The organism is Pseudomonas sp. GW821-FHT03E01 (assembly GCF_059420765.1).
The window spans coordinates 230,687-288,357 of record NZ_JBWKUI010000005.1; the positions used below are offsets into that span (position 1 = coordinate 230,687).

48 protein-coding genes, 1 other RNA gene and 1 pseudogene (2 of these 50 running past the window's edge) are annotated in these 57,671 nt (G+C 59.9%); 25 read left to right on the forward strand and 25 right to left on the reverse strand.

Annotated features, from left to right (window positions below; all coding sequences use genetic code 11):
* From AC07VO_RS10650 to AC07VO_RS10680, 7 genes are all read right to left on the reverse strand, one after another.
* Window positions 1-120 carry the 5' portion of a hypothetical protein gene (locus AC07VO_RS10650; protein WP_007933173.1) on the reverse strand. Its footprint begins 114 nt before the window's first position, so the window shows 120 of its 234 coding nt (coding positions 1-120); its start codon is at window positions 118-120; its stop codon lies beyond the left edge, outside the window.
* 141 nt (window positions 121-261) lie between these two features.
* Window positions 262-786 (reverse strand): DUF6586 family protein, encoded by a 525-nt coding sequence (locus AC07VO_RS10655; protein ID WP_064619098.1) that lies wholly within the window; start codon window positions 784-786, stop codon window positions 262-264.
* A 142-nt stretch (window positions 787-928) separates the two neighbouring features.
* A complete protein-coding gene (topA, locus tag AC07VO_RS10660) occupies window positions 929-3,556 on the reverse strand; it encodes a type I DNA topoisomerase (RefSeq protein WP_086945119.1) in 2,628 nt (875 codons plus the stop codon).
* 114 nt (window positions 3,557-3,670) lie between these two features.
* Complete coding sequence (locus tag AC07VO_RS10665) at window positions 3,671-3,907, reverse strand: DUF1653 domain-containing protein (protein WP_007933188.1); 237 nt, start codon at window positions 3,905-3,907, stop codon at window positions 3,671-3,673.
* A gap of 98 nt (window positions 3,908-4,005) precedes the next feature.
* Entirely contained in the window at window positions 4,006-5,181 is a 1,176-nt protein-coding gene (gene fadA / locus AC07VO_RS10670; protein ID WP_007933190.1) for an acetyl-CoA C-acyltransferase FadA, read from the reverse strand.
* A gap of 30 nt (window positions 5,182-5,211) precedes the next feature.
* On the reverse strand, window positions 5,212-7,359 hold the full coding sequence (gene fadB, locus AC07VO_RS10675; protein WP_018925315.1) for a fatty acid oxidation complex subunit alpha FadB: 2,148 nt from the start codon (window positions 7,357-7,359) through the stop codon (window positions 5,212-5,214).
* 513 nt (window positions 7,360-7,872) lie between these two features.
* On the reverse strand, window positions 7,873-8,310 hold the full coding sequence (locus tag AC07VO_RS10680) for a hypothetical protein (RefSeq protein WP_007933194.1): 438 nt from the start codon (window positions 8,308-8,310) through the stop codon (window positions 7,873-7,875).
* 104 nt (window positions 8,311-8,414) lie between these two features.
* On the opposite strand from AC07VO_RS10680, the gene AC07VO_RS10685 reads away from it, so the two are divergent.
* Window positions 8,415-8,852: a universal stress protein gene (locus AC07VO_RS10685; RefSeq protein ID WP_007933196.1), complete on the forward strand. Its 438-nt coding sequence runs from the start codon at window positions 8,415-8,417 to the stop codon at window positions 8,850-8,852.
* A gap of 79 nt (window positions 8,853-8,931) precedes the next feature.
* On the opposite strand, the gene AC07VO_RS10690 is transcribed toward AC07VO_RS10685, so the two are convergent.
* Complete coding sequence (locus tag AC07VO_RS10690; protein WP_018925314.1) at window positions 8,932-10,854, reverse strand: ATP-binding cassette domain-containing protein; 1,923 nt, start codon at window positions 10,852-10,854, stop codon at window positions 8,932-8,934.
* 213 nt (window positions 10,855-11,067) lie between these two features.
* Between AC07VO_RS10690 and AC07VO_RS10695 the strand changes: the two genes are divergently transcribed.
* Window positions 11,068-12,996: a transglycosylase SLT domain-containing protein gene (locus tag AC07VO_RS10695; protein WP_086945120.1), complete on the forward strand. Its 1,929-nt coding sequence runs from the start codon at window positions 11,068-11,070 to the stop codon at window positions 12,994-12,996.
* A 79-nt stretch (window positions 12,997-13,075) separates the two neighbouring features.
* Here AC07VO_RS10695 and AC07VO_RS10700 read toward each other — a convergent pair whose 3' ends face one another.
* Window positions 13,076-14,860, reverse strand: a complete 1,785-nt coding sequence (locus tag AC07VO_RS10700) for an ABC transporter transmembrane domain-containing protein (RefSeq protein ID WP_086945156.1) — start codon at window positions 14,858-14,860, stop codon at window positions 13,076-13,078.
* A 267-nt stretch (window positions 14,861-15,127) separates the two neighbouring features.
* Between AC07VO_RS10700 and AC07VO_RS10705 the strand changes: the two genes are divergently transcribed.
* Window positions 15,128-15,307 (forward strand): PA1571 family protein, encoded by a 180-nt coding sequence (locus AC07VO_RS10705; RefSeq protein ID WP_018925311.1) that lies wholly within the window; start codon window positions 15,128-15,130, stop codon window positions 15,305-15,307.
* A 91-nt stretch (window positions 15,308-15,398) separates the two neighbouring features.
* Here the strand turns inward: AC07VO_RS10705 and pdxB are convergent, their stop codons facing one another.
* Window positions 15,399-16,541, reverse strand: a complete 1,143-nt coding sequence (gene pdxB, locus AC07VO_RS10710; RefSeq protein ID WP_064619101.1) for a 4-phosphoerythronate dehydrogenase PdxB — start codon at window positions 16,539-16,541, stop codon at window positions 15,399-15,401.
* 215 nt (window positions 16,542-16,756) lie between these two features.
* On the opposite strand from pdxB, the gene AC07VO_RS10715 reads away from it, so the two are divergent.
* Window positions 16,757-18,166, forward strand: a complete 1,410-nt coding sequence (locus tag AC07VO_RS10715) for an MATE family efflux transporter (RefSeq protein WP_086945122.1) — start codon at window positions 16,757-16,759, stop codon at window positions 18,164-18,166.
* Window positions 18,167-18,213: 47 nt separating this feature from the next.
* On the opposite strand, the gene tusA is transcribed toward AC07VO_RS10715, so the two are convergent.
* Window positions 18,214-18,465: a sulfurtransferase TusA gene (gene tusA / locus AC07VO_RS10720; protein WP_007907805.1), complete on the reverse strand. Its 252-nt coding sequence runs from the start codon at window positions 18,463-18,465 to the stop codon at window positions 18,214-18,216.
* Window positions 18,466-18,542: 77 nt separating this feature from the next.
* Window positions 18,543-19,616, reverse strand: a complete 1,074-nt coding sequence (rlmM, locus tag AC07VO_RS10725; protein ID WP_018925308.1) for a 23S rRNA (cytidine(2498)-2'-O)-methyltransferase RlmM — start codon at window positions 19,614-19,616, stop codon at window positions 18,543-18,545.
* A 222-nt stretch (window positions 19,617-19,838) separates the two neighbouring features.
* On the opposite strand from rlmM, the gene acnA reads away from it, so the two are divergent.
* The 3 genes from acnA (at window position 19,839) to AC07VO_RS10740 (ending at window position 25,157) form a co-directional block, all read left to right on the forward strand.
* The gene (gene acnA / locus AC07VO_RS10730; protein WP_018925307.1) at window positions 19,839-22,580 is read left to right on the forward strand and encodes an aconitate hydratase AcnA; all 2,742 of its coding nucleotides are present in this window, start codon (window positions 19,839-19,841) and stop codon (window positions 22,578-22,580) included.
* Window positions 22,581-22,692: 112 nt separating this feature from the next.
* On the forward strand, window positions 22,693-23,484 hold the full coding sequence (locus tag AC07VO_RS10735; protein WP_018925306.1) for a CPBP family intramembrane glutamic endopeptidase: 792 nt from the start codon (window positions 22,693-22,695) through the stop codon (window positions 23,482-23,484).
* Window positions 23,485-23,591: 107 nt separating this feature from the next.
* A complete protein-coding gene (locus AC07VO_RS10740) occupies window positions 23,592-25,157 on the forward strand; it encodes a methyl-accepting chemotaxis protein (protein WP_018925305.1) in 1,566 nt (521 codons plus the stop codon).
* A 99-nt stretch (window positions 25,158-25,256) separates the two neighbouring features.
* Here the strand turns inward: AC07VO_RS10740 and AC07VO_RS10745 are convergent, their stop codons facing one another.
* Window positions 25,257-25,931 carry an alpha/beta family hydrolase gene (locus tag AC07VO_RS10745; RefSeq protein WP_064619109.1) on the reverse strand — a complete coding sequence of 225 codons (675 nt, stop codon included), beginning with the start codon at window positions 25,929-25,931 and terminating at the stop codon, window positions 25,257-25,259.
* 111 nt (window positions 25,932-26,042) lie between these two features.
* Between AC07VO_RS10745 and ccoN (AC07VO_RS10750) the strand changes: the two genes are divergently transcribed.
* The 8 genes from ccoN (AC07VO_RS10750) to ccoP (AC07VO_RS10785) all read left to right on the forward strand — a co-directional run bounded on the left by ccoN (AC07VO_RS10750) (window position 26,043) and on the right by ccoP (AC07VO_RS10785) (window position 32,944).
* A complete protein-coding gene (gene ccoN / locus AC07VO_RS10750) occupies window positions 26,043-27,467 on the forward strand; it encodes a cytochrome-c oxidase, cbb3-type subunit I (RefSeq protein WP_007942213.1) in 1,425 nt (474 codons plus the stop codon).
* 10 nt (window positions 27,468-27,477) lie between these two features.
* The gene (ccoO, locus tag AC07VO_RS10755; protein ID WP_007942211.1) at window positions 27,478-28,086 is read left to right on the forward strand and encodes a cytochrome-c oxidase, cbb3-type subunit II; all 609 of its coding nucleotides are present in this window, start codon (window positions 27,478-27,480) and stop codon (window positions 28,084-28,086) included.
* 3 nt (window positions 28,087-28,089) lie between these two features.
* Complete coding sequence (locus AC07VO_RS10760) at window positions 28,090-28,290, forward strand: cbb3-type cytochrome oxidase subunit 3 (RefSeq protein ID WP_018925303.1); 201 nt, start codon at window positions 28,090-28,092, stop codon at window positions 28,288-28,290.
* Window positions 28,287-29,240 (forward strand): cytochrome-c oxidase, cbb3-type subunit III, encoded by a 954-nt coding sequence (gene ccoP, locus AC07VO_RS10765; RefSeq protein ID WP_086945123.1) that lies wholly within the window; start codon window positions 28,287-28,289, stop codon window positions 29,238-29,240. Before AC07VO_RS10760 ends, ccoP (AC07VO_RS10765) begins: the two co-directional genes overlap by 4 nt.
* Before the next feature lie 482 nt (window positions 29,241-29,722).
* Window positions 29,723-31,165 (forward strand): cytochrome-c oxidase, cbb3-type subunit I, encoded by a 1,443-nt coding sequence (gene ccoN, locus AC07VO_RS10770; protein WP_007942208.1) that lies wholly within the window; start codon window positions 29,723-29,725, stop codon window positions 31,163-31,165.
* Complete coding sequence (gene ccoO, locus AC07VO_RS10775; RefSeq protein WP_018925301.1) at window positions 31,165-31,773, forward strand: cytochrome-c oxidase, cbb3-type subunit II; 609 nt, start codon at window positions 31,165-31,167, stop codon at window positions 31,771-31,773. Before ccoN (AC07VO_RS10770) ends, ccoO (AC07VO_RS10775) begins: the two co-directional genes overlap by 1 nt.
* Window positions 31,774-31,778: 5 nt before the next feature.
* Complete coding sequence (locus tag AC07VO_RS10780; RefSeq protein WP_003175465.1) at window positions 31,779-31,964, forward strand: CcoQ/FixQ family Cbb3-type cytochrome c oxidase assembly chaperone; 186 nt, start codon at window positions 31,779-31,781, stop codon at window positions 31,962-31,964.
* Window positions 31,961-32,944, forward strand: a complete 984-nt coding sequence (gene ccoP / locus AC07VO_RS10785) for a cytochrome-c oxidase, cbb3-type subunit III (RefSeq protein WP_018925300.1) — start codon at window positions 31,961-31,963, stop codon at window positions 32,942-32,944. Before AC07VO_RS10780 ends, ccoP (AC07VO_RS10785) begins: the two co-directional genes overlap by 4 nt.
* Window positions 32,945-32,999: 55 nt before the next feature.
* Here ccoP (AC07VO_RS10785) and AC07VO_RS10790 read toward each other — a convergent pair whose 3' ends face one another.
* A complete protein-coding gene (locus tag AC07VO_RS10790; RefSeq protein ID WP_086945124.1) occupies window positions 33,000-34,004 on the reverse strand; it encodes a metallophosphoesterase family protein in 1,005 nt (334 codons plus the stop codon).
* A gap of 485 nt (window positions 34,005-34,489) precedes the next feature.
* On the opposite strand from AC07VO_RS10790, the gene ccoG reads away from it, so the two are divergent.
* The 8 genes from ccoG to AC07VO_RS10830 all read left to right on the forward strand — a co-directional run bounded on the left by ccoG (window position 34,490) and on the right by AC07VO_RS10830 (window position 42,967).
* The gene (gene ccoG / locus AC07VO_RS10795) at window positions 34,490-35,905 is read left to right on the forward strand and encodes a cytochrome c oxidase accessory protein CcoG (protein ID WP_007933370.1); all 1,416 of its coding nucleotides are present in this window, start codon (window positions 34,490-34,492) and stop codon (window positions 35,903-35,905) included.
* An 11-nt stretch (window positions 35,906-35,916) separates the two neighbouring features.
* Entirely contained in the window at window positions 35,917-36,456 is a 540-nt protein-coding gene (locus tag AC07VO_RS10800) for a FixH family protein (protein WP_018925298.1), read from the forward strand.
* A gap of 187 nt (window positions 36,457-36,643) precedes the next feature.
* Complete coding sequence (locus AC07VO_RS10805) at window positions 36,644-39,094, forward strand: heavy metal translocating P-type ATPase (protein WP_086945125.1); 2,451 nt, start codon at window positions 36,644-36,646, stop codon at window positions 39,092-39,094.
* 22 nt (window positions 39,095-39,116) lie between these two features.
* A complete protein-coding gene (ccoS, locus tag AC07VO_RS10810; protein WP_007933363.1) occupies window positions 39,117-39,335 on the forward strand; it encodes a cbb3-type cytochrome oxidase assembly protein CcoS in 219 nt (72 codons plus the stop codon).
* Window positions 39,328-40,011: a sulfite exporter TauE/SafE family protein gene (locus tag AC07VO_RS10815; protein WP_018925296.1), complete on the forward strand. Its 684-nt coding sequence runs from the start codon at window positions 39,328-39,330 to the stop codon at window positions 40,009-40,011. The genes ccoS and AC07VO_RS10815 overlap by 8 nt, the downstream gene beginning before the upstream one ends.
* A gap of 117 nt (window positions 40,012-40,128) precedes the next feature.
* Entirely contained in the window at window positions 40,129-41,511 is a 1,383-nt protein-coding gene (hemN, locus tag AC07VO_RS10820) for an oxygen-independent coproporphyrinogen III oxidase (protein ID WP_018925295.1), read from the forward strand.
* Between the two features lie 93 nt (window positions 41,512-41,604).
* Entirely contained in the window at window positions 41,605-42,339 is a 735-nt protein-coding gene (gene fnr / locus AC07VO_RS10825; protein ID WP_018925294.1) for a fumarate/nitrate reduction transcriptional regulator Fnr, read from the forward strand.
* Window positions 42,340-42,418: 79 nt separating this feature from the next.
* Window positions 42,419-42,967, forward strand: a complete 549-nt coding sequence (locus AC07VO_RS10830; protein ID WP_086945126.1) for an adenine phosphoribosyltransferase — start codon at window positions 42,419-42,421, stop codon at window positions 42,965-42,967.
* A 36-nt stretch (window positions 42,968-43,003) separates the two neighbouring features.
* On the opposite strand, the gene recR is transcribed toward AC07VO_RS10830, so the two are convergent.
* The 5 genes and pseudogenes from recR to dnaX form a co-directional block, all read right to left on the reverse strand.
* A complete protein-coding gene (gene recR / locus AC07VO_RS10835; RefSeq protein ID WP_086945127.1) occupies window positions 43,004-43,606 on the reverse strand; it encodes a recombination mediator RecR in 603 nt (200 codons plus the stop codon).
* A gap of 75 nt (window positions 43,607-43,681) precedes the next feature.
* Window positions 43,682-44,689 carry an NADPH-dependent curcumin/dihydrocurcumin reductase gene (gene curA, locus AC07VO_RS10840; RefSeq protein WP_492573949.1) on the reverse strand — a complete coding sequence of 336 codons (1,008 nt, stop codon included), beginning with the start codon at window positions 44,687-44,689 and terminating at the stop codon, window positions 43,682-43,684.
* Window positions 44,655-44,744, reverse strand: a pseudogene (locus tag AC07VO_RS10845) (hypothetical protein); the annotation flags it as partial. The gene curA and the pseudogene AC07VO_RS10845, both read right to left, overlap by 35 nt.
* Window positions 44,745-44,995: 251 nt before the next feature.
* Window positions 44,996-45,334, reverse strand: a complete 339-nt coding sequence (locus AC07VO_RS10850; protein ID WP_018925290.1) for a YbaB/EbfC family nucleoid-associated protein — start codon at window positions 45,332-45,334, stop codon at window positions 44,996-44,998.
* A 67-nt stretch (window positions 45,335-45,401) separates the two neighbouring features.
* Entirely contained in the window at window positions 45,402-47,495 is a 2,094-nt protein-coding gene (gene dnaX, locus AC07VO_RS10855) for a DNA polymerase III subunit gamma/tau (protein WP_086945128.1), read from the reverse strand.
* A gap of 145 nt (window positions 47,496-47,640) precedes the next feature.
* Between dnaX and AC07VO_RS10860 the strand changes: the two genes are divergently transcribed.
* Entirely contained in the window at window positions 47,641-48,384 is a 744-nt protein-coding gene (locus tag AC07VO_RS10860; RefSeq protein ID WP_018925288.1) for a substrate-binding periplasmic protein, read from the forward strand.
* A gap of 30 nt (window positions 48,385-48,414) precedes the next feature.
* Here the strand turns inward: AC07VO_RS10860 and AC07VO_RS10865 are convergent, their stop codons facing one another.
* Complete coding sequence (locus tag AC07VO_RS10865) at window positions 48,415-50,115, reverse strand: putative bifunctional diguanylate cyclase/phosphodiesterase (RefSeq protein WP_064619141.1); 1,701 nt, start codon at window positions 50,113-50,115, stop codon at window positions 48,415-48,417.
* 408 nt (window positions 50,116-50,523) lie between these two features.
* On the opposite strand from AC07VO_RS10865, the gene AC07VO_RS10870 reads away from it, so the two are divergent.
* Window positions 50,524-50,838, forward strand: a complete 315-nt coding sequence (locus AC07VO_RS10870; protein WP_018925286.1) for a helix-turn-helix domain-containing protein — start codon at window positions 50,524-50,526, stop codon at window positions 50,836-50,838.
* A gap of 185 nt (window positions 50,839-51,023) precedes the next feature.
* Here AC07VO_RS10870 and ffs read toward each other — a convergent pair.
* From ffs to smc, 5 genes are all read right to left on the reverse strand, one after another.
* Window positions 51,024-51,120, reverse strand: an RNA gene (ffs, locus tag AC07VO_RS10875) — signal recognition particle sRNA small type.
* A 155-nt stretch (window positions 51,121-51,275) separates the two neighbouring features.
* Window positions 51,276-52,439 (reverse strand): zinc-binding metallopeptidase family protein, encoded by a 1,164-nt coding sequence (locus AC07VO_RS10880; protein WP_018925285.1) that lies wholly within the window; start codon window positions 52,437-52,439, stop codon window positions 51,276-51,278.
* 154 nt (window positions 52,440-52,593) lie between these two features.
* Entirely contained in the window at window positions 52,594-54,951 is a 2,358-nt protein-coding gene (ligA, locus tag AC07VO_RS10885) for an NAD-dependent DNA ligase LigA (RefSeq protein WP_086945129.1), read from the reverse strand.
* Window positions 54,952-55,164: 213 nt separating this feature from the next.
* Window positions 55,165-56,016 (reverse strand): cell division protein ZipA, encoded by an 852-nt coding sequence (gene zipA / locus AC07VO_RS10890; RefSeq protein ID WP_018925283.1) that lies wholly within the window; start codon window positions 56,014-56,016, stop codon window positions 55,165-55,167.
* Between the two features lie 258 nt (window positions 56,017-56,274).
* Window positions 56,275-57,671: the 3' portion of a chromosome segregation protein SMC gene (smc, locus tag AC07VO_RS10895; RefSeq protein ID WP_018925282.1), read on the reverse strand. It continues 2,092 nt past the right edge of the window; the window shows 1,397 of its 3,489 coding nt (coding positions 2,093-3,489); its start codon lies off the right edge, out of view — the gene reads right to left on this strand; its stop codon occupies window positions 56,275-56,277.

The window sequence follows — 57,671 nt, forward strand, 5'->3', positions numbered from 1 at the left end:
CAGGAAAGCCTTGGCATCCTCGGAGAAATCCAAAGTAACCAGAGAACCCTCGTCCTCGGCCCTACGCAGCTCGATTCGGCCGTCTGGTAACTCGACAATTTCTAGAAAGGACGTTGGCATAAAGGACTGTTCTCCACGAAAGGCAGGGATTATATAGGCATCGGCCAAGCTTCGCTCAGGATCTTGACCAGATGCCATCACGAAGAGAAATTTCTGACATCACGCTTCCTTGGGCGGACCATTCACCGAGCACTCAATCTTTCAGCACTCGTTCAGCCCGTCGCGAAACCGGATCGCCAAGCTTTTCAGATTCTGGCGCCAGCTCTCCAGTTCTTCCCGGCTCAGCTCTTCAGACGCCTCTTCTTCGTCCAGGTTGACGGCCAGAATAAGCGGCTGCGTCACATCACCCTTGGGCTTGTGTGGAGCACGAGGCGGTTGAAACAGTGCGGCATAAGCCGACAGCAGCTTGGCCAGCCAGGTTTCAGGGTTTTGCGCCAACTCGACCATCTCGGCCATTTCCGGAATAGCGATGGTTTCGAGTACTTCGCGGGTCAGCAGCATCTCTGCCCGTGGCGCATTGGCCTGAGGCAAGCGATAGAAACCGGCGATTTCATGGCACAGCCCCAACAGCGCCCCGTACAGGTGAAACAACGCCGATTCGCGACCGGCCTGAATCAGCGCCAGGGAGTTCATCGCTCGCCCCTCTTCGGCCTTGGCGAGCGCTTCCAGCGACAAGCCGGCGAAATAAATTTTCTGGTTGGTACGGGTATAGAGTTCGTGGGCCATGACGGCAGCCTCCACAACGAAATAATTGCTTCACGCAGGTCTGACAGTGTCATGGATCACCCAAGCTCACCGCAAGCCCAAAACAAAAAGGCCGCATGAAAACCCGAGGGTTGTCATGCGGCCTTTTTATGTGCAGCGGCTTTTAAGCCTTGGCTGCTGGACGCTTGTCTTCAACCGTCCACTTGCCACCATCGTAATACGCTTTCCAGCCAGTCGGCTTACCGTCGACTTCCGTCTGCACGTATTGCTCTTTGGTCTTGCGGCTGTAACGGATCACTGCTGGCAGACCGTCAGGATCTTTCTTCGGTGCTTCGCAGAGGAAGTGGTACTTCGGATCGATCTCATCCTTGTGCGGCACGATCTCGACGACCAATGGCGCACGGGTCTCGCGGTTTTTCGGGAACTGGCTGGCCGCCAGGAACAGGCCGGAAGCACCGTCACGCAGGATATAGGTGTCGTTGACCTTTTCGCATTTGAGCTCAGGCATCTTCACCGGATCCATCTTCGGCGGCGCCGCATCACCGCTTTTCAGCAGCTTGCGGGTGTTCTTGCAGGTTGCGTTGGTGCAACCGAAGAACTTGCCGAAACGGCCGGTCTTGAGCTGCATCTCGCTGCCGCACTTGTCGCATTCCAGGCTCGGACCTTCGTAGCCCTTGATGCGGTAAGCGCCCTCTTCGATCTCGTAGCCTGCGCAATCCGGGTTGTTACCACAGATGTGCAGCTTGCGCTTCTCGTCGAGCAGGTAAGCGTCCATCGCCGTGCTGCAGATCGGGCAACGGTGCTTGCCGCGCAGAACCAGCGACTCCGACTCGCCCTCGTCGTCCGCAGCGATTTCGTCGCCCGGCACCAGGTTGACGGTGGCCTTGCAGCGCTCTTTTGGCGGCAGGCTGTAGCCCGAGCAACCGAGGAACACGCCGGTCGATGCAGTACGAATCTGCATCGGACGACCGCACACCACACATGGAATATCAGTCATTACCGGCTGGTTGGCGCGCATGCCGCCTTCGGCGCTTTCGGCCACTTCGAGTTTCTTCTTGAAGTCGCCATAGAACTCGTCGAGCACGTTTTTCCAGTCGCGCTCGCCCTGGGCCACGTCATCGAGATTCTCTTCCATGCCGGCGGTGAAGCCGTAGTCCATGAGATTGGAGAAGCTCTCGGTCAGACGCTCGGTGACGATGTCGCCCATCTTTTCCGAATAGAAACGACGGTTGTGCAGCGCCACGTAGCCGCGGTCCTGGATGGTCGAAATGATCGCCGCGTAGGTCGAAGGACGACCGATGCCGCGTTTTTCCATTTCCTTTACCAGGCTCGCTTCCGAGTAACGCGCCGGCGGCTTGGTGAAGTGCTGGGTCGGATCAAGCTTGATCAGCTTCATCGCATCGCCCTGGGCCATGTCCGGCAGCACGTCGTCATCGCCAGGCTTGGTGATTTGCGGCATGACGCGAGTGTAACCGTCGAACTTCAGGATGCGGCCCTTGGCGCGCAACTCGAAGTCACCGGCACCGACGGTGACCGTGGTCGACAGGTATTGGGCCGGCAGCATCTGGCAGGCGAGGAACTGGCGCCAGATCAGCTCGTAAAGCCGCTCGGCATCACGCTCCATGCCCGACAGCTTGCTTGGCTCGGTATTGGCGTCAGACGGACGAATCGCTTCGTGAGCCTCTTGTGCGCCTTCCTTGCTGCTGTAGACGTTCGGGGTTTCCGGCAGGTACTTCTTGCCGAATTCGCCTTCAATATAAGTACGCGCCATCGTCACGGCATCGGCCGAGAGGTTGGTGGAGTCGGTACGCATATAAGTGATGTAGCCGGCTTCGTACAGACGCTGGGCCATCATCATGGTTTTCTTCACACCGAAGCCCAGGCGGTTGCTCGCGGCCTGCTGCAGGGTGGAGGTGATGAACGGTGCCGACGGCTTGCTGCTGGTCGGTTTGTCTTCGCGCTTGACGATGCTGTAGCTGGAAGCCTTGAGCTTCTCCAGCGCGGCCATGGCCTGGGCTTCGTTGAGCGGCTTGAAGGCTTCGCCTTTCTCGCGAGCCACGTCGAAGCGCACAGTCGCGCCCTTGGCGGTGCCGAGGTCAGCGTGAACTTCCCAGTACTCTTCCGGGTTGAACGCGCGGATTTCGCGCTCACGCTCAACCACCAGCTTCACGGCAACCGATTGCACGCGACCGGCGGACAGGCCACGAGCAACCTTGGCCCACAGCAGCGGCGAAACCATGTAACCCACCACGCGGTCGAGGAAGCGACGCGCCTGCTGAGCGTTTACGCGATCGATGTCCAGCTCGCCCGGCTGGGAGAAAGCTTCCTGGATCGCTTTTTTGGTGATTTCGTTGAACACCACGCGCTTGTAGCGGCTGTCGTCACCACCGATGGCTTCGCGCAGGTGCCAGGCAATGGCTTCCCCCTCGCGATCCAAGTCGGTTGCGAGATAGATGGTGTCAGCATCTTTGGCGAGCCGGCGCAGCTCTTCGATAACCTTTTCCTTGCCCGGGAGGATCTCGTACTTGGCTTTCCAGCCATGATCGGGATCGACACCCATGCGCGAGACCAGCTGCTTGCGCGCTTTCTCTTTCGGCGTGAGCACCGGACCTTCGCCTGCGGCGGCCTTGCCACGCTTGGCGGCAGGCTCTTTGCTGGCGCTAGCCGAACCGCTGGTGGGCAGGTCTCGGATATGGCCGATACTCGACTTCACCACGTATTGGTTACCCAGATACTTGTTGATGGTCTTGGCCTTAGCCGGGGATTCCACAATGACCAGCGATTTGCCCATGGATCAGAAAATTCCTGAATTCTAGAAGTGAAAGGCGGTTGGCGCCTGACGCGGCACCGCTATATATAGTGGCTACAAGGTGAGGTCAAGCGCAGGGTTCTGCGCGCACTCCCCTTATGGCTGCGGAAAAATGCTCGGTTCGGCTTGCACCAAAGCAAAGCGTGGCACCTGTTCGCCGTCAACCTCGACCGACTCCAGGAACATGCTCAAGGGACGTACCCAAAAGCCGTAATCGCCATACAGGGCTTGGTAGAAGACCACTTCTTCTTCGGTCTCCGAATGCCGCGCAACACTGAATACGCGGTACTGCGGACCTTTGTAATGTTGGTAGAGCCCAGGTTGTATCGGCATGCTTTGGCCCTCACTCAAATTTTTTCAAAATAAAAACAAAATAAATCCGGAAAAACAAAAACCGGGGCACTTGGCCCCGGCTTCCATCGACGAAACGCTTAAACGCGTTCGAAGACGGTGGAGATGCCTTGGCCGAGACCAATGCACATGGTAGCCACCCCGAAGGTGCCGCCATTCTGCTTCATCACGTTCAGCAAGGTGCCCGAAATACGTGCACCGGAGCAACCGAACGGGTGACCCAGGGCGATCGCGCCGCCGTGCAGGTTAACCTTCTCGTTCATCTTGTCGAGCACTTTCAAATCTTTCAGCACTGGCAGGGCCTGTGCAGCGAAAGCTTCGTTGAGCTCGAAGAAGTCGATATCGTTGATGCCAAGGCCCGCGCGCTTCAATGCTTTCTGCGTTGCCGGTACTGGACCATAGCCCATGATCGCCGGGTCCACACCTGCCACTGCCATCGAGCGAATCACCGCCAGCGGCTGGATGCCCAGGTCCTGGGCACGCTGTGCCGACATCACGATCATGCACGAAGCACCGTCAGTGATCTGCGACGAAGTACCAGCGGTCACGGTGCCGCCCTTCGGATTAAACGCTGGTTTCAGAGCCGCCAGGCTTTCCAGGGTGGTTTCCGGACGAATGGTTTCGTCGTAGTCAAACAGTTTCAGGAAACCGTTCTCGTCGTAGCCCTGCATCGGGATGATTTCGTCCTTGAACTTGCCTTCCACGGTCGCCTTGTGGGCGAGTTGGTGGGAGCGCACGCCAAAGGCGTCCTGCTGTTCGCGAGTAATGCCATGCATTTTGCCGAGCATTTCTGCGGTCAGGCCCATCATGCCCGAGGCTTTCGCCGCGTACAGGGACATGTGCGGGTTCGGATCGACACCGTGCATCATGCTCACATGACCCATATGCTCGACGCCGCCAACGACGAACACGTCACCGTTGCCGGTCATGATCGCTTGCGCGGCAGTGTGCAGCGCACTCATCGACGAGCCACACAGACGGCTGACGGTCTGGCCGGCCGAGGTGTGTGGAATCTGAGTCATCAGGGACGCCATGCGGGCGATGTTCCAGCCCTGCTCCAGGGTCTGGTTAACGCAGCCCCAGATCACGTCTTCGACTTCGCTCGGGTCGACCTTGACGTTGCGTTCCAGCAATTTGCTGATCAGGTGTGCCGACATGTCTTCGGCGCGGGTGTTGCGGTGCATGCCGCCCTTGGAGCGGCCCATCGGCGTACGACCGAAGTCGACAATCACGACGTCTCTAGGATTCAAGCTCATATACTTTCACTCTCGCTCTAGTGTGGGCGCTTAACCGAAGAAGCTCTGACCGTTCTTGGCCATTTCACGCAGCTTCGCGGTCGGGTGGTACAGCGCGCCCAAATCAGCGTACTGGTCAGCCAGGGCAACGAACTCTGCAACACCGATCGAATCGATGTAGCGCAGCGCACCGCCACGGAATGGAGGGAAACCAATACCGTAGACCAGACCCATGTCGGCTTCGGCGGCGGTTTCGACGATGCCGTCTTCCAGGCAGCGCACGGTTTCCAGGCACAGCGGGATCATCATCCAGTTGATGATGTCTTCGTCAGTGACTTCGAGCTGTTGGAAAACGATCGGCTTGAGCACTTCCAGCACCGACGGATCGGCGACTTTCTTCTGCTTGCCGCGCTTGTCGGTCTCGTAGGCGTAGAAACCCTTGCCATTTTTCTGGCCCAGGCGCTTGGCTTCATAGAGCACGTCGACGGCCGAACGGCGATCGTCCTTCATGCGATCCGGGAAGCCTTCAGCCATGACGTCACGACCATGGTGGCCGGTGTCGATGCCGACCACGTCCATCAGGTATGCCGGGCCCATTGGCCAGCCGAACTTCTCCATGACCTTGTCGATGCGGACGAAGTCCACGCCGGCGCTGACCAGCTTGGCGAAACCGCCGAAGTACGGGAACAGCACACGGTTGACCAGGAAGCCCGGGCAGTCGTTGACGACGATCGGGTTCTTGCCCATTTTCTTGGCGTAGGCAACGGTGGTGGCAACGGCCACTTCGCTGGACTTCTCGCCACGGATCACTTCAACCAGCGGCATCATGTGCACCGGGTTGAAGAAGTGCATGCCGACGAAGTTTTCCGGACGCTTGAGGGCTTTGGCCAGCAAGGTGATGGAAATGGTCGAGGTGTTGGACGCCAGAATGGTGTCCTCTTTGACCTTGTCTTCGACTTCGGCCAGAACGGCTTGCTTGACCTTCGGGTTCTCGACCACGGCTTCGACCACCAGATCGACGTGACCGAAATCGCCGTAGGACAGGGTCGGACGAATGCCGTTGAGCACTTCGGCCATCTTCGCCGGGGTCATGCGACCTTTATCAACGCGGCCAACCAGCAGCTTGGCGGCTTCGGCCAGACCTTGCTCGATACCGTGCTCGTTGATGTCCTTCATCAGGATCGGCGTGCCTTTGGAGGCCGACTGATAAGCGATACCGCCACCCATGATGCCGGCGCCCAATACGGCGGCCTGCTTCACTTCCTTGGCGATTTCGTCGTAGGCCTTGGCCTTTTTCTTCAGCTCCTGATCGTTCAGGAACAGACCGATCAAGCTCTGTGCGGCAGAGGTCTTGGCCAGTTTGACGAAACCGGCGGCTTCGACTTCCAGGGCCTTGTCGCGACCGAAGTTCGCAGCTTTCTGGATGGTCTTGATCGCTTCGACCGGCGCCGGGTAGTTCGGGCCCGCTTGGCCGGCCACGAAACCTTTGGCGGTTTCGAACGACATCATTTGTTCGATGGCGTTGAGCTTGAGCTTTTCGAGCTTCGGCTGACGCTTGGCCTTGTAGTCAAACGTACCGGAGATGGCGCCTTTGATCAGGTTCAGCGCCGCTTCGTGCAACTTCTGCGAGTCGACCACCGCGTCGACGGCACCGACTTTCAGTGCGTCTTCAGCGCGGTTTTCCTTACCGGCGGCAATCCATTCGATGGCGTTGTCGGCACCGATGATGCGCGGCAGGCGCACGGTACCACCGAAGCCTGGGTAGATGCCCAGCTTGACTTCCGGCAGACCGATTTTGGCGGTGCTGGCCATGACGCGGAAATCCGCCGCCAGGCACATTTCCAGACCGCCACCCAGTGCGATGCCATTGATCGCGGCAACAGTCGGGACGTTGAGGTCTTCGAAATCGCTGAAAATCTTGTTGGCTTCGAGGTTGCCAGCAACAAGCTCGGCATCCGGCAGCTTGAAGTTGTCGACGAATTCGGTGATGTCGGCGCCGACGATGAATACGTCCTTGCCACTGCTGACGATCACACCCTTGATCGAAGCATCTGCCTTGATGGTGTCTACAGCCTGACGCAGCTCGTTCAGGGTAAGACGGTTGAACTTGTTGACGGACTCACCCTTGAGGTCGAACTTCAGTTCGACGATGCCACTTTCAAGAGCCTTAACCGTGATGGCTTTACCTTCGTAAATCATCAACTGATCTCCACGATATGGAAGCTGAACAGTACACGTCGGACGCAGGCGGCTGGCTCGGCAGGGACGTTTATCGTCAATGCTAACGCCAACTCACCAGGCACACCCGCCAACGCGATAGTCGGGATTCTGTAGGAGCAGTCTGTAATACAAACGCTCAATTCATACGCCCGTTTGATTTGGGTGTGTCACCTTCACGGAATTTCCGGCAATTGTCAATCGCCCAAAATACTGGTTGAAACGCGACTTTCCGGTCACTTCCGTACCACGAAGCCCTGCAACATGCGGATGCATGTGAGGCCGTTCATAGAATCAATAGTTAGAAAAGTCGCCCTAATTCGCGGCAACCTGTGTTTAACAGGCTACGCTGGCGTGACCCTGAAGAAAAAATTTGAACGCTTTGACGAATGCCCAGCGTAAGATCTGTGCCACAAAGAATTACCGGCCTGCCTGGCCAACCTCAGCCCGATGATGATGTCGGGCTTTTTATTGCCTTCCGTAACAGATCGGGGTTCAGGCGAGTGCCTTGAGCGTAGCGTCGATCTGTTGCAGAACCTCGGCTTCGCCCTTCTCGCCCCAATACAGGGCAATCATTTGCTTGTCTGCCTCGACCTTGTAGACGTTGGCAGGCAGTTTTTCGAAATGATTCAGGAGCACTCCATCCTCGCAGACTTCCTGCCACTGATTGACCCACACACCCGGCGCCTTCTGCCAATAGCTCCAGCACGCTGGCTGAGTGCCACGGCGCGGTCGGTGGTACTGGGCGCAAGGGCTTGGCGGCTCCTGGCTCAGCCAGTGCGGCCACTCCTGGGGCGCCAATTGCATGGCAAGGCCGATGCGCCGTGCCTCCATGCGCAGGGCCATGCGACCGCTCTGGACACGAGACGGTCGCAACCAGGCCAGCGGGCTCAGCACCACCAGCAGGATTGACACCACTATCCAGACCGTCATATCTGTACTCCCGATTCTTGATGAGCCCATTGGGTCACGTTGAAACCAATGCGCTTGAAACCAGCCATACTTACCAATATTGCAATCCTCAGGAGGAGCACCTCATGCCCTACCACCATATTCTGGTCGCTGTAGATCTAACCGAAGAGTGCGATCCTGTAATCCACCGCGCCCGCGAACTTTCGGTGAGCAATGGCGCAAAGCTGTCCCTGGTGCATATCGTCGAGCCGATGGCCATGGCCTTTGGCGGCGACGTGCCGATGGACCTTTCCCAGTTGCAACAGCAACAGTTCGATCAGGCCAAGGAGCGCCTTGAGCGATTGATCCTGAAATACCCGGAGCTCTCCAAGGAATACAGCCACTTGACCTACGGCCAGCCGCGACAGGAGATTCACCATCTCGCCAAGGAGCAAACGTGCGACCTGATCGTGGTGGGCAGTCATGGCCGGCATGGCCTGGCACTGTTGCTCGGCTCCACTGCCAATGACGTGCTGCACGGCGCGCCTTGCGATGTACTTGCCGTGCGCCTGCAAAAAAGCTGACAACAAGCAACAATAAACCCCTTACGAAAAGCCCGGCATTCACACGAGTGAAGCCGGGCTTTTTTTATAGCCGGATCAATCAGGCATCCAGTTCGGCCCAGCGCTCGACCATCACGTCGAGTTCAGCCTGTAACTGCTCAAGCTGAGCGATCACTGCAGCCGTCTCGGCAGGAGGACGCTGATAGAAGCCGGCGTCCGCCATCTGCGCTTCAACCACCGCGATCTGCTGTTCCATGGCTTCGATCTGGCCAGGCAAGGCTTCCAGCTCACGCTGCAACTTGTAGCTGAGTTTCTTTTTCGCCACCGGCGCTGGCGTTTCCACTGCAGCAACCGGCGCAGGTTCGGCCGTCACGACAGCCGAATTCAGGTCGGCTTTGCCGGACTTGCTCTCGGTCACACCCAGCAGGCGCGGCGAGCCGCCCTGACGCAGCCAGTCCTGATAACCGCCGACGTACTCGCGAACCTTGCCTTCACCTTCGAAGACCAGGGTGCTGGTGACCACGTTGTCGAGGAATGCCCGGTCGTGACTGACCATCAGCACAGTGCCGTTGAAGGTCAGCAAGACCTCTTCCAGCAGTTCGAGGGTTTCCACGTCGAGGTCGTTGGTCGGTTCGTCAAGCACCAGCAGGTTCGCCGGCTTGCTGAACAGTTTCGCCAGCAGCAGACGCGCTCGCTCACCACCGGACAACGCCTTGACCGGCGTGCGGGCACGCTGCGGGCTGAACAGGAAGTCGCCGAGGTAGCTCAGTACGTGACGGCTCTGGCCATCGATATCGATGAAGTCGCGACCTTCAGCGACGTTGTCGATCACGGTCTTTTCCAGGTCCAACTGATGGCGCAACTGGTCGAAATAGGCCACGTCGATGCGCGTCCCCTCTTCCACTGTGCCGCTGGTCGGTTGCAGACCGTTGAGCATCAGCTTCAACAGCGTGGTCTTGCCGGTACCGTTGGCGCCGAGCAGACCGATGCGGTCGCCGCGCTGCAGGACCATCGAGAAATCCTTGATCAGGAACGGGCCGCCCGGGTGAGCGAAGCTCACATTCTCGAGCACCATCACCTGCTTGCCGGACTTGTCGGCGGTATCGAGCTGAATGTTGGCCTTGCCGGTACGCTCGCGACGCTCGCTACGCTCGACGCGCAGGGCTTTCAGTGCACGGACACGGCCTTCGTTACGGGTGCGACGCGCCTTGATGCCCTGGCGGATCCAGACTTCTTCCTGGGCCAGTTTTTTATCGAACAGCGCGTTGGCGGTTTCTTCAGCGGCCAGTGTGGCCTCTTTGTGCACGAGGAAGCTGGCGTAATCGCCGTTCCAGTCGATCAAGCCGCCGCGATCCAGTTCCAGGATACGGGTTGCAAGGTTCTGCAGGAATGAACGGTCGTGCGTGATGAACAGTACGGCGCCCTGGAAATCCTTCAGCGCTTCTTCAAGCCAGGCGATGGCACCGATATCCAGGTGGTTGGTCGGTTCGTCGAGCAGCAGCAGGTCCGGTTCGGAAACCAGCGCCTGAGCCAACAGGACGCGACGACGCCAGCCGCCGGACAATTCGGCGAGGGTCTTGTCGGCAGGCAACTGCAGACGGCTCAAGGTGCTGTCGACCAGTTGCTGCAAGCGCCAGCCATCTCGGGCTTCGAGGTCGTGCTGGACGTGCATCAGCTTGTCCAGATCGGCGTCAGTGACGATGTTCTGGCTCAGATGGTGATATTCGGCAAGCAACGCACCAACGCCGTCGAGGCCTTCGGCGACCACGTCGAACACGGTCCGCTCGTCGGCTACCGGCAATTCTTGCGGCAATTCACCAATCTTGAGGCCAGGTGCGCGCCAAACGGAGCCATCGTCGGGCTTCTGGTCGCCCTTGACGAGCTTCATCATGCTGGACTTGCCAGTGCCGTTGCGGCCGATGATGCACACCCGCTCACCACGGGCGATCTGCCAGGACACCTTGTCCAACAACGGCATAGCGCCGAAAGCAAGGGACACATCGCTGAATTTGAGCAGGGTCATGAGCTTCTCCAAAAACCGGGCGCGCATTCTACCTGACTTGAGGCTACAGAAGGCCGGCAATTTCAATGTCGAAGCACTCTGCACAACAATTGTTGCGAACTTATGCTGGCATGTCGGCAAAGCTTTCACCCGCTGCTGGCAAAAGGCTAAGCTACATATAATTAGGTGCCGGTCTTACCAGCACTTGTCATGATTTTTCTGCCCGGATGTCTCATGCGCAGTCGCCTTTTCAGTCTTTTTTCATGTTTGCTTCTTACAGCCGCTGCCGTTCAATCCGCCCAGGCGGTAGACCTGTCTACCCAACGCCAGTATTACGACGAAGCCAAGCGTGCCTTGGCCAAGGGCGATTCCGGCCCTTATTTCCGTTATAGCCAGGCGCTCAGCGATTATCCGCTGACCCCCTACCTGGCTTATGACGAACTGACCGCGCGGCTGAAAACCGCAAACAATGCCGAAATCGAGAACTTCCTCGCCGAACACGGCGACCTGCCACAAGCCAACTGGATGAAATTGCGCTGGTTGCGCTGGCTGGCCGAACGCGGCGATTGGGAAACGTTCGTCAAATATTATGACCCCAAGCTCAATTTCACCGAACTGGACTGCCTGAACGCGCAGTATCAGATCAGCCATAACCGTAAGACCGAAGGTTACGCCAACGCCGACAAACTCTGGCTGAGCGGCAAAACCCGGCCCGAGGCATGCGATGCAGTGTTCGGCATGTGGGCCGCCGATGGTCAACTGACTGAACAGAAACGCTGGGAACGCACCAAGCTCGCCGCCCAGGCCGGCAACTACCCGCTGGCCAACAGCCTGATCAATGGCCTGACGACCCTCGCCCCGCGCGGTCGCCTGCTGGTGGATGTGGCGCAGAAACCCGAACTGCTGAATCAGCCGTCGCGCTTTACCCCGGCCGATGAGCCGATGTCCGACATCGTCAGCCTTGGCCTGCGCCGCCTGGCCCGTCAGGATCCGGACAGGGCCATGGCCCTGCTCGACGGCTACGCCAGCAGCATGCACTTCTCCCGGGACGAAAAAGTCGCGATCGCCCGGGAAATCGGGCTGACCCTCGCTCGACGTTTCGACAGTCGCGCGCTGGACGTGATGACCAAATACGACCCGGAGCTGCGGGACAACACCGTTTCGGAATGGCGTTTGCGCCTGCTGTTGCGTCTGGCCCGCTGGGACGATGCCTATCAGTTGACCCGCCGCCTGCCTCAGGACCTGGCCACCACCAACCGTTGGCGTTACTGGCAGGCTCGCACCCTGGAGTTGGCGCAGCCACAGAATCCGCAAGCGCAAACGCTTTACAAGGGCCTGGCTCGCGAACGCGACTTCTACGGTTTCCTGGCGGCCGACCGTTCGCAATCACCTTATTCGCTGATCAACAAACCGCTGGTGCTCAGCCAGGCGCTGATCAACAAGGTGCGCAATACCCCCGGTGTGCGCCGCGCGCTGGAGTTCCATGCACGCGGGCAGATCGTCGACGGCCGACGCGAGTGGTACCACGTCAGCCGGCACTTCAGCCGTGATGAAATGGTTGCCCAGGCGAAACTGGCTTACGACCTGAAATGGTATTTCCCGGCGATCCGCACCATCAGTCAGGCGCAGTACTGGGACGACCTGGACATCCGCTTCCCGATGGCTCACCGCGATACCCTGGTGCGTGAAGCCAAGGTCCGTGGCCTGCACTCGAGCTGGGTGTTCGCGATCACTCGTCAGGAAAGCGCCTTCATGGACGACGCCCGTTCCGGCGTTGGCGCCAGCGGCCTGATGCAACTGATGCCCGGCACCGCCAAGGAAACCGCGCGCAAGTTCAGCATTCCCCTGGCCTCGCCGCAGCAAGTGCTCGATCCGGACAAGAATATCCAGCTCGGCGCCGCTTATCTGAGCCAGGTCCATAGCCAGTTCAACGGCAACCGCGTGCTCGCCTCCGCTGCCTACAACGCCGGCCCCGGCCGCGTGCGTCAATGGCTGCGCGGCGCCGACCACCTGAGCTTCGATGTGTGGGTGGAAAGCATCCCGTTCGACGAAACCCGCCAGTACGTGCAGAACGTGCTGTCGTATTCGGTGATCTACGGCCAGAAGCTCAATTCACCGCAGCCGCTGGTGGATTGGCATGAACGTTACTTTGACGATCAATGAGCCTGCTTTGAAACGCTGACAAAAATGCCCGCATCGATTGATGCGGGCTTTTTTTATGGTGCTCGACTTGGTCGGTTACTTATTCGGTTACTTGGTCGGTTGGGGCATGGAGCCCATCACTAAACTGCAACGCAGCCAATCGCGCATACAACGCATTGCTCGCAATCAACTCCTGATGCGTCCCCACCGCCACCAGTTTCCCTTGGTCCATCACCGCGATTCGGTCAGCGTTTTTCACTGTCGCCAGTCGATGGGCGATGACCAGTGTGGTGCGGTTTTTCATCAGGCTGGGCAGGGCTTGCTGGATCAGGTGCTCACTCTGGGCGTCGAGGGCGCTGGTGGCTTCGTCGAGCAGCAGGATCGGCGCGTCCACCAGCAGCGCCCGGGCGATCGCCAGGCGTTGGCGTTGACCGCCGGACAAACCGAGACCCGCGTCGCCGAGGTGGGTCTGGTAGCCGTTGGGCATTTGCTCGATGAAGTCGTGGGCGTAGGCAATTTTGGCGGCTTCCTGGACCTGGGCCAAAGTCGCCGTCGGGTGGCCGTAGCGAATGTTCTCTTCGATGCTGCCGAAGAACAGCGCCGGGGTTTGCGAGACGAGGGCGAAGCAGCGACGCAGGTCCAGAGGGTCGAGTTGGGTCAGCGGCACACCGTCCAGCAGGATGCGTCCTTCAGCGGGGTCGTAAAAGCGCAACAGCAGGTCATACACCGTCGATTTGCCGGCACCTGACGGCCCGACCAGAGCGAGCGTTTCGCCGGCATTGATCGTCAGACTCAAACCATCGACGGCATAGCTCTCAGGACGCGACGGGTAGGAAAAGCGCACATCTTGCAGCACCAGATCGCCCTTCACCCGTTCAGGCAGGGTCACCAGCCCATGGGTCGGTGGCTGGATGATGTTTTCCGAACGCAACAGCTCGGCAATCCGCTCCGCCGCCCCTGCTGCTCGCTGCAGTTCGCCGATCACTTCACTCAATGTGCCGAAGGCGCCACCGACGATCAGGCTGTAAAAGACGAACGCTGCCAACTCACCCGCGGAAATCCGCCCGGCGATGACGTCCATTCCGCCGACCCAGAGCATCACCCCGACCGCGCCCAACACCAGCAGGATCACCAGGGTGATCAACCAGGCTCGCTGGAAAATGCGTTTGCGGGCGGTATTGAAAGCCTCTTCCACGGTCGCGGCAAAACGCTGCTCGTCCTGCACCTGATGGTTGTAGGCCTGAACGGTTTTGATCTGACTCAGGGTTTCGGACACATAACTGCCGATATCGGCAACCCGATCCTGGCTCTGGCGAGACAGGGTGCGTACCCGGCGGCCAAAAATCAGGATCGGCGCGACCACCAACGGCAATGCGACCACTACGATGCTGGTCAGCTTGGGGTTGGTGATAAACAACAAGACAATCCCGCCGATCACCATCAGCCCGTTGCGCAGGAACAGCGATAGCGAAGAGCCGATCACCGATTGCAGCAGCGTGGTGTCGGCAGTCAGTCGTGACTGGATCTCGGAGCTGCGGTTGTCTTCATAAAAACCCGGATGCAGATAGACCAGGTGGTTGAACACCCGACGGCGAATGTCCGCGACAACGCGCTCGCCAATCCACGACACCAAGTAAAAGCGCACAAAGGTGCCAATCGCCAGACCGATCACCAGCAACATGAACAGGCCGATGGATTGATTGAGCAAATGCGTCGACTGGGTCATGAAACCCTGATCCACCAACAGGCGAATCCCCTGCCCCATGGACAAGGTGATGCCGGCAGTGACAATCAACGCCAGCAAGGCGCCGAAGGCCGGCCAGCGATAAGGCGTGATGAAACGGCTGGCCAGGCGAATGGCGCGGCGGTGACGGGCAGAAAGCATGAAGATCATCCGAAGGCGTAACCCATGGTTTTGACCCGATCAAGCCTACACTGCTCAATCGGATTGAACGCTGTAAATCACAATGAGTCGGGTTAATTATGACCGCCTAGACTAGTGGCTAGAGAATATTGGTCTAAAGTCCGGGTGGAAACATCAGGGTATTTCTGATGGACTGAAGAGGCCGACCTGAAAGATCGCAGGGAATTGTCACAGCCCGGTCACCTGGCGGTTTTACAGTAAGCGCACAACCTGATGAGGAGACAGGCCATGTCCTTGCAAAACAGCAGCGATGACAAGATACAAGTGATCCGCACACAGCCAGACCAGTCTCTGGGTTGCTCGATTATCGATGAGGATGGGCGTGAAGTACCGATCACTGAAAGCATGATCCAGGACGCTTGTCGCGAACTGGAAAAGCGATTGGTCAAGCCTGCCGAACAAAAGTGATATAGCCACCGTCTTCTTGACCCGGCCCTGTTGGCCGGGTTTTTTATGGGTGCCTGTTTTGTGTGGCTTTTGTAGGGATCCGGTCAGTTTGCTAGGCCGAGGTTGCGCCTAAGGCCGCCACGATCTGCTGCAACGCCGGCGAATGCCCTTCAATTCGCACTTTCAACCCATCGATCTCACGCCGCAGCGGGTAATGCTTGCGCAGCGCATCGAACGCCGCACGCTGTTCACTCACATTGCCTACGAGGCTGCGACGGAAATCCGCGTCATCACGGCGCGGGTCGTACACGCCACGGCACAACATCGCCAGCGCCCAGGCCGGATCGGTATCAGCATTCAACGTAACAGCCGACAGCCATGGCGCTGGCAGCAAATCGTTCAGGCTGACCTGTTCCGGTTGCCCAAGAAATTTGCAAAACGCCTGATAGATCTGCGCCGTCCCGCGCTGTTTGCCGTCGAGGCTGTAGCCGGCAATGTGCGGCGTCGCGATGACACACAACTCCGCCAGCGCTACATCGACTTCAGGCTCAGCCTCCCAGACATCCAGCACCGCTTGCAGATCTTCACGTTGCAACAGCACCTGACGCAGGGCGGCGTTGTCGATCACCGGGCCACGACTTGCGTTGATCAGCCAGGTGCCGGGTTTGAGTTGGTTCAAACGGTTTTTATCGAACAGATGCCAGGTTGCCTGAGGGCCTTGCTTGTCCAGCGGCGTATGCAGGCTGATGACATCGCATTGCTCGATGATCTGCTCGAGACTGACGTAATCGCCCCCTTCAGCGGCTTGCCGTGGCGGATCGCAAACCAGCACATTCCAGCCCAGGCCTTGCAGAACCTTGACCAGCCGCCCGCCCACCTCGCCGGCGCCGACCACGCCGTAAGTGCGCTGAGCCAGGTCGACCCCTTCGATTTCGGCCAGGGTCAGCAGACTCCCCAGCACGTAATCGACCACACCCCGGGCATTGCAGCCTGGCGCACTGGACCAGGTGATGCCGGCCTGCTGAAAGTAGTCCAGGTCCAAATGATCGGTGCCGATGGTGCACGTGCCGACAAAGCGCACGTTGCTGCCTTCGAGCAATGCACGGTTGACGTTGGTCACTGAGCGCACCAGCAGTACATCGGCCTGCTCGACGGTGGCGCGGTCGATGGAACGTCCCGGCACTCGGCGGATTTCACCGAAACCTTCGAAGAAGGCATCGAGCAACGGGATATTTTCGTCGGCAACAATCAACATGGCAGGCTCCTTTGGCGGACCGGCAGTTTAGGCGCAGATGGAGGTGATGGGCCAGCAGGTATTAAGCACCTTAGTCGCCCCCCCCCTCTGTGGCGAGGGAGTGGGGGATGCCTGTAAAACCGATTACAAATCCGCAACACAGGATTTTTCCTGACCATTGCGTCAAGGCGTAGAATGCGCCGCCTCGCGCATCAAAATCCTTTGGACGTTTCGCCTTGAATTCCGTGACTGCCCCCACCGCCGCTATTTCCCTCAACCGCCCGGCCCGGGTTCGCCTGGAGCTGAAAAACCTGCTCGGCCTGGCGTTGCCGATCATGATCGCGCAACTGGCGACCACCGCCATGGGCTTCGTCGATGCGGTGATGGCGGGACGGGTCGGGCCTCGCGATCTTGCGGCCGTCGCGCTGGGCAACTCGATCTGGGTGCCGGTGTTTCTGTTGATGACCGGTACGCTGCTGGCCACCACCCCGAAAGTCGCTCAGCGCTTCGGTGCCGGCACTCACAGCGAGATTGGCCCGATCGTGCGTCAGGCCTTGTGGTTGGCGCTGGTGGTGGGTTTGATGGCGACCGGCCTACTGTTCAGCGCCGAACCGATCCTGCATTTCATGAAGGTCGATCCCGAGCTGATCGGCCCGTGCATGCAGTACCTGCACGGCATCGCCAGCGGCCTGCCCGCCGTCGCGTTCTATCACGTATTGCGCTGTTTCAGTGATGGCCTGGGTCGCACGCGTCCGGCCATGGTCCTTGGTTTGTGCGGGCTCGCGCTGAATATTCCGCTCAATTACATTTTCATCTATGGCCACTTTGGTGTGCCGGCGATGGGCGGTGTCGGCTGCGGCTGGGCCACGGCAATCGTGATGTGGGTGATGGCGCTGGGGATGGCCGGCTGGGAACGCTGGGCACCGGCCTATCAGTCGAGCCAGTTGTTCAGCCGATTCGACTGGCCGCAGTGGGCAGTGATCAAACGCTTGCTGGGCATCGGCCTGCCGATCGGCATCGCCGTTTTCGCCGAGTCGAGCATCTTTGCGGTGATCGCCCTGCTGATCGGCAGCCTCGGCGCCACTGTGGTCGCCGGGCACCAGATCGCCCTGAATTTCAGCTCACTGGTGTTCATGATCCCCTACTCCCTGGGCATGGCCGTGACCGTGCGGGTCGGCCAGGCACTGGGCCGCGAAGAACCACGCGAAGCACGCTTCGCCGCCGGAGTCGGCATGGGCACGGCACTGGCTTATGCGTGTATTTCCGCAAGCATGATGCTGTTGCTGCGTGAACCCATCGCCGCGATCTACACCGCCGACCCGACGGTGATTCACGTGGCCGCGATGCTGATTGTGTACTCGGCGCTGTTCCAGTTTTCCGATGCGATCCAGGTGACGGCGGCCGGTGCACTGCGCGGCTATCAAGACACGCGAGTGACGATGATCCTGACGCTGTTCGCTTATTGGGGCATCGGTTTGCCGGTGGGTTACGCCTTGGGCCTGACCGATTGGTTCGGCGCGCCGAGCGGCCCGAGCGGGCTGTGGCAGGGTTTGATCGTCGGTTTGAGTTGCGCGGCGCTGATGCTGTCGATCCGCCTGGCGCGCAGCGCACGCAAGCGAATCCGCACCAGCCGTTCGGCCGGTTAAGCGAGCGCAAAAAAAGGGCCTGCACATGCAGGCCTTTTTTGTGCCCGTTAAGCGAGCTTCTTGCGGATCCAGTACAGGTAGGTGCCTGCCTCTTCGTGCTGCGCCACCAACTCGTGGTCGAGGAACACGCAGAACTTGGGAATGTCGCGACGGGTCGACGGGTCGGTGGCGATCACCTTCAGCAGGCCGCCAGGCACCAGGTCACGGATGTGCTGGTGCAGCATCATCACCGGTTCCGGGCAATTGAGGCCGGTGGCGTCGAGGGTGCCGTCAACCGGCGTATCGATCATTTCACTCATGGTTTACTCCTGAAACTTGCCGGCATTGTCGCGCATTGCCGGGTGTTCGGTCACCTGTGGGAGCGGGACCGTATGAATCAGCGGGATTTCGGTTTTTTCACGTCAAGCCGGCGCAAATGGCAGGTCACTTCTTCACGGTCGTGATACAGCTGCTTGCAGCCGATTTCAACCCGAATGCCCCGCGCCTTGAACCCCTCGGCAATACGCTCCAGCAAGCGCTTCACTTCGGCATAACGCTGTTTCATCGGCAGCTTGAGGTTGACCACCGCTTCCCGGCAATGCCCCTCGCCAATCCATTCTTCCAGCATCGCCGCGTTGCGCGCCGGCTTCTCGACGATGTCGCAGACCATCCAGTCCACCGGCTGTTTGGGCTTGAAGGTGAAACCGTCGGCCATCAAGTGCTGCACCAGACCGGTATCCATCAGGCTTTCGGCCATCGGGCCGTTGTCGATGGCGGTCACCAGCATGCCGCGGTTGACCAGTTGCCAGGTCCAGCCGCCAGGGGCGGCGCCGAGGTCGACACCGGTCATGTCGCTGTGCAGACGCTCATCCCACTGGTCGCGGGGAATGAAGTGATGCCACGCCTCTTCCAGCTTCAACGTCGAACGGCTCGGTGCTTCACGGGGGAACTTCAGGCGCGGAATGCCCATCGGCCACATCGCCGAGTTGTTCGACTCCGCCAGCCCCATGAACACTTCGCGGCCGCTCTTGAAGGTCAGCAGCAGACGCGGCTTGTTGGGGTCTTCCACCAGTTTGCCGGCCGCCATCAACGCCTTGCGCAGGTGCACTTCAAACTTCTTGCAGAAGTTCGACAGCTCTTTGCCATCGTTGGTGTCGACCATTTCCAGCCACAGGCTGCCGCACAGCGGGAAGTCCGCCATGTGGGCGAGGATCACGCTGATGCGGTCGGTTTCCGGCAGATCAATAAAGATCCCACGGGCCCACTGGCGCGGGAAGATCAGGTCGGCGAAACGCTGGCCACGCATCAGGCGTTCGGCGCCGTCTTCTTCGGTGCAGATGAATTCGGCATAGGCGCTGGCGGTTTTGGCCTTGGCATAACCGGCCACGTTCAGCCGCGCGGCATGTTCGGAAATCTCGGAACAGACTTCGCCTTCGAAGCCCGGTCGGCAATGCATAAAGAGGGTGTTCATTCTTACTCCTGGGCAGTTGGCGGAAAAATTGCGCCACTGCGCGATGCCCAGGCTTGCGTTGAAGCAAAGCCTGTCACGAAAACCGGCGCATGATAGCCGAGTTCGGAACCTTGGACTTGCCCTTAGGGTCCAGTTATTAGCCTTAAGCACCAAACAGGACTAGGTTTAAACATCTGCCCGTCCCTCAGTCCGTAGCCGTGTGGACTTAAAGGAGTCATTTCAATGCCGTCCCTCGATAGCCTGAAAACCCTTAAAACCTTACAAGTCGACGACAAGACCTACCACTATTTCAGCCTGCGCGAAGCCGCCAAGAGCCTGGGTGATCTCGACAAGCTGCCCATGTCGTTGAAAGTGTTGCTGGAAAACCTGCTGCGCTGGGAGGACGAGAAAACCGTCACCGGCGCCGACCTCAAGGCGATTGCCGCCTGGCTCAAGGAGCGTCGCTCCGACCGCGAAATCCAATACCGCCCCGCACGGGTATTGATGCAGGACTTTACCGGCGTCCCGGCCGTGGTCGACCTGGCCGCCATGCGCGCCGCCATGGCCAAGGCCGGTGGCGACCCACAGCGCATCAATCCGCTGTCGCCGGTGGACCTGGTGATCGACCACTCGGTGATGGTCGACAAGTTCGCCAGCTCAAGCGCCTTCGAACAGAACGTCGACATCGAAATGCAGCGCAACCACGAGCGGTACGCCTTCCTGCGCTGGGGTCAGAGCGCCTTCGCCAACTTCAGCGTGGTGCCGCCGGGCACCGGTATCTGTCACCAGGTCAACCTTGAATACCTAGGACGCACGGTCTGGACCAAGGATGAGGACGGCCGCACCTATGCTTTCCCCGACACCCTGGTCGGCACTGACTCCCACACCACCATGATCAACGGCCTCGGCGTACTCGGCTGGGGCGTCGGCGGGATCGAAGCGGAAGCGGCGATGCTGGGTCAACCGGTGTCGATGCTGATTCCGGAAGTGATCGGATTCAAACTCACTGGCAAGCTCAAGGAAGGCATCACCGCCACCGACCTGGTGCTGACCGTCACCCAGATGCTGCGCAAGAAAGGCGTGGTCGGCAAATTCGTCGAGTTCTACGGCGACGGCCTCGCCGACCTGCCGCTGGCCGACCGCGCGACCATTGCGAACATGGCTCCGGAATACGGCGCCACCTGCGGCTTCTTCCCGGTGGACGAGGTGACCCTGGAGTACCTGCGCCTGTCCGGCCGTACCTCGGAAACCGTGAAACTGGTGGAGGCCTACAGCAAAACCCAGGGCCTGTGGCGCCTGCCCGGCAAAGAGCCGGTGTTCACCGACAGCCTGGCCCTGGACATGGGCAGCGTCGAGGCCAGCCTCGCCGGACCGAAACGCCCACAAGACCGCGTCTCGTTGCCGAATGTGGCGCAAGCGTTCACTGACTTTCTCGGCCTGCAAATCAAACCGACCAGCAAGGAAGAAGGTCGCCTCGAAAGTGAGGGCGGCGGTGGCGTCGCGGTAGGCAACGCCGATCTGATCGGTGAAGCGGACTACGCTCACGAAGGCCATACGCATCGGCTGAAAAACGGTGCGGTGGTGATTGCCGCGATCACCTCCTGCACCAACACCTCCAATCCCAGTGTGATGATGGCAGCCGGACTGGTGGCGAAAAAAGCCGTGGAAAAAGGCCTCAAGCGCAAACCCTGGGTCAAGAGCTCCCTGGCCCCCGGTTCGAAAGTGGTCACCGACTATTACAAGGCAGCCGGCCTGACCCAATACCTCGACCAACTCGGTTTTGCCCTTGTCGGTTATGGCTGCACCACCTGCATCGGCAACTCCGGGCCGTTGCCGGAGCCGATTGAAAAAGCCATCCAGAAAGCCGACCTGACCGTCGCCTCGGTGCTGTCGGGCAACCGCAACTTCGAAGGCCGCGTGCATCCGCTGGTGAAAACCAACTGGCTGGCCTCCCCGCCCCTGGTCGTCGCCTACGCGCTGGCCGGCACGGTGCGCATCGACATCAGCAGCGAGCCCTTGGGAAACGACAAGGACGGCCACCCGGTTTACCTGCGAGACATCTGGCCGAGCACCAAGGAAATCGCCGACGCGGTAACTCAGGTGAACACCGCAATGTTCCACAAGGAGTACGCCGAAGTGTTCGCCGGCGACGAGCAGTGGCAAGCCATCGAAGTGCCGCAGGCAGCGACTTATGTCTGGAACAACGATTCGACGTATATCCAGCACCCGCCCTTCTTCGATGACATTGGCGGCCCTGCGCCAGTGGTCAAGGATGTCGAAGGGGCGAAAGTCCTCGCGCTGCTCGGCGATTCGGTAACCACCGACCACATCTCCCCCGCCGGCAACATCAAGACCGACAGCCCTGCCGGCCGTTACCTGCGCGAACAAGGGGTGGAACCACGGGACTTCAACTCCTACGGCTCGCGTCGCGGTAACCACGAAGTGATGATGCGCGGCACCTTCGCCAACATCCGCATTCGCAACGAAATGCTCGGTGGTGAAGAAGGCGGCAACACGATTTACATTCCGACCGGGGAAAAACTGCCGATCTACGACGCGGCCATGCGTTACCAGGCATCGGGCACGCCGCTGGTGGTGATCGCCGGGCAAGAATACGGCACTGGATCGAGCCGTGACTGGGCGGCCAAGGGCACCAACCTGCTGGGGGTCAAAGCCGTCATCGCAGAAAGCTTCGAGCGGATTCACCGTTCAAATCTGGTGGGCATGGGCGTGTTGCCGCTGCAGTTCAAGCTGGATCAGAACCGCAAGAGCCTGAACCTCACTGGCAAGGAAACCCTGGACATTCTTGGCCTGACGGGCGTCGAACTGACTCCGCGGATGAACCTGACGCTGGTCATCACCCGTGAAGACGGCAGCCAGGAGAAGGTCGAGGTATTGTGCCGGATCGATACCCTGAACGAAGTGGAGTACTTCAAGGCCGGAGGGATTTTGCATTACGTGTTGCGGCAGTTGATTGCCTCGTAACGCCTCCGCCGACAACGACACCGCCTTCGGGCGGTGTTTTTGTTTGGGCGGTGTATGTCTCTATAATTGCGCGCCCCAAGAAAACAGGCACCTCCGCCCTCAAGGACTTCAAATGATCGCTCTGCCATGGATCTATCTGGCACTTCTCTCGCTCGGCTACAGCCTGGCTTTGATCTACGGCCATCTCGGCTGGCTGGCTGCCATTTCTTTCGGGTTACTGCTGATCGCCGGTTTCGCCGTTCGCCAACAACAGATCCCCCTCGGCCGCTACCTCGGCCACGGCTTGTTCATCGTCTTGGCGGTGGCGCTGGCGACACACTGGCTTCCCGGTTTCTACAACGGTCGCGCTATCGATCCCCTGCGTTTCACCGACGATGCCGTGCGGTTCGCCATGTACCTGAATCAGGACAAACCCCTGATCGGCTTCTGGCTGTTACTGGTCTGCCCATGGATTGTCGGCCGGCGCTCCCTGCGCCTGTCGGTGTATGCCACCGCCCTCGCCCTGACCGTGAGTGCCGTACTGGCTCTGGGTGGTGCGCTATTGCTGGGGGTGATCAGTTGGGCACCGAAATGGCCGGATCAGGCCTGGCTGTGGATGCTGAACAATCTGTTGCTGGTGACGCTGGTGGAAGAAGCGCTGTTTCGCGGCTACATCCAGGGCGGTCTGAGCCGGCAGTTTAAACACCTGCCTTATGGTGAAAGCCTCGCGCTGGTGCTCGCATCATTGCTATTTGGCCTCGTTCATCTGGGCGCTGGCTGGCAATGGGTGTTGCTGGCCAGCCTGGCCGGTGTCGGCTATGGCCTGGCCTACCGGTTCGGTGGGCTGGGTGCGGCCATCGCCACCCATTTTGGTTTGAATCTGCTGCATTTCGGCTTGTTCACGTATCCGATGCTCGCGGGATGATGACGCAGCGGTCGTTTTGCGACGCGTTACTGATTTATTGAAAAAAAACTTCAATAAATGCCCAACGATGCCGATACACCATCAAAGCCTTGCGGATTGAAAAAGCCATGCGTAACAACCAGCCCATTACACAACGCGAACGGACCTTCCCGGCGCAGCAACGGTTGATTTCCACCACCGATGCCAAGGGCATGATCACCTACTGCAACGATGCTTTCGTCGAAATCAGCGGGTTTTCGCGTGAAGAACTGATCCGTGCGCCGCATAACCTGGTTCGTCATCCCGACGTCCCGTCTGCGGTGTTCGCGCACATGTGGGGCACACTGAAACAAGGCTTGCCATGGATGGGCATTGTCAAGAATCGCTGCAAGACCGGTGACCACTACTGGGTTAACGCCTATGTCACACCGGTGTTCGAAGGCAATCAGGTGATCGGTTACGAGTCGGTGCGGGTCAAGCCCACCGCCGAGCAGATCCGCCGTGCCGAAGCGCTCTACCAACGCATCAATCAGGGCAAGTCAGCCGTTCCTCAAAGGGATAAGTGGTTGCCGGTGCTTCAGGACTGGCTGCCGTTCATTCTGGTCAGCCAGTTGAGCTTCATGATCGGCGCCACCCTGACGTCGCAATGGGGCTTCGCCCTCGCCGCCGGTCTTTCGGTGCCGTTGGGCTTGATGGGCTTGAGCTGGCAACAGCGCGGCATCAAGCGCTTGCTGCGCCTGGCCGAACAGACCACGTCCGACCCGCTGATCGCGCAGATGTACACCGACAGCCGCGGTGCCCAGGCACGCTTGGAAATGTCCATTCTCAGCCAGGAAGCTCGCCTGAAAACCTGCCTGACGCGCCTGCAAGACACCGCCGAGCATCTGAACGAACAAGCGAAACAGTCCGACACGCTGGCCCATAACAGCTCCACCGGCCTGGAACGTCAGCGCGTCGAAACCGAGCAAGTGGCGACCGCCGTCAATCAGATGGCCGCTACCACTCAGGAAGTCGCCAGTCACGTGCAGCGCACCGCCGACGCCACTCAGGAAGCCAATCGCCTGACCGGTCGCGGTCGCGACATCGCAGGTGAAACCCGCGAAGCCATTCAACGCCTGTCGGTGGTGGTCGGTGAAACCGGTCTGACGGTCACTCAACTGGCCAAGGACAGCGACGAAATCGGTGGCGTGGTCGATGTGATCAAAGGCATTGCCGACCAGACCAACCTGCTCGCCTTGAACGCTGCGATCGAAGCCGCCCGTGCTGGTGAGATGGGCCGTGGTTTTGCGGTGGTGGCCGACGAAGTGCGCCAATTGGCGCAGCGCACCAGCGAATCCACCGGGCAGATCCACGCCCTGATCGCCAAGCTGCAACAAACCGCCAGCACGGCGGTGCAAACCATGGAGGCCGGCCATCGCCAGGCTGAAGAAGGTGTGGCGCGGGTATTGGAAGCGGATCAGGCGCTGGTGGGCATCAGCGAAGCGGTAGCCCACATCACCGACATGACCACCCAAATCGCTGCCGCGACCGAAGAGCAAAGTTCGGTGGCCGAAGAAATCAGCCGCAACATCAGCAACATCTCGCAACTGGCTGATCAGACCTCGGAACAGGCACAAAACTCGGCGCTGCTGAGTGAGGAACTGACCAAGACCGCGAATACCCAGTATTCGTTGGTGGAGCGGTTTAACCGCTGACAACAAAGTCAAAAGATCGCAGGCTGCGCCAGCTCCTACATTCGAACGGCGTCCACGCTGTAGGAGCTGCCAAGGGCTGCGATCTTTTGATCTTGCTTCTCACAGAAACCCGGCGACCTTCTTCGCTGCCGCGTCCAAATGCTGCTCATGCGTAAACCCCGAAGCCTTCAACGGCTTCAAATCATGATCCGCCGCCTCAAGCCAGAACACCTCGATACCCGGCGCCAACGTATAAGCCTCAACGGCCTCACGATTGCCCAGCGCATCGCGCTCGCCCTGCACAATCAACGTCCGTGTCTTTAGCGCAGCCAAGTGCTCAACCCGAGGTTTCTCCGGTTTGCCGACGGCATAAAACGGATAACCGAGGCACACCAGCGCATCCGCTTCCAGCTCATCGGCCAAAAGACTGGCCATCCGCCCGCCCATGGACTTGCCGCCAATGGCCAGACGCCCAGTGACATGGCGTCGCACCACGGCGTACACCTCACGCCAGCACTCCAGCAGTTTCGGCGCCGGGTTCGGTGGGCGCTTGCCGCCGTCCACTCGCCGCTGGGCCATGTACGGAAACTCGAAGCGCAGCACGTTGACGCCTTGCGTGGCAAGGCGCGCAGCCATGTCGCTCATCCAGCCGCTGTCCATCGGCGCACCGGCGCCATGGGCGAGAATCAGTGTCGCCGAGGCCGGCACCGAGGCGGCATTCCACAGCCATCCGTGATCCCGCACGCACTGCGCCCATTGATCCCCGTCAATACTGGCCTTGTGCTGTTTGTCCATGCTTGCCTCGCTTTTAGTCTGCCTATAACTCCAGGCGAAGGGAGCGTCTGCCTTGCGCGGCTTACTCGCAAAGACGGGCCCTCACTTCGGCTGAACCGTGGATGGGGAACCATGAACACTTCTATCAGTACCGCCTACAACTACAAGGTGGTCCGCCAATTCGCCATTATGACGGTGGTGTGGGGCATCGTCGGCATGGGGCTCGGGGTTTTTCTCGCCGCCCAGTTGGTCTGGCCCGAACTCAACTTCAATCTGCCATGGACCAGTTTCGGCCGGTTGCGCCCGCTGCACACCAACGCGGTGATCTTCGCCTTCGGCGGCTGCGCGTTGTTCGCCAGTTCGTTCTACTCGGTACAGCGTACCTGCCAGACTCGATTGTTTGCGCCGAAAATCGCCGCGTTCTGCTTCTGGGGCTGGCAACTGGTGATCCTGCTGGCGGCGATCAGCCTGCCGCTGGGTTACACCAGCTCCAAGGAATACGCCGAACTGGAATGGCCGATCGACATCCTGATCACCATCGTCTGGGTGGCGTACGCCATCGTGTTCTTCGGCACGATCATGCAGCGCAAGACCAAGCACATCTATGTCGGCAACTGGTTCTTCGGTGGATTCATCATCACCGTGGCAATCCTGCACATCGTCAACAACCTGGAATTGCCGGTGAGTCTGACCAAGTCCTACTCGCTGTACTCCGGTGCGACCGATGCCATGGTGCAGTGGTGGTACGGCCACAACGCCGTAGGCTTTTTCCTCACCGCCGGTTTCCTCGGAATGATGTACTACTTCGTGCCGAAACAGGCCGAACGCCCGGTGTATTCCTATCGCTTGTCGATCGTGCACTTCTGGGCGCTGATCACCCTGTACATCTGGGCCGGTCCCCACCACTTGCACTACACCGCGCTGCCGGACTGGGCACAGTCGTTGGGCATGGTGATGTCGCTGATCCTGCTGGCGCCGAGCTGGGGCGGGATGATCAACGGCATGATGACCCTGTCGGGTGCCTGGCATAAGTTGCGCAGCGACCCGATCCTGCGCTTCCTCGTGGTGTCCCTGGCGTTCTACGGCATGTCGACCTTCGAAGGGCCGATGATGGCAATCAAGACGGTCAACGCCCTCTCCCACTACACCGACTGGACCATCGGCCACGTTCACGCCGGCGCGCTCGGCTGGGTGGCAATGATTTCCATCGGTGCGCTGTACCACATGATCCCGAAAGTCTTCGGCCGCGAGCAGATGCACAGCATCGGCCTGATCAACGCGCACTTCTGGCTCGCCACCATCGGCACCGTGCTGTACATCGCCTCGATGTGGGTCAACGGCATCGCCCAGGGCCTGATGTGGCGCGCAGTCAACGAGGACGGCACGCTGACCTACTCCTTCGTCGAAACCCTGGTGGCCAGCCATCCTGGCTTCATCGTGCGACTGGTGGGCGGCGCGATCTTCCTCAGCGGCATGCTGCTGATGGCTTACAACACCTGGCGCACCGTGCGGGCCTCGCAGCCTGCCGAAGCCGTCGCTGCCGCGCAGATCGCCTGAGGAGTCCGCCATGAAACACGAAACAATCGAGAAAAACGTCGGCCTGCTGATGTTGCTGATGGTGTTCGCCGTGAGCATCGGCGGCCTGACCCAGATCGTCCCGCTGTTCTTCCAGGACGTGACCAACAAACCGGTGGAAGGCATGAAGCCCTACACCGCGCTGCAACTGGAAGGTCGCGACATTTACATCCGCGAAGGCTGCGTCGGTTGCCACTCGCAGATGATCCGCCCGTTCCGCGCCGAAACCGAACGCTACGGCCATTACTCGGTGGCCGGGGAAAGCGTGTGGGATCACCCGTTCCTCTGGGGCTCCAAGCGCACCGGGCCGGACTTGGCGCGAGTCGGCGGGCGCTACTCCGAAGACTGGCACCGCGCGCACTTGTACAACCCGCGCAACGTGGTGCCGGAATCGAAGATGCCGGCGTATCCATGGCTGGTGGCCAACCCGCTCGACAGCAGCCACACCGAAACCAAGATCCGCGCCATGCGCACCCTCGGCGTGCCGTACACCGACGAAGACATCGCAGGCTCAGTCGCTTCGCTCAAGGGCAAGACCGAGATGGACGCGCTGGTTGCCTACCTGCAAGTGCTCGGCACTGCCATCAAGAGCAAGAGGTGAGTCATGGTCATTGATATGAGCACAGGCCTGATCCGCGGCCTCGGCACAGTCGTGGTGTTCGTGGCCTTCGTCGGCCTGACACTGTGGGTGTTCAACAGCAAGCGCAATCCGCAATTCGCCGAAGCGCGCCTGCTGCCGTTCGCTGACGAGCCGCAACCCGAAACTACCCAAGAATCTGCAACAACAAGGAGCGCCCGGCCATGACCACCTTCTGGAGTGCGTGGATCTGCGTACTGACCATCGGCAGCCTGATCGGCCTGACCTGGCTGCTGATCGGCACCCGCCGCGGCGAAACCAAGGGCAGCGTCGACCAGACCATGGGCCACAGCTTCGACGGCATCGAGGAGTACGACAACCCGCTGCCGCAGTGGTGGTTCATGCTGTTCGCCGGCACCCTGGTGTTCTCGGTCGGCTACCTGATCCTTTATCCGGGCCTGGGCAACTGGAAAGGCATATTGCCCGGTTATGAAAACGGCTGGACCGGGGTGCACGAGTGGGAAAAGGAGATGAGCAAGGCGGACGCGAAGTTCGGGCCGATCTTCGCCAAATTCGCCGCCATGCCGGTGGAAGAAGTAGCGAAAGACCCACAGGCACTGAAAATGGGTGGCCGCCTGTTCGCCTCCAACTGCTCGGTGTGCCACGGCTCGGATGCCAAGGGCGCGTTCGGCTTCCCTAACCTGACCGACAGCGACTGGCGCTGGGGCGGCAGTGCCGAGACCATCAAGACCACCATCATGGGCGGTCGCATGGCGGCCATGCCGGCCTGGGGTGAAATCCTCGGTGAAGCCGGCGTGAAAAACGTCGCCGCGTATGTGCGTCACGAACTGGCGGGCCTGCCGTTGCCAGCCGACAGTGGTGCCGACGTGCAAGCCGGACAGCAACTGTTCAGCACCACCTGCGTAGCCTGTCATGGGGCAAACGGCCAGGGCACTGAAGCCATGGGCGCGCCGAATCTGACGCACCCGGCCGGTTTTATCTACGGTACCAGCCTGGCGCAACTGCAACAGACTATTCGCCATGGCCGCCAGGGCCATATGCCGGCGCAAAACGAACTGCTGGGCAACGACAAGGTGCAATTGCTGGCCGCTTATGTGTACAGCTTGTCCCACGGAGTCGGCACCGAGCGTTTGCAGGCACAAGGCAAAAACGAATAATTTTTGACCGCTCTGCTGCCGCATTCTTCGGAATGCGGCAGTTCCCTGCCTCTTTGCGACCCATTGTCGCACCCTGCCGTTCCCCTTCCTTTCGGTTCACCAGATTCGGGTCTAAGCTTCCTCGGTGCGGACTGGCATGAGCCGGTTCCAGGTCGATTTTACCCGATGTGTTCGACGATTCTGTTCGATGACAGGCCGCAAAGGCTGGTAGATACCGGCTGTCGCGCAAATTGCCGTCTGTCCCTCGATCGTTGCGTTTGAACACACCCCGTTACATCTGACTTGAACCCCTCGCCTTTTTCATCCGCTGCGACATTTTGTCAGAGGGCAATTTTGTCCTTACGCGGCGCATGGAAAGGCCGCAGAATCAGGTTTTGAAAGCATTGACCCAGGTCATGGCGCGTTGCAATGACCCCCCGCTTTCTCCATACTTGCGGCCGATTTTTACTCCTAATAAAACACCCAAACCGTGGAACCTTAGAATGAGCACAGCAATCAGTCCGACTGCTTATAACTATAAGGTAGTCCGCCAGTTCGCCATCATGACGGTGGTCTGGGGGATCCTTGGCATGGGGCTTGGTGTCTTCATCGCCTCACAGCTCGTATGGCCGGAATTGAACTTCGGTCTGCCGTGGACGACTTTTGGACGCTTACGCCCGTTGCACACCAACCTGGTGATTTTCGCCTTCGGTGGTTGTGCTCTGTTTGCCACTTCTTATTACGTCGTGCAGCGAACCTGCCAAACGCGACTGATCTCCGACAGCCTCGCGGCCTTCACCTTCTGGGGTTGGCAAGCGGTGATCGTCGGCGCGATCGTGACCTTGCCGATGGGTTTCACCACCACCAAGGAATACGCGGAACTGGAATGGCCCCTGGCTATTCTGCTGGCCATCGTCTGGGTCACCTACGGTCTGGTGTTCTTCGGCACCATCGTCAAGCGCAAGACCAAGCACATCTATGTCGGTAACTGGTTCTACGGTGCCTTCATCGTCGTGACCGCGATGCTGCACATCGTCAACCACATGTCGCTACCGGTCAGCCTGTTCAAGTCCTACTCGGCCTACGCGGGTGCGACCGACGCGATGATCCAGTGGTGGTACGGCCACAACGCCGTGGGCTTCTTCCTGACCACCGGTTTCCTGGGGATGATGTACTACTTCGTGCCGAAGCAGGCCGAGCGTCCGATCTACTCCTATCGCCTGTCGATCGTGCACTTCTGGGCGCTGATCACCCTGTACATCTGGGCCGGTCCGCACCACCTGCACTACACCGCACTGCCGGACTGGGCTCAGTCCCTGGGCATGGCGATGTCGATCATCCTGCTGGCTCCGAGCTGGGGCGGCATGATCAACGGCATGATGACCCTGTCGGGCGCCTGGCATAAGCTGCGCACCGACCCGATCCTGCGTTTCCTGGTCGTGTCGCTGGCGTTCTACGGCATGTCGACCTTCGAAGGCCCGATGATGGCCATCAAGACCGTCAACTCGCTCTCGCACTACACCGACTGGACCATCGGCCACGTACACGCCGGCGCCTTGGGCTGGGTAGCGATGATCTCGATCGGCGCCATCTACCACATGATCCCGAAACTGTTCGGCCGTGCACAAATGCACAGCACCGGTCTGATCAACGCGCACTTCTGGCTCGCGACCATCGGTACCGTGTTGTACATCGCTTCGATGTGGGTCAACGGCATCACCCAGGGCCTGATGTGGCGTGCAATCAACGACGACGGCACCCTCACCTACTCGTTCGTGGAAGCGCTGCAAGCCAGCCACCCTGGTTTCATCGTTCGTGCCCTGGGCGGCGCGTTCTTTGCCAGCGGCATGCTGTTGATGGCCTACAACGTGTTCCGTACCGTTCGTGCCTCGGACCCGGCTGAAGCTGAAGCCGCCGCCAAGATTGCTGTAGTTGGAGCTCACTGATGAAGCATGAAGCAGTCGAGAAGAATATTGGCCTGCTGGCCTTCTTCATGGTTATCGCCGTCAGCATCGGCGGCCTAACCCAGATCGTTCCGCTGTTTTTCCAGGACGTTACCAACAAGCCGGTCGAGGGCATGAAGCCTCGTACCGCCCTTGAACTGGAAGGCCGCGACATCTACATCGCCAACGGTTGTGTCGGCTGCCACTCGCAGATGATCCGTCCGTTCCGCGCTGAAACCGAACGCTACGGCCACTACTCGGTCGCCGGTGAAAGCGTCTGGGATCACCCGTTCCTGTGGGGTTCCAAGCGTACCGGTCCGGACCTGGCCCGTGTCGGCGGTCGTTACTCCGATGACTGGCAGCGTGCGCACTTGTACAACCCGCGCAACGTGGTGCCCGAGTCGAAAATGCCGGCTTACCCGTTCCTCGTGGAAAACAAGCTCGACGGCAAAGACACCGCCAAGAAAATGGAAGTCTTGCGCACGCTCGGCGTCCCTTACACCGACGAAGACATCGCCGGCGCCAAGGATGCTGTGAAGGGCAAAACCGAAATGGACGCGCTGGTGGCCTATCTGCAAGGCCTGGGCACCATCATCAAAAGCAAACGGTGATTTAGATGGATATCGGGATGATTCGTGGCCTGGGCACCGTTGTTGTGATGGTGGCCTTCATCGGTCTGGCGTTGTGGGTATTCAGCCCCAAGCGCAAGTCGGAGTTTGAAGACGCGACCTTGCTGCCTTTCGCGGATGATCCCGAAGCCATCAAGCACGTCGAGCAAGCTTCTAGGAGTAACAAAGAATGACTACGTTCTGGAGTCTGTACGTCACAGTCCTCAGTCTCGGCACCATCTTCGCCCTGACCTGGCTGCTGCTGTCCACCCGCAAGGGCCAGCGCGCCGAGCAGACCGACGAGACGGTCGGCCACTCCTTCGACGGGATCGAGGAGTACGACAACCCACTGCCGAAATGGTGGTTCATGCTGTTCGTGGGCACCATCATCTTCGCCCTTGGCTATCTGGTCCTGTACCCGGGCCTGGGTAACTGGAAAGGCCTGTTGCCAGGTTACAACTACCTGGATAACGAGAAGCAGACCGCGTTCGCCAACGGCCAGACCGGCTGGACCGGCGTCCACGAGTGGGAAAAGGAAATGGCCAGGTCGGACGCCAAGTTCGGCCCGATCTTCGCCAAGTTCGCTTCCATGCCAATCGAAGAAGTCGCCAAGGACCCGCAAGCCCTGAAGATGGGTGGCCGCCTGTTCGCCTCCAACTGCTCGGTCTGCCACGGTTCCGACGCCAAAGGCGCTTATGGCTTCCCTAACCTGACCGACGCCGACTGGCGCTGGGGCGGTGAAGCGGCAACCATCAAGACCACCATCATGGGCGGCCGTCACGCCGTGATGCCGGCCTGGGCCGAAGTGATCGGCGAACAAGGCGTCAGCGACGTTGCCGCTTACGTGCTGACCAGCCTCGATGGCCGCAAACTGCCGGAGGGCGCCAAGGCTGACCCGGTTGCCGGCCAGAAGCTGTTCGCTGCCAACTGCGTGGCTTGCCACGGTCCGGAAGGCAAAGGCACCCCGGCCATGGGCGCCCCTAACCTGACTCACCCGGCAGCGTTCATCTACGGTTCGAGCTTCGCTCAACTGCAGCAGACCATCCGTTACGGCCGTCAGGGCCAGATGCCTGCGCAGGAACAGCTGCAAGGCAACGACAAGGTTCACCTGCTGGCCGCTTACGTCTACAGCCTCTCTCACGGTGAGAAAGCGCCGGTGGCAGACGCCCAGTAAGGCAAACGCTCGATGCAACAAAAAAGGCCCCGCCAGTGATCTGGCGGGGCCTTTTTCATGGGCGACTGGTGAAAATTGATTTCACCGGCACTTTCGCTACAAGCTTGCGGTTATGCCACTGGTTGTTTTCGACCAGATCGACCTGCAGTTGCTTGCGATCCGCGGAAAAACTGGCAATCAGATAGGTCTCCTGGGAAGCGCTGCCACTGAGGAAAACGGGCACATTCCCCCTATAGGACATGGAACCGCCGTTTTCATGAAGATGACCGGCGAATATGGCCGTCACTTCATATTTTGCGATCATGTCCCTGAAACGACTTTCCTGACCCCAGTCACCCTGCCAGTCATAGGGTTTATGCATGTTGATAATGATCGCGTAACCTTGGGCCCGGGCGACTCGTAAATCATTTTCAAGCCAATCCAGCGCAGCGGTAATGTTAAAAGTTGTAGGATTCAGGGGATGGGAAATTTTGGTTGCGTAAGTCGGCTCATTATTAAGCTGGACCAGATGAACCTCCCCTATATTTTTGGAATAGGCAAGACTGCCCGAATACATCTTATTGAACAAAAAGCCCGTAATCTTCAAATCGAAATCATCTACCTTGCCGGCATGATGCTCTTGATATTCGACAATACTGCCCGCCGCACAACTATTAGTAAAACAATCATCGACATTGTTCTGATAGTCATGATTACCCAAGCCGTACAGATAGTCTTTATTAAAGTACTTCTGCAGCGTCGAATTGATATACGAACGCTGCCAACCATGACCAAACGCCGTCATGTCACCGTTGATCATCAATGGCACCTGCGAGTGCCCGCCCATCTTGCTTCTGAAATCCGCAATACTCGCGAACTGGGTCTCCACCAGCCATTTGGCACGCTGTTCAAACTCGCTGTCAGGTTCATATTCCTCACTGTCCGTTTTATCCGTCCACGGATACTGCGGATCAGACGCGAAGACCATATGAATAGGTGCACCTTCATTTGAATGTGCGACAGATGCCAGCGACAGGATCCACATGCATGCGAATAACTTCGCACCTTTTACAATGTTCATAGAATTCCATTTCCGTAATATTAGATAGGCACGCCGCTATATAACAACGGCATGCCAGAACAACTTATTCCAGAAAATAGAAAACCGCAAACATCAAACAGCGGGCAATTCAGTTAATATATTTCCGACTTGCTTATAACAACTGACGTCGATGCTTTCGCCAGCAGCATAGGAATCCCGTACAGGGAATGTAATGCGCACCCGGCTGAAGCGCCACCGCGTCATACCGCCTTCGATGCCAGGATTTTGCCGGTCGATGCCACCGTAGCGCTCGAATGAGCTCGCCGCCCCCACAAAACCGTCCATAATTCACAAGTCAATTGATTCAAGTCATTACACTGTCAGTTGATTTCCACCAACGTGACCAAAGGTCGCACCCTTGAGTTAGAGCTACAGGCGTATCATTGCGCCACTGCAACACCTCTTTTTGACCGCGGTCGGCACGTACTGACCGAGGCATTTTTCCACTGCCGTGGGATGCAATGATGAGCAATCAGATTCCGGTACACGACGTCACTCCACCCGCCAAGAACGCGAACAACAGCGTCGACCTCTACGCCTCTCGAGAAAAGATCTACACCCGCGCCTTCACCGGTCTGTTCCGCAACCTGCGGATGACGGGTGGTGCCGCACTGTTTCTGCTGTATTTCGGCACGGTGTGGCTGAGCTGGGGCGGTCATCAGGCCGTCTGGTGGAACCTGCCGGAGCGTAAGTTCTTCATTTTTGGCGCGACCTTCTGGCCCCAGGATTTCATCCTGCTCTCAGGCATTCTGATCATCAGCGCCTTCGGCCTGTTCTTCATTACCGTGTATGCCGGTCGGGTCTGGTGCGGCTACACCTGCCCGCAAAGCGTCTGGACCTGGATCTTCATGTGGTGCGAAAAGGTCACCGAAGGCGACCGCAACCAGCGCATCAAGCTCGACAAGGCGCCGATGAGCGCCAACAAATTCCTGCGCAAATTCAGCAAGCACACGATGTGGCTGCTGATCGGCTTCGTGACTGGCATGACCTTCGTCGGCTACTTCTCGCCGATTCGTGAACTGGTGATCGACTTCTTCACCGGTGAAGCCGATGGCTGGTCGTATTTCTGGGTCGGTTTCTTCACCCTCGCCACCTACGGCAACGCCGGCTGGCTACGCGAACAGGTGTGCATTTACATGTGCCCGTACGCCCGCTTCCAGAGCGTGATGTTCGACAAGGACACGCTGATCGTCTCCTACGACCCGCGCCGTGGCGAAAGCCGTGGCCCGCGCAAGAAAGGCATCGACTACAAGGCTCAGGGCCTGGGCGATTGCATCGACTGCACCATGTGCGTCCAGGTCTGCCCCACCGGCATCGACATCCGCGACGGCCTGCAAATCGAATGCATCGGCTGTGCGGCCTGCATCGACGCCTGCGACAGCATCATGGACAAGATGGATTACCCGCGCGGCCTGATCAGCTACACCACTGAGCACAACCTGTCGGGGCAAAAAACCCATAAACTGCGCCCTCGCCTGATCGGCTACGCCCTGGTGTTGCTGACCATGATCGCGTTGCTGGTGACTGCGTTCTTCATGCGCTCGCTGGTCGGTTTCGATGTCAGCAAAGACCGCGTGCTGTACCGTGAGAACGCCGAAGGCCGGATCGAAAACGTCTACAGCCTGAAGATCATGAACAAGGACCAGCGCGACCACACCTACGTGCTCGAAGCCACCGGCCTGCCGGACCTCAAGCTGCAAGGCAAGCGCGAGATCAAAGTCGCCGCCGGGGAAATTTTCAGCCAGCCGGTCGAGTTGTCCAGCTCGCCGGAGCAACTGCCGTCGAGCACCAACGAGGTGAAGTTCATCCTCAAGGATGCCGATGACGCCAGCGTCCACGTTGAAGCCAAGAGCCGATTCATCGGCCCACAAATTCGTTGAGAGAAGTGATCATGCCCGCAGCAACTGCCGCAAGTCCTTGGTACAAGCACCTTTGGCCGTGGATCATCATCGCCATCCTGGCCTGCTCGGTGACCTTGACCCTGTCGATGGTGACCATCGCGGTGAACAACCCGGACAACCTGGTCAACGACAACTATTACGAGGCCGGCAAAGGCATCAACCGCTCCCTGGACCGTGAACTGCTGGCCCAGACCCTGCAACTGCGAGCCAGCGTGCACCTGGATGAGCTGACCGGCGAAGTCGACCTGCGCCTGAGCGGCAACAGCCAACCGAAAACCCTTGAGCTGAATCTGATTTCGCCGACCCAGCCGGAGAAGGATCGCAAGATCACCCTGGCCCGCAGCGAAACTGAACAGGGCCGCTACATTGGCCAGTTGAGCGACAAGGTCGAAGGCCGCCGCTTCGTCGAATTGCTGGGTGTGCAGGATGACAAGACCTGGCGAATGTTCGAAGAAGAACAGGTCAGCCATGCCAAGGATCTGTTGCTCGGTGATGAGCCGTTGCAAGGTGCCGAAGACCTGAAGAAATAGTCACAACGATCTCCTGTGGCGAGCGGGCTTGCCCGCGTTCGGTTGCGCAGCAGCCGCAAGTTGTCTACTCGATCTATCGAGAAGTTCGCGCTGACTGTCTTTGGGACCGCTGCGCGGTCCAACGGGGGCAAGCCCCCTCGCCACAGAGGCCTTTGGGCCTGCCACAATGGTTTTCATGGCAACAAACATGACCAGTCCAACCCCCTGCTACCACTGCGCACTGCCCGTCCCGGCCGGTAGCCGCTTCACCGCCGCTGTCCTCGGGGATACCCGCGAATTCTGCTGCCCGGGTTGCCAGGCGGTGGCCGAGGCCATCGTGGCCGGTGGGCTGGAAAGTTATTACCAGCATCGCAGCGAAGCCTCGGCCAACCCCGAAGCCTTGCCGGTGCAGTTGGTCGACGAGTTGGCGCTGTATGATCGCGCCGACGTGCAGCAACCCTTTGTCCGTCACGAAGGCGAACTCGCCGAAACCACCCTGTTGATGGAAGGCATCAGCTGCGCCGCCTGCGGCTGGCTGATCGAAAAGCATCTTCGCAGCCTGCCGGCGGTGGCCGAAGCACGCCTGAACCTGTCCAACCATCGCCTGCACGTGCGCTGGGCCGACGCGCAATTGCCGTTGAGCCAGGTGCTCAGCGAATTGCGCCACATCGGTTACGCCGCTCACCCTTATCAGGCCGACCGTGCCAGCGAACAACTGGCCAGCGAAAACCGTCTGGCCCTGCGCCAACTCGGGGTCGCCGGGTTGCTGTGGTTCCAGGCGATGATGGCGACCATGGCCACCTGGCCGGAATTCAACATTGACCTCAGCCCCGAACTGCACACCATCTTGCGTTGGGTCGCGTTGTTTCTCACCACGCCGATCGTGTTCTACAGCTGTGCGCCGTTCTTCAAAGGGGCGATGCGCGATCTGCGCACCCGGCACCTGACGATGGACGTCTCGGTGTCACTGGCAATTGGCAGTGCCTATATCGCCGGGATCTGGACCTCGATCACCGGGGTCGGCGAGCTGTATTTCGATGCGGTGGGAATGTTTGCGCTGTTCCTGCTGGCTGGGCGCTACCTGGAACGCCGCGCCCGGGAACGAACCGCCGCCGCGACCGCACAACTGGTCAATCTGTTGCCCGCCTCCTGCCTGCGGCTGAGTGCCGACGGCCAGAGCGAGCGGATTCTGCTCAGCGAGTTACGCGTGGGCGATCAGGTGCTGGTGCACCCCGGCGCGATCCTGCCGGCCGACGGCAAGATCCTCGACGGTCAGTCGAGCATTGACGAATCCCTGCTCACCGGCGAATACCTGCCGCAGCCACGAACCCTGGGCGACGCTGTCACCGCTGGCACCTTGAACGTCGAGGGTGCGTTGACCGTGGAGGTCCTGGCGCTGGGTCAGGACACGCGCCTGTCGGCCATCGTCCGCCTGCTGGATCGCGCCCAGGCCGAAAAGCCACGGCTGGCGGAAATCGCCGACCGCGCCGCGCAATGGTTCTTGCTACTGACGCTTATCGCAGTGGCCGCCATCGGCCTGCTCTGGTGGGAGCTGGATTCATCGCGAGCGTTCTGGATTGTCCTGGCGATGCTGGTTGCGACCTGCCCGTGCGCCTTGTCCCTGGCCACGCCGACCGCCCTCACCGCCGCCACCGGCACGCTGCACAAACTGGGGCTTTTGCTGACGCGCGGCCATGTACTGGAAGGCCTGAACCAGATCGACACGGTGATTTTCGACAAAACCGGCACCCTCACCGAAGGTCGGCTGGCCTTGCGTTCGATCCGGCCGCTTGGGGCACTGGCGAGCGATCAATGCCTGAGCCTCGCCGCCGCCCTGGAAAACCGTTCCGAACACCCGATCGCCCGGGCTTTTGGCCGCGCGCCGCTGGCCGCCGAAGAGGTCCACAGCATGCCGGGCCTGGGCCTTGAAGGCTTGGTCGGCGCGCAACGCCTGCGCATTGGCCAACCGGGTTTTGTCTGCGAGCTCAGCGGTGCTCAAGTGCCGATGATGCCCGATGAACCTGGCCAATGGCTGCTGCTCGGCGACAGCCAGGGACCACTGGCGTGGTTCGTCCTCGACGACCGTTTACGCGCCGACGCCCCCGCTCTGCTGGCGGCCTGCAAGGCTCGCGGCTGGCGCACCTTGCTGCTGTCCGGCGACAGCTCGCCGATGGTCGCCAGCGTCGCCGCCGAACTGGGCATCGACGAGGCCCGTGGCGGTTTGCGTCCGGACGATAAATTGCAGGTGCTGAAACAACTGCACCAGGAAGGCCGCAAGGTGTTGATGCTCGGTGACGGGGTCAACGACGTGCCGGTGCTGGCCGCCGCCGACATCAGCGTGGCGATGGGCTCGGCCACCGATCTGGCAAAAACCAGTGCCGACGCGGTGTTGCTGTCGAACCGCCTCGACGCGCTGGTGCAAGCCTTCAGCCTGGCCCGTCGCACCCGTCGGGTCATCATCGAGAACTTGCTGTGGGCAGCGCTGTACAATGGCCTCATGTTGCCATTCGCCGCCCTCGGCTGGATCACTCCGGTGTGGGCCGCGGTCGGCATGTCCATCAGTTCGTTGACCGTGGTGTTGAATGCTTTGCGCCTGACTCGCCTGCCGAGCGCGCCAGCCACCAGCGCCACGCCAGAAACCCGCCCGCTGCCGGCCTGAGCCGCGCGGGCATGGAGTCCAGATGCCAGCTCTCTACGTGATGATCCCGGCCGCGCTGCTGATCGTGGCCATCGCTATCTACATCTTCTTCTGGGCGGTCGACAGCGGTCAGTACGACGACCTCGACGGCCCGGCCCACAGCATCCTGTTCGACGACCAGGACCCGAAGCACACGGCAGCGGTCGACGAGGCCAGCGGCCACCCGGCCAAACCCGACGACAAGGCGCCACCCCATGCTTGAGTTGGCGCCACTGTTGGTCTCTGCGCTGATCCTCGGCCTGCTCGGTGGCGGCCATTGCCTGGGCATGTGCGGCGGTTTGATGGGCGCGTTGACCCTGGCGATCCCCAAGGAACAGCGCAGCCGACGCTTGCGCTTGTTGCTGGCCTACAACCTGGGGCGGATTCTCAGCTACGCCGCGGCCGGCCTGCTGATCGGCCTGGCTGGCTGGGCCGTGGCCAATAGCCCGGCGGCGATGTTCATGCGCATCCTCGCCGGATTGCTGCTGATCGCCATGGGGCTGTACCTGGCCGGTTGGTGGAGCGGCTTGACCCGCATCGAAAGCCTCGGTCGCGGCCTGTGGCGGCATATCCAGCCGGTGGCCAACACACTGTTGCCAGTGTCGAACCTGCCCCGCGCCTTGCTGCTCGGCGCGCTGTGGGGCTGGCTGCCGTGCGGGCTGGTTTACAGCACATTGCTGTGGTCGGCGAGTCAGGGTAATGCGCTGGACAGTGCGTTGCTGATGCTGGCGTTCGGGTTGGGCACCTGGCCGGTGCTGCTCGCCACAGGCCTGGCCGCCGAGCGGGTCACGGCGTTGTTGCGTAAACGCAGCGTGCGCATGACCGGCGGCTTGTTGGTGATGGTGTTCGGCATCTGGACCTTGCCGGGGCCGCATCAGCATTGGCTCATGGGGCATTAGCCCCCTCGCCACAAAAACTATCGCTATCGCCAATCACCGTTGATGCAAATCAAGATGCCGCAACGCCGCCCCCCCTAGACTCGCCGACACTGCCAGCCTATCCGGGGGAATGCCCGCATGCTCGACGCCATTCGTTGGGACACAGATCTGATCCGCCGTTACGACCTGGCGGGGCCGCGCTACACCTCGTATCCGACGGCCGTGCAATTCGACAGCCAGGTCGGCACCTTCGACCTGTTTCATGCCCTGCGCGACAGCCGCAAGGCGCTGCGGCCGTTATCCCTGTATGTGCACGTGCCGTTCTGCGCGAACATCTGCTACTACTGCGCCTGCAACAAAGTCATCACCAAGGACCGAGGCCGCGCCCTGCCCTATTTGCAGCGCCTGGAACAGGAAATCCAGCTGATCGCCTGCCACCTCGACCCCATGCAAAAAGTCGAGCAACTGCATTTCGGCGGCGGCACACCGACCTTTCTCAGCCACGATGAACTGCGTCAGCTGATGGCCCGGCTGCGCAAGCATTTCAATCTGCTGGACGACGATTCCGGCGACTACGGCATCGAGATCGACCCGCGCGAGGCCGACTGGTCGACCATGGGCCTGCTCCGGGAACTGGGCTTCAACCGGGTCAGCATCGGCCTGCAAGACCTTGACCCGGCGGTACAGCGGGCGGTCAATCGCCTGCAAAGCCTGGAAGAAACCCGCGCGGTGATCGACGCCGCCCGGACTCTGCAATATCGCTCGATCAACATCGATCTGATCTACGGCCTGCCCAAGCAGACGCCCGAGAACTTCGCCCGCACCGTCGACGAAGTCATCAACCTGCAACCGGACCGGCTCTCGGTGTTCAACTACGCCCATCTGCCAGAGCGCTTCATGCCGCAACGGCGGATCAACAGCAACGATCTACCGGAACCGGCGCAGAAGCTGGAAATGCTCCAGCGCACCATCGAACAACTGACGGCCGCCGGTTACCGCTACATCGGCATGGACCACTTCGCCCTGCCCGATGATGAACTGGCGATTGCCCAGGAAGAGTCGACCTTGCAACGCAACTTCCAGGGCTACACCACCCACGGTCATTGCGATCTGATCGGTCTGGGGGTATCGGCCATCAGCCAGATCGGCGACCTGTACTGCCAGAACAGCAGCGACCTGACCCAGTACCAGAACGCTTTGGCGTCCGCGCAACTGGCCACCGCCCGTGGCCTGCTGTGCAATGCCGACGATCGCTTGCGCAGAGCGGTGATTCAGCAACTGATTTGCCATTTCAACCTGGAATTCGCGGAAATCGAGCAGGCCTTCAACATCGACTTTCGCGGTTACTTCGGCGAACTCTGGCCACAGCTGCAGGACATGGCCAAGGACGGGTTGATCGAGCTCGACAATGAACGGATCACCGTACTCCCCGCAGGCCGACTGCTGGTGCGCTCGGTGTGCATGGTGTTCGATGCATACCTGGAACACACCAATCGCCAGCGCTTTTCACGAGTGATCTAATGCCTTGCGGTTAAATTGTCGCAGGCTGGTCCGAATGTCCTCCCGTGGGGTACCCTTACGTCTTATGCGTGTTTTCCCACAAGGATTAAAGAAATGTCCGAGCCAGTAAAGCTGCGCGCTCATAACCAGGCCCATTGTAAGGATTGCAGCCTGGCCCCTCTCTGCCTGCCACTTTCTCTGAATCTGGAAGACATGGATGCGCTGGACGATATCGTCAAACGTGGTCGCCCGCTGAAAAAAGGCGAATTCCTGTTTCGCCAGGGCGACACGTTCGATTCCGTTTATGCAGTACGCTCCGGCGCCCTGAAGACCTTCAGCCTGAGCGATGGCGGCGAAGAACAACTCACCGGTTTCCATTTGCCGAGTGAATTGGTCGGTCTGTCGGGCATGGACACCGAAAAGCATCCGGTCTCGGCGCAAGCCCTGGAAACCACTTCGGTGTGCGAGATCCCGTTCGAGCGCCTCGACGAACTGGCCCTGCAACTGCCACAACTGCGCCGTCAGTTGATGCGCGTGATGAGCCGCGAGATTCGTGACGATCAGCAAATGATGTTGCTGCTGTCGAAGAAAACCGCCGACGAGCGCATCGCCACCTTCCTGGTCAACCTGTCGGCCCGTTTCCGCGCCCGAGGCTTCTCGGCCAACCAGTTCCGGCTGAGCATGTCGCGCAACGAAATCGGTAATTACCTGGGCCTGGCGGTGGAAACCGTGTCCCGGGTGTTCACCCGCTTCCAGCAAAACGAACTGATCGCCGCCGAGGGCAAGGAAGTGCACATCCTCGACCCGATCCAGCTCTGCGCCCTGGCCGGTGGCTCGATCGAAGGCTGACCCTGTTGACGGTGGCTGAGCGAAACGGTTCAGCCACCGTTATACTGCGACGTTTGCAGCCCGCCAGGACACTTCGACGATGGTCATCGACTCCTTCGACATCAAATCACTGATCCGCCCCGTGATCGACTTCCCCAAGCCGGGCGTGATCTTTCGCGACATCACCCCGCTGTTCCAGTCGCCCACAGCCCTGCGCCTGGTGATGGACAGCTTCGCCCATCGCTACGTCGAGGCCGACTTCACCCACATCGGCGCCATGGACGCGCGCGGGTTCCTGATCGGTTCGATATTGGCGTATCAGCTGAACAAGCCATTGGTGTTGTTCCGCAAGCAGGGCAAATTGCCTGCCGACGTGCTGGCCGAAGGTTACGCGACCGAATACGGCGAAGCCTTCCTCGAAGTCCACGCCGACAGCCTGTGCGAGGGGGATTCGGTGGTGCTGTTCGATGACCTGATCGCCACCGGCGGCACGCTGATTGCGGCGGCCAACCTGGTTCGGCGCATGGGCGCGCGGGTGCATGAAGCCGCGGCGATCATTGACTTGCCGGAACTGGGTGGTTCGCAACGGCTGGAAGACATGGGGATTGCGACTTTCTGTCTGACGCAGTTTGCGTTGAGCGATAAGTAAGGCAGCGCCTGGAAGGCGTCAGCCCAGACAGCACCGTTACAGCGAAATCGGCTTACGCCCGGCAAACGAATGCGCCAATGTCCCGCCATCCACCAGTTCCAGCTCGCCACCCAACGGCACGCCGTGGGCAATGCGCGAGGCAATCAGGCCCTTGTTGCTGAGCAACTGGGCGATGTAATGCGCCGTGGCCTCGCCTTCCACCGTCGGGTTGGTGGCGAGGATGACTTCGGTAAACGTGCCCGCCTCTTCGATCCGCGCCATCAGTTGTGGAATGCCGATGGCTTCCGGCCCCAACCCGTCCAGAGGCGACAAGTGGCCCTTGAGCACGAAGTAGCGACCGCGAAAACCGGTCTGCTCCACGGCGTAAACGTCCATCGGACCTTCCACCACACACAGCAAGGTGTCGTCGCGGCGTAAATCGGCGCATTGCGGGCACAGATCGTCTTCGGTCAGCGTGCGGCACAAACGGCAGTGGCCCACCCCTTCCATGGCCTGGCTCAGCGCCTGGGCCAGTCGCGAACCGCCGCTGCGATCGCGCTCAAGCAGTTGCAACGCCATGCGCTGGGCAGTTTTCTGACCCACACCCGGCAAAATTCGCAGGGTATCGATCAGTTGGCGAATCAAAGGGCTGAAGCTCATGGGGAAAAAGTCCGACATAACAACGAGACGCGGTTTATACCCGCGCCTCTGTTTAGCGTCAAATAGCAGCGCCAATTACTCAGTCGGCGCCACCCGCACCACCAGTTTGCCAAAGTTGCGTCCTTCCAGCAGGCCAATAAATGCCTCGGGCGCGTTCTCCAGGCCGTCGACCACGTCTTCACGGAATTTCACCTTGCCGTCACGCACCCAAGGCGCCATGGCGCTGATGAACTCTGGCTGACGGTCGCCGTAGTCGTCGAACACAATAAACCCCTGAATCCGCACGCGCTTGGTCAGCAGCGTGCGCTGCAATTGTGGCAAGCGATCCGGCCCGCTCGGGGCTTCATGGGCATTGTAGGAAGCGATCAGACCACAAAGAGGAATCCGCGCCTTGGGGTTGAGCAGCGGCAACACCGCATCGAACACCTTGCCACCAACGTTTTCAAAGTAGATGTCGACGCCTTTGAAGCAGGCCAGCGCCAATTCGTCGGCGAAGTCCGGGCGCTTGTGGTCGATGCAGGCATCGAAGCCCAACTCCTCGACCACGTAGCGACATTTTTCAGCACCACCGGCCACGCCGACCACCCGCAGGCCTTTGAGCTTCGCCACCTGGCCGACCACCGAACCCACCGCGCCGGAAGCGGCCGCCACTACCAGGGTTTCGCCCTCTTTGGGTTGGCCAATGTCCATCAGCCCCATGTAGGCGGTCATGCCGGGCATGCCCAACACCCCCAGCGCCATCGATGGACTTGGCAGCCCGGACGGGAGCGGAATGATGTTGCGCCCGTCGCTGATGCTGTGGCTCTGCCATCCCGTGGCGCCGACCACCAGATCGCCCTCCTGGAATTTCGGATTCAGCGAACGCTCGACACGACTGACAGCCCCACCGGTCATTACTTCGCCGATTTCTACCGGTGCCGCGTAGGACGGCGCGTCACTCATACGACCGCGCATGTAGGGATCCAGCGACAGATACAGCGTCTTGAGCAGCACCTGACCGTCGGCCAGATCCGGCAACGCTACCCGTTCCAGGCGGAAATTCTCCGGTGTCGGCGCTCCCACCGGGCGAGACACCAGGACGATTCGTTGGTTGAGGGTCAATGCTTGTGGCATGTGAGCGTCTCCTTGATCGATGAATTTCGGCGGTATAGGGAGCAGACCGTTGTGGGGATGGCGCGTTCGATGTTTCTACTTTTCACTGTGGCGAGGGAGCTTGCTCCCGCTGGGGCGCGTAGCGGCCCCACTCTCTACCTGAAAAGAGGGGGACTGCTGCGCAGTCCAACGGGAGCAAGCTCCCTCGCCACAGGGGTTGGCAAAAACCAGCCGGAAACAAAAATGCCAGGCGCGATGCCTGGCATTTTTTTAACCCATCCGACGCGCGTTGGCGAATCAGAATGGCAATTTCATACCCGGTGGCAGTTGCATGCCAGCGGTCATGCTGCCCATTTTTTCCTGGCTGTTGGCTTCGATCTTGCGCACAGCATCGTTGACGGCGGCGGCGAATACAGCCTCCAGCATCTCTTTGTCGTCTTCGCTCAGGCCTTCGACCAGGCTTGGGTCGATGGTCACGCGCTTGACGTCGTGACGACCGGTCATTACCACGGTGACCATATCGCCACCGGCCTTACCGGTGACTTCGGCGTTGGCCAGCTCTTCCTGCATCTTGGCCATTTTTTCCTGCATCTGCTGCGCCTGCTTCATCAGGCCGGCCATGCCACCTTTCATCATGGGAATCACCTCAAAAGTACTTGGATAAAAACAGCGCCCGGCGAGTGCGGCCAAGCGCCTTCAGTTATTAGCCCTGACTGACCAGGGCCTCGACAGGTTCAATAGTATCGTGACGGACCACCGCCCCGAACTGCTGCATCATTTGCTGGATGAACGGATCGCCATGGATCGACTCCTCGGCCTCGCGCTGACGGTCGGCACGACGCCGGGACGCTGCCTGGGCCGGGGTTTCCTGCTCAGGCTTGATCAGCTCGATGCTCAGGGTCAGCGTGCGCCCGTGGTGCTGGTTCAGCGCATCGTTGAGGCGACGTTGTTGCGTCGCGTTGAACAGGGCGCTGTGAGCCGGGTCCAGATGCAACAGCCAATTGTCGCCATCGACGGCGATCAGCGTGCAGTTGGCGGCGATGCTGCCGGTCATGCCGGACACCGGCAATTTCGGGAACAACTCCAGCCATTGCAGGGCCAGGCCGGTGGCCGGCATCGCGGCCGGTTCAGGCTCGGGCTGCGCCGCAGGTTCGGCGGTGTGCTCACTGGCCAGATCGTCGAGGTAGCTGTAGGCCGAATCCATGTCCGGCTCGATGTAATCCTCGTCCAGCGGCGGCTCGTCATCCAGGTCGATGCCTGGCGTGGCGGCATCGACTTCGGCCACGGACGGTTCCGGAATCGGCGCAGCGGCCCACTCAGGCGCATCCGGCACCACGCTGTCCGGCGTCGGCATGGGCATCGGTGGTAATTCGGGTTGTTCGCCGGCCGTCTCCAGCATTGGCTCGACGGCGGGCTGCTGGACAACCTCGGGCTCTACCGGATCGTTCCAGGGCAGATCGACGACTTCTTCGACCGCTACAGGCTCGACCACGGGCTCGGGCTCAGGCACCGCCACCAGCGCAACAGGTTCAGGCGCAACGGCCGGGACAGGCGCGGGTGCTGGTGCAACCACGGGCGCCACCGGAACCGGTACCACGGCCGCAGCGACTACCGGCGCAACAATCGGCGCGGCAGCCACTGAGTTTGCGGAATCAACTGTGGCCTGGCTGATCCCCACTGGCTTTAGCGGTTGCCTCGGAGCGTCCTCGGTGTCTGCTGGCCGGAATGCGAGCATTCGCAGCAGGACCATTTCGAAACCGCCGCGCGGATCCGGCGCCAGCGGCAAATCCCGGCGACCGATCAGGCCCATCTGGTAATAGAACTGCACATCTTCGGCCGGCAGTGCCTGGGCCAGTGCCAATACGCGATCACGGTCGCCATGACCGTTGTCGACACCTTCAGGCAGGGCCTGGGCGATGGCAACACGGTGCAACACGTTGAGAATTTCCGAGAGCACGCCGTTCCAGTCCGGGCCTTGCTCGGCCAGATGGCGCACGGCTTCGAGCAACGCCTTGGCGTCGCCTTCGATCAGCGCATGCAGGACGTCGTAGACCTGGCCGTGATCGAGGGTGCCGAGCATCGCCCGCACGTCGGCGGCCAGAACCTTGCCTTCACCGAAGGCGATGGCCTGGTCGGTCAGGCTCATGGCATCGCGCATCGAACCGTCGGCGGCGCGACCCAGCAGCCACAGCGCATCGTCTTCGAACGGCACGTTCTCGACGCTCAGCACATGGCTCAGATGCTCGACCACCCGCTCAGGGGTCATGTTCTTCAGGGAGAACTGCAGGCACCGCGAGAGAATCGTTGCAGGAAGTTTCTGCGGATCGGTGGTAGCCAGGATGAACTTGACGTAGGGAGGCGGCTCTTCGAGGGTTTTCAACAGCGCATTGAAGGAATGGCTGGAAAGCATGTGCACTTCGTCGATCAGGTAGACCTTGAAGCGCCCGCGGCTCGGCGCGTACTGCACGTTGTCGAGCAGTTCGCGGGTGTCTTCGACCTTGGTCCGGCTCGCGGCGTCGATCTCGATCAGGTCGACGAAGCGGCCTTCATCGATTTCGCGGCACACCGAGCACTCGCCACAAGGCGTCGAAGTGATACCTGTTTCACAATTCAGGCATTTGGCGATGATCCGCGCGATGGTGGTCTTGCCGACCCCGCGGGTACCGGTAAACAGGTAGGCGTGGTGCAGCCGCTGGCTGTCCAAGGCATTGATCAGAGCCTTGAGCACATGGGTCTGGCCGACCATTTCGCGGAACGAGCGCGGACGCCATTTACGTGCAAGAACCTGATAACTCATCGAAAACCGTCGCAGCGAAGGAAGCAGAAGCGGCTAATGCTAGCGGAGCAAGGCCAAAATTGCATCCGGTGCGCTCGTCTATTCTGGCTAAGCTGCACTTTGAGGAGCTTTTATCAGCTCAGGCTTGAGCCGTACCGGAGCATTTATGCACTTTGCCTTGGGGGCACTGCTATTCGTCAGCCTGAGCGTCGCGGCCGCCGAAGTGCCGTTGCGCTTTGTCGTGCCGGACAGCTGGGCCATGCCCTTGGTGCAAATCGAGCGCGACCGGCCGACCCAGGGCATTCTGCACGACATCATGCTTAGCCTGGCGACTCAGGTCGGCGCGCCGGCGCAATTTCACGTGTTGCCTCGGCCGCGAGTACAGAACGCCATGGAGCACGGCGAAGCCGATGTGCGCTGTTTCGTCTCACAAGACTGGTTGTCGACCCCGTCCGGCGACTATATCTGGAGCGTTCCGCTGCTGGTTCAGCGCGACATGCTGATTGGCCGGCAAGGCCCACCCGACTCTGTCAATCCAGCGGACCTGCCACGACAGTCGATCGGCACCGTGCTCGGCTATAGCTACCCGACCCTGCAACCGCTGTTCGACGCCGACCGGCTGCACCGCGAGGACGCACGCAATCAGGAACAGGTGCTGGAAAAACTGCTGGCTGGACGCTATCGCTACGCGGTGAGCAACCAATGGACCCTGGACTGGTTCAACCAGCGCCTGCTGCCCGACCAGCAACTGAAAAGTGTCGCGCTGGTGCAGGAACAGCCTATCAGTTGTTACATGCGCAATGACCCCAAAGTGCCGGTACAACGCATTTTGCGTACGTTGCAGCAAATGAAAACGTCGGGGGAGATCAATGACATCATCCGGCTCTATACCGGTAACCCGACCCCGTAGCAGCTGCCGAAGGCTGCCATATAGAGCGAGTCAGGCTATTTGATCGAGTGCCTGCCATTGCGACGGGGCGACAAACCCCGCCACCCAGGCCGGCACCTCGGAGGGCGGCATCGGACGGGCGATGAAATAGCCTTGAGCGACTTCGCACCCCAGCCGCAACAACAACTCACCGTGCTCAAGGCTTTCCAGCCCCTCGGCAATCACCTGCCGACCGAATGCGCGGGCCAGGCCAATCACCGCCGTGGTCAGGGCCAGGTCATCCCGATCATTCAGAATGTCACGCACAAATGACTTGTCGATCTTGATAGTCTGGGTGCGTAAACGCTTGAGATAACTCAGGGACGAATAACCGGTGCCGAAATCCCCCAGGGAAAACTGCACCCCCAACGCCTGACAGGCCTGCAAACAGGCGCTGACATGCTGGATATTCTCGATCGCCACCGACTCGACGATTTCCAGGTCGAGCATCCGCGGGGCAACCTGAGCATGCCGAGCGAGTACCTGTCTGAGCCGGTCGACGAAATCCGCGCGCTGAAAATGTCGCGCCGCGATGTTGATACTGATCGGCCAGCCCTGCCCCACTTGCTGCCAGCGGTGCAACTGCGCCAGCACCTGGTCCATCACCCATTCGCCGATATCGATGATCAGGTCAGTATCCTCTACCAGCGGCAAAAACTCCCGGGGCGGCACCATGCCGTTTTGCGGGTGCTGCCAACGCAACAAGGCCTCGAAACCGACGACCTCGCCACGACGCATGTTCACCTTGGGCTGAAAGTGCAGGCGAAATTCACCGGCGACCAGCGCCTGACGCACCCGCTCGACGGTCTGGTGCGTGGCCTTGACCTCTTGATCCCGGGACACATCGAACAGATGAAAGCGGTTTCGCCCGCGCTGCTTGGCCACATACATTGCCTGGTCGGCGTGGCGCAGCAGGGTTTCGGCATCTTCGTTGTCGTGGGGAAACAGGGTGACGCCGATACTGGCAAACACATTGATGTCCTTGCCGTGCAATGTGTAAGGCGCCGAGATCGCCCCCAGCACGCGACTCAACGCCGCGCGCAATTCCGGCAGATCACGCACGTAACGCAACACCAGCACGAACTCGTCACCGGCCAATCGCGCCACCACATCTTCGCCGCGCACAATGTCACGCAGACGCTTGGCCACTTCCACCAGCAACATATCGCCACTGGCGTGACCGTAGCCGTCGTTGACCGCTTTGAACCCGTCGAGGTCAAGCATGCACACTGCCAGCGGAATGTTTTCCTGCCGGGAAAACTCCAGCGCCTGATCCAGCAAATCCGACAGGAACGCGCGATTGGGCAGCCCGGTCAGCACGTCATGCCCGACCCGCCATTGCAGGGATTGCAGCAATTGGCGTTTTTCGCTGATGTCGAAACGAATCGACAGGTATCGGTCAACGAGCCCGGTGGTGTCGTCGAGCACCGGCACCATTGTGCTGTCGACCCAATACAACCTGCCATCCTTGGCGCGATTACAGATTTCGCCCTTCCAGACATTGCCCAGAGCAATGGTGCGCCACATGGCAGCGAAGAAATCGGCGGAATGCAGGCCGGAGTTCAGCAGGCGATGGTTTTGCCCCAGCAATTCCTCGCGGCTGTAGCCGGACACGACGCAGAATTGATCGTTGACGTAAGTAATCCGGCCGTTCAGATCAGTCTCGGAAAAAATTGCGGCGGCATCCACGGCCCTGCGGTATTTCTCATCCATGAGTGAGGCTCACTGTCGCTAGCGGAGGTACCGCTCGACCAGTGCAGGATGCCCGGAAGAGATGTTTTGAGACGTACAGCGCAGAGACACGTTATCACTCCATGAACAGCATTTGATGGCCCCTGGACCGCCGAAGATCAACTAGTCTCGGGCAAGGTAGCAACACCGACTCTGGTAACATTTCGCGAGGGTTTCAGACCGCCAACGACTTCTCTGCACACCCGGCAAGGGAAGACAATGCTGGCTGTTTCATATCGCCTAAACTTCAGACAGCAGATCACCAAAACCCCCTCCGAAGCGGCGATTCTACGAAATGCATCACATTTTGCAAAGCAAGGTGATGGATCATGCAGTTGCCTAATGCAAAAATCTATCGTTAAGTTCTTGATTCTAAATGGGAATTGAGCGATGCAAATTTCAAGTTTGGGTCCAGCCATCCGACGCTACCGCAAGGTCGCAGGGCTTACTCAGGCTGAACTCGGCGAAAAAACCGGTTTTGACCCCAAAACCATCAGCCGCTTCGAAACTGGCACCTATACCCCCAGCGTGGAAGCATTGTTCCTGCTTGCCGACGTGCTGGGTGTGAAGCTGAAAGCCTTTTTCGCAGATCTAGGCGACGAGGATGAACAGCGAGCGTACCTGTTCAACGTCATACACAAAGCCACCCCGAAGGATCTGGGAAAGCTGATCGCAGCGGTTGACCAGGCCTTGTCCAAGCCTTGATGCTAACAAATAAAAAAAGGAGGCCGACCTGTCGAACGCGACAGATCGGCCTCCTTTTATATATCCCGCTGTTTCATTCGGAAACGACGAAAAGCCGCCCTGGATGAACTCCATGGCAGGTAAAGAAAAACAGTATTTTTAGATAGAAAACACGAGAGAGGGTTCGTGTTGCGTTATGGAGGCAACCCCACCAGCCACACCCCGGCACACAATGTTCCCGCTGTGGCTGCTTCCTTCCGGATCTGACCAGGTTCACGGGTAATCGTTGCGGGGGGACCGATGGGGTCACCATAACGACGCTCACCTGACGGCGAGCCGCGCCATTGTACCTATCTGAGACGAAGTTACAACCGTTCGGGCGGATTAAAAAACATGAGCTGCTTCAAGGACATGCGCCGGCCTTCAAAAGATCGCGACCAGGCCGCGATCCTTTGATCCTATTGCACCAACACTTCATCCGCCCGGCCGCCCTCTTGCTGGATCACCAGGTGAATGAAGTGCAGCCTGGCGATCACCGCCGGCGGCAAGACGAACGGATAGAAATCCGGCTGCCCCATGCTGCGTGACAGCTCGTTAAGCATGCCGGCCAGCTCGATCCACGCATTGACGAACGACAGGAACGCCGGACCGCCGGGGTGCTGCGGATCAAACAGCGTGCTAGGTGGAAACGGCTGATAGTCGAACTCCATTTCCTGGGCACTCATGCCAAAACACAGGGCGGTGTCCACCGCATCCATCATGTGCAGGTAGTGAGCCCAGGTTTCCGCCCAGTCTTCCCAAGGGTGCATGGTGGCGTAGGCGCTGACGTAATGTTGCTGCCAGTCGAGCGGCGCACCTTGTTGATAATGCTGTTCAAGGGCCTCGGCGTAGCTGGCACGCTCGTCGCCGAACAGGCCGCGGAACGGTTCCAGCCAGGCACTGTTGGCGATCAGTCGGTCCCAGTAGTAATGCCCTGTCTCGTGCCGAAAGTGACCGAGCAGCGTGCGATAGGGTTCGTGCATCTGCACGCGAACCTGCTCGCGGTGGGCGTCGTCGGCTTCTTTGATATCGAGGGTGATCAGGCCGTTGGCGTGCCCGGTGGTCGGCGGCTTGCCTTCGAGGTCGATACCGATGAAATCGAAGGCCAGACCAGCCCCTTCGTCCACCGTTTTGGGAATGACCTGCAAGCCCAGGCTGAGCAACTGCGCCACCAGACGACGCTTGGCGGTTTCCACTTTGCGCCAGCGTTCGTGATTCTCGGGAATCGACAGGTCGGGGATGGTGCGATTCAGGCTACAGGCGATGCACAACCCATCGTGATGATTGGCCGGCAATAACCAGTTGCACGCAGCCGGGGAATCGAGATTGGCGCAACGGCGGAAAATACCGGCGTCAGGGTCGGCATCGAGCAACCAGGTATCCGCTTGCGGGCCGGGTTGCAGCGATGACAAGCGACTTTGCTGCGGCTGATAGCCCAGTGCCGCCGAACAGGCCAGGCACTGGCTGTTGCGAAAGAACAGCGACTGCCCGCAGCGACAATGCCAGACCTTGCTGTTGCGCGAACGCTCACCCATGAAGGGCGCGGCGATGCGTGAACTGAGCTGTTCGAAGAAGCGGTACATGGCGATCTCTCTTTGGGGACTGCCAAGACTAGATCATTGCTCAGACATGATCGTTCCCACGCTCTGCGTGGGAATGCCGCCCCGGACGCTCCGCGTCCGCTGTGACGCAGAGCGTCACGGGATGCGTTACCACGCAGAGCGTGGGAACGATCAGTTAAACCGAAATATTGTGCTTGCCAAGAAACTCGACAAACGCCTCTTCATCCAACACTTTCAACCCCAGCTCATTGGCCTTGGCCAGCTTCGAACCTGCGCCCGGCCCGGCGACCACGCAATGGGTCTTGGCCGACACCGAACCGGCCACCTTGGCCCCGAGGCTTTCAAGTTTGTCCTTGGCAACGTCGCGACTCATCAGTTCCAGCGAACCGGTCAGCACCCAGGTCTGCCCAGCCAGCGGCAATCCTTCGACGACTTTTTTCTCGCTCTGCCAATGCATGCCGAAATCGCGCAGCTGCTTTTCAGCGGACTCGGCGAGCTGACGGTTTTCTGCGACCGCAAAAAACTCACGCACCGAGGTCGCCTGCTTCTCCGGCAACGCCTGGCGCATGTCCAGCCAGTCAGCATTCATCACCGCTTCAAGCGAGCCGAATTTGTCGGCAAGCTTCTGCGCCCCGCCCGGCCCGACCGAAGGAATGTTCAGCTTGTCGAGAAAACCGCCAAGCGTGGTGCTTGCAGCGAATTCGGCAGCCAACGCTCCCTGATCCTGAATCTGCAGGCCGTGCTTCAACAGATTGGCGATCACCTGCTGGTTATGTGGGTCTTCAAAGAAGCTGTGAATCTCGTGAGCCACTTCCAGCCCGACATCCGGCAAGTATGTGAGCACTTGTGGCAACGCCTGCTGAACCCGCTCCAGCGAGCCGAGAGACCGTGCAAGCACCTTGGCCGTCTCTTCGCCGACATCAGGGATACCCAAGGCATAGATGAACCGCGCCAGGCTCGGGCGCTTGCTGTCTTCGATGGCGCCGAGCAGGTTCTTGCTCGACAGCTCGGCAAAGCCTTCGAGGTCGACGATTTGTTCGAAGGTCAATGCGTACAAATCGGCTGGCGAATTCACCAGACCTTCGTCCACCAGTTGCTCGACACTCTTCTCGCCCAGCCCTTCGATGTCCATGGCGCGGCGTGAAACGAAGTGAATGATCGCCTGCTTGAGTTGCGCACCGCAGGCCAGACGGCCGACGCAGCGATACACCGCACCTTCGCTGACAGTCTCGCGACCCTTGCTGCGCTTGACCAGTTGCGTACGCTCGACATGCGAACCGCAGACCGGGCAATGCTCGGGAATCTGTACCGGCCGTGCATCCTCAGGACGACGCTCGATGACCACTTGCACCACTTGCGGAATCACGTCACCGGCGCGACGGATGATCACGGTGTCGCCGATCATCAGCCCCAACCGCGCGACCTCATCCATGTTGTGCAACGTCGCATTGGCCACGGTAACACCGGCGACCTTGACCGGTTTCAAGCGTGCCACCGGCGTCACGGCACCGGTGCGACCGACCTGAAACTCCACATCGAGCAACTCGGTGAGCTCTTCCATCGCCGGGAATTTATGCGCGATGGCCCAACGCGGTTCGCGGGCACGGAAACCCAACTCGCGCTGGGAGGCAATGCTGTTGACTTTGAACACCACACCGTCGATTTCATAGGGCAGCGCATTGCGGCGTTCGCCGATGTCGCGGTAGTAATCCAGGCACTCATCGATGCCACGAGCCGATTTCAATTCATGACTGATCGGCATACCCCAGGCTTTGAGTTGCTGCAGATTGCCAATGTGCGTGTCGGCGATATCGGCGGAAACCTGGCCGATGCCGTAGCAGCAGAATTCCAGCGGACGGTTGGCGGTGATCTTTGAATCCAGCTGCCGCAAGCTACCTGCCGCCGCGTTCCGCGGGTTGGCGAAGGTCTTGCCGCCCATTTCCAGTTGCGTGGCGTTGAGCCGCTCGAAACCGGCCTTGGACATGAACACTTCGCCGCGCACTTCCAGGGTCGCCGGCCAGCCGCTGCCATGCAGCTTGAGCGGGATATTGCGCACGGTGCGCACGTTGACGCTGATGTCTTCGCCCGTGGTGCCATCTCCGCGAGTGGCGCCGCGCACCAGCATGCCATCCTGATACAGCAGGCTGACCGCCAGGCCATCGAGCTTGGGTTCGCAGCTGTACTCCACCGCTGCGCCGCCACCGAACAGGTCGCCGACCGGCAAGTCCAGACCTTCCGTCACCCGGCGATCGAATTCGCGCATGTCGGTTTCTTCGAAGGCGTTGCCAAGGCTGAGCATCGGCACTTCATGACGCACCTGAGTGAACGCCGACAGCGCCGCACTGCCGACGCGCTGGGTCGGCGAGTCGCTGGTGATCAGTTCGGGATGGGCCGCTTCGAGCGCCTTGAGTTCATGGAACAAGCGATCGTATTCGGCGTCCGGAATGCTCGGCTCATCCAGCACATGGTAGCGATAGTTGTGCTGATCGAGCTCGGCGCGCAGCTCTAGAATGCGGGTTTCGGCGGCAGTCATGGGTGTTCTCTCATAAAGCAAAAGAGCAGCCGAGGCTGCTCAATCTTTTAAATACGGTAGCGCAAAGCTGTGGACACTGTGGCGAGGGAGCTTGCTCCCGCTCGGCGGCGAAGCCGTCGTAAATCCAGTGAATGCGGTGTATCTGGATGGGGCTGCTTCGCGGCCCAGCGGGAGCAAGCTCCCTCGCCACAGAAGCCTGCCCCAGTCATTCGTTTAGCGCTTCTGGGTCAATGCGCGGCGTTCGAACTCGACGATGCGCTGACGGTAGTGCTCAATCGTCTGGGCGGTCAGCACGCTGCGCTGGTCGTCCTTCAGTTCGCCGTTCAGCTCCTGGGACAGCTTGCGTGCCGCCGCCACCATCACGTCGAAGGCTTGCTTCGGATGACGCGGGCCTGGCAGACCGAGGAAGAAGCTCACCGCCGGGGTGCTGAAGTGGTCGATATCATCCAGATCGAAAACGCCCGGCTTGACCGCGTTGGCCATCGAGAACAGCACTTCGCCGTTACCGGCCATGCTTTCGTGGCGGTGGAAAATGTCCATCTCGCCGAAACGCAGACCGCTTTCCAGAATGTTCTGCAACAGCGCCGGGCCCTTGAAGCCGGCCGGGTCGCGGCAGATCACACTGATCACCAGCACTTCTTCGGCTTGTGGCTGATCTTTTTCAGGTGAGCTGGCGGACTTGCGGTCATCCGGGAAATCGTTGTCACGGCTGCTGAAGCTCGGGCCACCGTCCAGGTCCAGGCTGAGGTTCATATCGCCTTGCGACGGCTCGCCATGGCCACGCTTGCCGCGCTTGGAACCCGATTCGCGCGGTTCACGGGCAGGCATGCTCACCGACGGCAGGTCGTGCTCGTCCAGTTGCGGTTCTTTCTGGGTATCCAGCACGCGGGGCGGGCCCAACAGCTCGGCGCTGGTGTCCTCGTCCGGCAGGTTGGACAGACTTCGGTCAAGACGGAACTTCAGTTTTCCCTTGCCGCCGCGCATGCGACGCCAGCCATCGAAAAGAATACCGGCAATGACAATAATGCCGATGACGATCAGCCACTCGCGCAGACCGATTTCCATGTAATCCCGTGCCTCTATAAAAAATGCTGAAAAATAAGGGGTTTACATTGTGTAAACCGCTTTAAAACGTGGCGCCAACTCTATGTTCTGACAGGCGTTTTGCCCACGTATACGAAAAATTGACATTAAACTAGCACGACCAAAGATAACTTTACACCGTCTGTCACAATGGCTTGCGCGAATATGTCGATTGGCCAGCAAGTCAAGCCAGGTAAAAAAGCCCTACAGCTTAAAATTACCTGTCCTACATGCAATGACTCAGGCGTCCACCATGGCCATCGCCTCCTCCACATCCACTGCCACCAGACGCGAGCAACCCGGTTCATGCATCGTCACCCCCATCAATTGATCGGCCATTTCCATGGCGATCTTGTTGTGGGTGATATAGATGAACTGCACCGTCTGCGACATCTCTTTGACCAGCCGTGCGTAGCGTCCAACGTTAGCGTCATCCAATGGCGCGTCAACTTCATCGAGCATGCAGAACGGCGCCGGATTCAACTTGAAGATGGCAAATACCAGGGCCAATGCGGTCAGGGCTTTTTCGCCACCGGAGAGCAAATGGATGGTGCTGTTCTTCTTTCCTGGCGGCCGCGCCATGATCGTTACCCCTGTATCGAGTAGATCTTCGCCCGTCAGTTCCAAATAGGCGCTGCCTCCACCGAAAACTTTTGGGAAAAGGGCCTGTAAACCGCCATTGATCTGATCAAAGGTATCTTTGAAGCGGTTTCGGGTTTCCTTGTCGATCTTGCGAATCACGTTCTCGAGAGTGTCCAGTGCTTCCACCAGATCGTCGTTCTGGGCATCCAGATAACGTTTACGCTCGGATTGTTGCTGGTATTCGTCGATGGCCGCGAGGTTGATCGCGCCGAGGCGCTGAATCCGCGCGGCAATACGCTCGAGTTCTTCTTCGGCGTCTTTCTCGCTGGCCCCGGCCACCAGGGTGGCGAGCACGCCATTGAGGTCGTAGCCATCTTCGAGCAATTGATCCTGCAAGGTCTTGCGCCGCACCGTCAACGCTTGCCATTCCATGCGTTGCTGTTCGAGCTGGCTGCGAATCAACTGGGATTGCTGCTCGGCCTGAGTCCGGCGCTTTTCAGCATCGCGCAGTTCACGGTCGGCGTCTTCCATGGCGATTTGCGCGGTCTTGAGCTCTTCGTCGACGGTCATGCGTTTGTCGAGCAACTCTTCGAGCTTCAGCCGCAACTCTTCCAGCGGTGCCTCGCCCTCTTCCAGATTGAGGCTCAGCTGTTCGCGCTTCTCGGTCAGGCGCTCTGCCTGCATTTCCAGCCGCTCAAGAGCCTGACGGGTGGAATCGTGTTGCGCCTTCAACGACCCCAGGCGCACCGCCAATTGATGCGCATGGTCCTTGTGCTGCCGGGCTTCCTGGCGCACCCGGTCGAGGCGTTCGCGCAGGCTGTCGCGCTGGGCCAGCAGCAACTCGCGCTGCTCGGTATCCAGCGCCATGCTGTCGAGCGCCTCCTGCAATTGCAGGCGCGCTTCGCCAATGTTTTCGTGCTCCAGGGCACGCTGTTCGCTGAGCTCGGTGAGTTCTTCATCGAGACGGCTGCGGCGCAGGGTCAACTGTTCGACCTTGGCTTTACCAGCCGACAACTGGGCTTTCAATTCGCCCTGCTGACGCGCTTCGTCTTGCA

Bases quoted from the DNA above. Each gene is read 5' to 3' on its own strand.
- zipA (WP_018925283.1), bottom strand. From the start codon at position 56,016: ATGGAAATCGGTCTGCGCGAGTGGCTGATCGTCATCGGCATTATTGTC.
- AC07VO_RS10690 (WP_018925314.1), bottom strand. From the start codon at position 10,854: ATGACCCTGCTCAAATTCAGCGATGTGTCCCTTGCTTTCGGCGCTATG.
- AC07VO_RS10665 (WP_007933188.1), bottom strand. From the start codon at position 3,907: ATGCCGATACAACCTGGGCTCTACCAACATTACAAAGGTCCGCAGTAC.
- rlmM (WP_018925308.1), bottom strand. From the start codon at position 19,616: ATGAACACCCTCTTTATGCATTGCCGACCGGGCTTCGAAGGCGAAGTC.
- fadA (WP_007933190.1), bottom strand. From the start codon at position 5,181: ATGAGCTTGAATCCTAGAGACGTCGTGATTGTCGACTTCGGTCGTACG.
- AC07VO_RS10700 (WP_086945156.1), bottom strand. From the start codon at position 14,860: ATGCTTTCTGCCCGTCACCGCCGCGCCATTCGCCTGGCCAGCCGTTTC.
- fadB (WP_018925315.1), bottom strand. From the start codon at position 7,359: ATGATTTACGAAGGTAAAGCCATCACGGTTAAGGCTCTTGAAAGTGGC.
- recR (WP_086945127.1), bottom strand. From the start codon at position 43,606: ATGAGCTTCAGCCCTTTGATTCGCCAACTGATCGATACCCTGCGAATT.
- AC07VO_RS10865 (WP_064619141.1), bottom strand. From the start codon at position 50,115: ATGGATGAGAAATACCGCAGGGCCGTGGATGCCGCCGCAATTTTTTCC.
- ccoN (WP_007942213.1), top strand. From the start codon at position 26,043: ATGAACACTTCTATCAGTACCGCCTACAACTACAAGGTGGTCCGCCAA.
- ccoO (WP_007942211.1), top strand. From the start codon at position 27,478: ATGAAACACGAAACAATCGAGAAAAACGTCGGCCTGCTGATGTTGCTG.
- dnaX (WP_086945128.1), bottom strand. From the start codon at position 47,495: ATGAGTTATCAGGTTCTTGCACGTAAATGGCGTCCGCGCTCGTTCCGC.
- AC07VO_RS10800 (WP_018925298.1), top strand. From the start codon at position 35,917: ATGCCCGCAGCAACTGCCGCAAGTCCTTGGTACAAGCACCTTTGGCCG.
- AC07VO_RS10745 (WP_064619109.1), bottom strand. From the start codon at position 25,931: ATGGACAAACAGCACAAGGCCAGTATTGACGGGGATCAATGGGCGCAG.
- AC07VO_RS10805 (WP_086945125.1), top strand. From the start codon at position 36,644: ATGACCAGTCCAACCCCCTGCTACCACTGCGCACTGCCCGTCCCGGCC.
- pdxB (WP_064619101.1), bottom strand. From the start codon at position 16,541: ATGTTGATTGTTGCCGACGAAAATATCCCGTTGCTCGATGCCTTCTTC.
- AC07VO_RS10870 (WP_018925286.1), top strand. From the start codon at position 50,524: ATGCAAATTTCAAGTTTGGGTCCAGCCATCCGACGCTACCGCAAGGTC.
- AC07VO_RS10880 (WP_018925285.1), bottom strand. From the start codon at position 52,439: ATGTACCGCTTCTTCGAACAGCTCAGTTCACGCATCGCCGCGCCCTTC.
- AC07VO_RS10760 (WP_018925303.1), top strand. From the start codon at position 28,090: ATGGTCATTGATATGAGCACAGGCCTGATCCGCGGCCTCGGCACAGTC.
- AC07VO_RS10680 (WP_007933194.1), bottom strand. From the start codon at position 8,310: ATGACGGTCTGGATAGTGGTGTCAATCCTGCTGGTGGTGCTGAGCCCG.
- ccoO (WP_018925301.1), top strand. From the start codon at position 31,165: ATGAAGCATGAAGCAGTCGAGAAGAATATTGGCCTGCTGGCCTTCTTC.
- AC07VO_RS10780 (WP_003175465.1), top strand. From the start codon at position 31,779: ATGGATATCGGGATGATTCGTGGCCTGGGCACCGTTGTTGTGATGGTG.
- AC07VO_RS10790 (WP_086945124.1), bottom strand. From the start codon at position 34,004: ATGAACATTGTAAAAGGTGCGAAGTTATTCGCATGCATGTGGATCCTG.
- AC07VO_RS10815 (WP_018925296.1), top strand. From the start codon at position 39,328: ATGCTTGAGTTGGCGCCACTGTTGGTCTCTGCGCTGATCCTCGGCCTG.
- ccoN (WP_007942208.1), top strand. From the start codon at position 29,723: ATGAGCACAGCAATCAGTCCGACTGCTTATAACTATAAGGTAGTCCGC.
- acnA (WP_018925307.1), top strand. From the start codon at position 19,839: ATGCCGTCCCTCGATAGCCTGAAAACCCTTAAAACCTTACAAGTCGAC.
- AC07VO_RS10860 (WP_018925288.1), top strand. From the start codon at position 47,641: ATGCACTTTGCCTTGGGGGCACTGCTATTCGTCAGCCTGAGCGTCGCG.
- AC07VO_RS10850 (WP_018925290.1), bottom strand. From the start codon at position 45,334: ATGATGAAAGGTGGCATGGCCGGCCTGATGAAGCAGGCGCAGCAGATG.
- ligA (WP_086945129.1), bottom strand. From the start codon at position 54,951: ATGACTGCCGCCGAAACCCGCATTCTAGAGCTGCGCGCCGAGCTCGAT.
- AC07VO_RS10655 (WP_064619098.1), bottom strand. From the start codon at position 786: ATGGCCCACGAACTCTATACCCGTACCAACCAGAAAATTTATTTCGCC.
- ccoP (WP_018925300.1), top strand. From the start codon at position 31,961: ATGACTACGTTCTGGAGTCTGTACGTCACAGTCCTCAGTCTCGGCACC.
- tusA (WP_007907805.1), bottom strand. From the start codon at position 18,465: ATGAGTGAAATGATCGATACGCCGGTTGACGGCACCCTCGACGCCACC.
- AC07VO_RS10695 (WP_086945120.1), top strand. From the start codon at position 11,068: ATGCGCAGTCGCCTTTTCAGTCTTTTTTCATGTTTGCTTCTTACAGCC.
- ccoG (WP_007933370.1), top strand. From the start codon at position 34,490: ATGAGCAATCAGATTCCGGTACACGACGTCACTCCACCCGCCAAGAAC.
- AC07VO_RS10685 (WP_007933196.1), top strand. From the start codon at position 8,415: ATGCCCTACCACCATATTCTGGTCGCTGTAGATCTAACCGAAGAGTGC.
- ccoS (WP_007933363.1), top strand. From the start codon at position 39,117: ATGCCAGCTCTCTACGTGATGATCCCGGCCGCGCTGCTGATCGTGGCC.
- AC07VO_RS10705 (WP_018925311.1), top strand. From the start codon at position 15,128: ATGTCCTTGCAAAACAGCAGCGATGACAAGATACAAGTGATCCGCACA.
- AC07VO_RS10740 (WP_018925305.1), top strand. From the start codon at position 23,592: ATGCGTAACAACCAGCCCATTACACAACGCGAACGGACCTTCCCGGCG.
- AC07VO_RS10830 (WP_086945126.1), top strand. From the start codon at position 42,419: ATGGTCATCGACTCCTTCGACATCAAATCACTGATCCGCCCCGTGATC.
- fnr (WP_018925294.1), top strand. From the start codon at position 41,605: ATGTCCGAGCCAGTAAAGCTGCGCGCTCATAACCAGGCCCATTGTAAG.
- AC07VO_RS10735 (WP_018925306.1), top strand. From the start codon at position 22,693: ATGATCGCTCTGCCATGGATCTATCTGGCACTTCTCTCGCTCGGCTAC.
- ccoP (WP_086945123.1), top strand. From the start codon at position 28,287: ATGACCACCTTCTGGAGTGCGTGGATCTGCGTACTGACCATCGGCAGC.
- topA (WP_086945119.1), bottom strand. From the start codon at position 3,556: ATGGGCAAATCGCTGGTCATTGTGGAATCCCCGGCTAAGGCCAAGACC.
- hemN (WP_018925295.1), top strand. From the start codon at position 40,129: ATGCTCGACGCCATTCGTTGGGACACAGATCTGATCCGCCGTTACGAC.